The 56,167-nt window shown below is 68.4% G+C and carries 57 protein-coding genes and 1 tRNA gene (2 of these 58 only partly in view); 25 read left to right on the top strand and 33 right to left on the bottom strand.

Annotated elements, in window-relative coordinates; all coding sequences use genetic code 11:
• The 6 genes from AHOG_RS28955 to AHOG_RS27100 all read right to left on the bottom strand — a co-directional run.
• On the bottom strand, positions 1-315 hold the beginning of the coding sequence (locus AHOG_RS28955) for a hypothetical protein (RefSeq protein WP_157737070.1). 795 nt of this gene lie to the left of the window's left edge; 315 of the gene's 1,110 nt are visible here — the first part of the coding sequence; its start codon is at positions 313-315; its stop codon lies beyond the left edge, outside the window.
• 342 nt (positions 316-657) lie between these two features.
• On the bottom strand, positions 658-1,236 hold the full coding sequence (locus tag AHOG_RS30660) for a DUF3558 domain-containing protein (protein ID WP_376700090.1): 579 nt from the start codon (positions 1,234-1,236) through the stop codon (positions 658-660).
• Between the two features lie 42 nt (positions 1,237-1,278).
• A complete protein-coding gene (locus tag AHOG_RS28950; protein WP_157737069.1) occupies positions 1,279-1,692 on the bottom strand; it encodes a hypothetical protein in 414 nt (137 codons plus the stop codon).
• Positions 1,693-1,848: 156 nt separating this feature from the next.
• A complete protein-coding gene (locus AHOG_RS30655) occupies positions 1,849-2,607 on the bottom strand; it encodes a DUF3558 domain-containing protein (RefSeq protein ID WP_157737068.1) in 759 nt (252 codons plus the stop codon).
• Between the two features lie 25 nt (positions 2,608-2,632).
• A complete protein-coding gene (locus AHOG_RS30300) occupies positions 2,633-2,764 on the bottom strand; it encodes a hypothetical protein (RefSeq protein WP_260404338.1) in 132 nt (43 codons plus the stop codon).
• Between the two features lie 484 nt (positions 2,765-3,248).
• The gene (locus tag AHOG_RS27100; protein WP_075743068.1) at positions 3,249-3,434 is read right to left on the bottom strand and encodes a DUF3073 domain-containing protein; all 186 of its coding nucleotides are present in this window, start codon (positions 3,432-3,434) and stop codon (positions 3,249-3,251) included.
• Positions 3,435-3,615: 181 nt separating this feature from the next.
• Between AHOG_RS27100 and AHOG_RS27095 the strand changes: the two genes are divergently transcribed.
• Complete coding sequence (locus AHOG_RS27095) at positions 3,616-4,623, top strand: DUF8083 family protein (RefSeq protein WP_093944863.1); 1,008 nt, start codon at positions 3,616-3,618, stop codon at positions 4,621-4,623.
• Here AHOG_RS27095 and AHOG_RS27090 read toward each other — a convergent pair.
• The 3 genes from AHOG_RS27090 to ygfZ all read right to left on the bottom strand — a co-directional run bounded on the left by AHOG_RS27090 (position 4,616) and on the right by ygfZ (position 7,593).
• Positions 4,616-5,587 carry an asparaginase gene (locus tag AHOG_RS27090; protein ID WP_093943829.1) on the bottom strand — a complete coding sequence of 324 codons (972 nt, stop codon included), beginning with the start codon at positions 5,585-5,587 and terminating at the stop codon, positions 4,616-4,618. The two genes, AHOG_RS27095 and AHOG_RS27090, sit on opposite strands and share 8 nt — an antisense overlap.
• Before the next feature lie 41 nt (positions 5,588-5,628).
• On the bottom strand, positions 5,629-6,228 hold the full coding sequence (locus AHOG_RS27085) for an RsiG family protein (protein WP_093943828.1): 600 nt from the start codon (positions 6,226-6,228) through the stop codon (positions 5,629-5,631).
• 228 nt (positions 6,229-6,456) lie between these two features.
• The gene (ygfZ, locus tag AHOG_RS27080) at positions 6,457-7,593 is read right to left on the bottom strand and encodes a CAF17-like 4Fe-4S cluster assembly/insertion protein YgfZ (protein ID WP_245856474.1); all 1,137 of its coding nucleotides are present in this window, start codon (positions 7,591-7,593) and stop codon (positions 6,457-6,459) included.
• A 225-nt stretch (positions 7,594-7,818) separates the two neighbouring features.
• Here ygfZ and AHOG_RS27075 point away from each other — a divergent pair, with 225 nt between their 5' ends.
• Positions 7,819-8,667, top strand: coding sequence for an aminodeoxychorismate lyase (locus tag AHOG_RS27075; RefSeq protein WP_093943826.1), 849 nt, complete (start codon positions 7,819-7,821; stop codon positions 8,665-8,667).
• Between the two features lie 568 nt (positions 8,668-9,235).
• On the opposite strand, the gene AHOG_RS27070 is transcribed toward AHOG_RS27075, so the two are convergent.
• The 8 genes from AHOG_RS27070 to AHOG_RS27040 form a co-directional block, all read right to left on the bottom strand.
• Positions 9,236-9,874 carry a heme-binding beta-barrel domain-containing protein gene (locus AHOG_RS27070; RefSeq protein ID WP_093943825.1) on the bottom strand — a complete coding sequence of 213 codons (639 nt, stop codon included), beginning with the start codon at positions 9,872-9,874 and terminating at the stop codon, positions 9,236-9,238.
• Positions 9,875-10,180: 306 nt separating this feature from the next.
• Complete coding sequence (locus AHOG_RS27065) at positions 10,181-10,486, bottom strand: DUF1416 domain-containing protein (RefSeq protein WP_093943824.1); 306 nt, start codon at positions 10,484-10,486, stop codon at positions 10,181-10,183.
• A 97-nt stretch (positions 10,487-10,583) separates the two neighbouring features.
• Positions 10,584-11,432 carry a sulfurtransferase gene (locus AHOG_RS27060; protein WP_093943823.1) on the bottom strand — a complete coding sequence of 283 codons (849 nt, stop codon included), beginning with the start codon at positions 11,430-11,432 and terminating at the stop codon, positions 10,584-10,586.
• 169 nt (positions 11,433-11,601) lie between these two features.
• A complete protein-coding gene (locus AHOG_RS27055) occupies positions 11,602-12,042 on the bottom strand; it encodes a DUF4395 domain-containing protein (RefSeq protein WP_093943822.1) in 441 nt (146 codons plus the stop codon).
• Positions 12,043-12,144: 102 nt separating this feature from the next.
• Positions 12,145-12,219 (bottom strand): putative leader peptide, encoded by a 75-nt coding sequence (locus AHOG_RS30650; RefSeq protein ID WP_376700089.1) that lies wholly within the window; start codon positions 12,217-12,219, stop codon positions 12,145-12,147.
• A gap of 42 nt (positions 12,220-12,261) precedes the next feature.
• A complete protein-coding gene (locus AHOG_RS27050) occupies positions 12,262-12,789 on the bottom strand; it encodes a TlpA family protein disulfide reductase (RefSeq protein WP_093943821.1) in 528 nt (175 codons plus the stop codon).
• A gap of 114 nt (positions 12,790-12,903) precedes the next feature.
• Entirely contained in the window at positions 12,904-13,701 is a 798-nt protein-coding gene (locus AHOG_RS27045; RefSeq protein WP_093943820.1) for an LmeA family phospholipid-binding protein, read from the bottom strand.
• Positions 13,698-14,543: an alpha/beta hydrolase gene (locus AHOG_RS27040; protein ID WP_245856473.1), complete on the bottom strand. Its 846-nt coding sequence runs from the start codon at positions 14,541-14,543 to the stop codon at positions 13,698-13,700. Before AHOG_RS27040 ends, AHOG_RS27045 begins: the two co-directional genes overlap by 4 nt.
• A gap of 91 nt (positions 14,544-14,634) precedes the next feature.
• Here AHOG_RS27040 and AHOG_RS27035 point away from each other — a divergent pair, with 91 nt between their 5' ends.
• The 6 genes from AHOG_RS27035 to pstB all read left to right on the top strand — a co-directional run bounded on the left by AHOG_RS27035 (position 14,635) and on the right by pstB (position 20,811).
• Positions 14,635-15,435: a winged helix-turn-helix transcriptional regulator gene (locus AHOG_RS27035; RefSeq protein ID WP_169725912.1), complete on the top strand. Its 801-nt coding sequence runs from the start codon at positions 14,635-14,637 to the stop codon at positions 15,433-15,435.
• A 251-nt stretch (positions 15,436-15,686) separates the two neighbouring features.
• On the top strand, positions 15,687-16,685 hold the full coding sequence (gene mshD, locus AHOG_RS27030) for a mycothiol synthase (protein WP_093943819.1): 999 nt from the start codon (positions 15,687-15,689) through the stop codon (positions 16,683-16,685).
• Between the two features lie 216 nt (positions 16,686-16,901).
• Positions 16,902-18,017: a phosphate ABC transporter substrate-binding protein PstS gene (pstS, locus tag AHOG_RS27025; RefSeq protein ID WP_093943818.1), complete on the top strand. Its 1,116-nt coding sequence runs from the start codon at positions 16,902-16,904 to the stop codon at positions 18,015-18,017.
• A gap of 48 nt (positions 18,018-18,065) precedes the next feature.
• The gene (pstC, locus tag AHOG_RS27020; RefSeq protein WP_093943817.1) at positions 18,066-19,106 is read left to right on the top strand and encodes a phosphate ABC transporter permease subunit PstC; all 1,041 of its coding nucleotides are present in this window, start codon (positions 18,066-18,068) and stop codon (positions 19,104-19,106) included.
• On the top strand, positions 19,103-20,017 hold the full coding sequence (gene pstA, locus AHOG_RS27015) for a phosphate ABC transporter permease PstA (RefSeq protein WP_093943816.1): 915 nt from the start codon (positions 19,103-19,105) through the stop codon (positions 20,015-20,017). Before pstC ends, pstA begins: the two co-directional genes overlap by 4 nt.
• A 17-nt stretch (positions 20,018-20,034) precedes the next feature.
• Positions 20,035-20,811, top strand: coding sequence for a phosphate ABC transporter ATP-binding protein PstB (gene pstB / locus AHOG_RS27010; protein ID WP_093943815.1), 777 nt, complete (start codon positions 20,035-20,037; stop codon positions 20,809-20,811).
• A 155-nt stretch (positions 20,812-20,966) separates the two neighbouring features.
• Here the strand turns inward: pstB and AHOG_RS27005 are convergent, their stop codons facing one another.
• The 6 genes from AHOG_RS27005 to AHOG_RS26970 form a co-directional block, all read right to left on the bottom strand.
• Positions 20,967-21,815, bottom strand: coding sequence for a helix-turn-helix domain-containing protein (locus AHOG_RS27005; protein WP_245856472.1), 849 nt, complete (start codon positions 21,813-21,815; stop codon positions 20,967-20,969).
• 129 nt (positions 21,816-21,944) lie between these two features.
• Positions 21,945-22,607 (bottom strand): phosphate signaling complex protein PhoU, encoded by a 663-nt coding sequence (gene phoU, locus AHOG_RS27000; RefSeq protein WP_093943814.1) that lies wholly within the window; start codon positions 22,605-22,607, stop codon positions 21,945-21,947.
• Between the two features lie 79 nt (positions 22,608-22,686).
• On the bottom strand, positions 22,687-24,633 hold the full coding sequence (locus tag AHOG_RS29195) for an LCP family protein (protein WP_093943813.1): 1,947 nt from the start codon (positions 24,631-24,633) through the stop codon (positions 22,687-22,689).
• Between the two features lie 1,287 nt (positions 24,634-25,920).
• Positions 25,921-26,742, bottom strand: coding sequence for a GGDEF domain-containing protein (locus AHOG_RS26980; RefSeq protein ID WP_245856471.1), 822 nt, complete (start codon positions 26,740-26,742; stop codon positions 25,921-25,923).
• Positions 26,743-27,606: 864 nt separating this feature from the next.
• Entirely contained in the window at positions 27,607-28,758 is a 1,152-nt protein-coding gene (dusB, locus tag AHOG_RS26975) for a tRNA dihydrouridine synthase DusB (RefSeq protein WP_093943809.1), read from the bottom strand.
• A 162-nt stretch (positions 28,759-28,920) separates the two neighbouring features.
• Positions 28,921-29,523 (bottom strand): superoxide dismutase family protein, encoded by a 603-nt coding sequence (locus AHOG_RS26970; protein ID WP_093944859.1) that lies wholly within the window; start codon positions 29,521-29,523, stop codon positions 28,921-28,923.
• Between the two features lie 161 nt (positions 29,524-29,684).
• Here AHOG_RS26970 and AHOG_RS26965 point away from each other — a divergent pair, with 161 nt between their 5' ends.
• The 6 genes from AHOG_RS26965 (at position 29,685) to AHOG_RS26945 (ending at position 35,218) form a co-directional block, all read left to right on the top strand.
• A complete protein-coding gene (locus tag AHOG_RS26965) occupies positions 29,685-30,614 on the top strand; it encodes a DMT family transporter (RefSeq protein WP_245856470.1) in 930 nt (309 codons plus the stop codon).
• Positions 30,615-31,008: 394 nt separating this feature from the next.
• Positions 31,009-31,260, top strand: coding sequence for a hypothetical protein (locus AHOG_RS30400; protein WP_311770185.1), 252 nt, complete (start codon positions 31,009-31,011; stop codon positions 31,258-31,260).
• Positions 31,261-31,371: 111 nt separating this feature from the next.
• Positions 31,372-32,235, top strand: a complete 864-nt coding sequence (locus AHOG_RS26960; RefSeq protein WP_311770184.1) for an MFS transporter — start codon at positions 31,372-31,374, stop codon at positions 32,233-32,235.
• Between the two features lie 303 nt (positions 32,236-32,538).
• Complete coding sequence (locus AHOG_RS26955; RefSeq protein ID WP_311770183.1) at positions 32,539-33,447, top strand: alpha/beta hydrolase; 909 nt, start codon at positions 32,539-32,541, stop codon at positions 33,445-33,447.
• Positions 33,448-33,726: 279 nt separating this feature from the next.
• Positions 33,727-33,802, top strand: a tRNA-Lys gene (locus tag AHOG_RS26950).
• A gap of 114 nt (positions 33,803-33,916) precedes the next feature.
• Complete coding sequence (locus AHOG_RS26945; protein WP_093943807.1) at positions 33,917-35,218, top strand: tyrosine-type recombinase/integrase; 1,302 nt, start codon at positions 33,917-33,919, stop codon at positions 35,216-35,218.
• A gap of 461 nt (positions 35,219-35,679) precedes the next feature.
• Here the strand turns inward: AHOG_RS26945 and AHOG_RS26940 are convergent, their stop codons facing one another.
• Positions 35,680-36,879, bottom strand: coding sequence for an NsdA family TPR-like regulatory protein (locus AHOG_RS26940; protein WP_157737065.1), 1,200 nt, complete (start codon positions 36,877-36,879; stop codon positions 35,680-35,682).
• 477 nt (positions 36,880-37,356) lie between these two features.
• Here AHOG_RS26940 and AHOG_RS26930 point away from each other — a divergent pair, with 477 nt between their 5' ends.
• Positions 37,357-37,587, top strand: a complete 231-nt coding sequence (locus tag AHOG_RS26930; RefSeq protein WP_245856468.1) for a hypothetical protein — start codon at positions 37,357-37,359, stop codon at positions 37,585-37,587.
• A 474-nt stretch (positions 37,588-38,061) separates the two neighbouring features.
• Here the strand turns inward: AHOG_RS26930 and AHOG_RS26920 are convergent, their stop codons facing one another.
• Genes AHOG_RS26920 through AHOG_RS26900 form a run of 5 tightly spaced genes read right to left on the bottom strand, consistent with a single transcriptional unit; the run spans position 38,062 to position 42,151 of the window.
• Positions 38,062-40,287 carry an FtsK/SpoIIIE domain-containing protein gene (locus AHOG_RS26920; protein WP_093943803.1) on the bottom strand — a complete coding sequence of 742 codons (2,226 nt, stop codon included), beginning with the start codon at positions 40,285-40,287 and terminating at the stop codon, positions 38,062-38,064.
• Positions 40,284-41,159, bottom strand: coding sequence for a hypothetical protein (locus tag AHOG_RS26915; RefSeq protein WP_093943802.1), 876 nt, complete (start codon positions 41,157-41,159; stop codon positions 40,284-40,286). Before AHOG_RS26915 ends, AHOG_RS26920 begins: the two co-directional genes overlap by 4 nt.
• Positions 41,156-41,485, bottom strand: coding sequence for a hypothetical protein (locus tag AHOG_RS26910; RefSeq protein ID WP_093943801.1), 330 nt, complete (start codon positions 41,483-41,485; stop codon positions 41,156-41,158). Before AHOG_RS26910 ends, AHOG_RS26915 begins: the two co-directional genes overlap by 4 nt.
• Entirely contained in the window at positions 41,475-41,840 is a 366-nt protein-coding gene (locus tag AHOG_RS26905) for a WhiB family transcriptional regulator (RefSeq protein WP_245856467.1), read from the bottom strand. Before AHOG_RS26905 ends, AHOG_RS26910 begins: the two co-directional genes overlap by 11 nt.
• Entirely contained in the window at positions 41,837-42,151 is a 315-nt protein-coding gene (locus AHOG_RS26900) for a helix-turn-helix domain-containing protein (RefSeq protein WP_245856466.1), read from the bottom strand. The genes AHOG_RS26905 and AHOG_RS26900 overlap by 4 nt, the downstream gene beginning before the upstream one ends.
• Before the next feature lie 135 nt (positions 42,152-42,286).
• Between AHOG_RS26900 and AHOG_RS26895 the strand changes: the two genes are divergently transcribed.
• Both AHOG_RS26895 and AHOG_RS26890 read left to right on the top strand, forming a co-directional pair.
• The gene (locus tag AHOG_RS26895; RefSeq protein ID WP_093943799.1) at positions 42,287-42,682 is read left to right on the top strand and encodes a helix-turn-helix domain-containing protein; all 396 of its coding nucleotides are present in this window, start codon (positions 42,287-42,289) and stop codon (positions 42,680-42,682) included.
• A 238-nt stretch (positions 42,683-42,920) separates the two neighbouring features.
• The gene (locus AHOG_RS26890) at positions 42,921-44,003 is read left to right on the top strand and encodes a tetratricopeptide repeat protein (protein ID WP_245856465.1); all 1,083 of its coding nucleotides are present in this window, start codon (positions 42,921-42,923) and stop codon (positions 44,001-44,003) included.
• Here AHOG_RS26890 and AHOG_RS26885 read toward each other — a convergent pair.
• Positions 43,971-44,543, bottom strand: a complete 573-nt coding sequence (locus tag AHOG_RS26885; protein ID WP_093943798.1) for an NUDIX hydrolase — start codon at positions 44,541-44,543, stop codon at positions 43,971-43,973. The genes AHOG_RS26890 and AHOG_RS26885 overlap by 33 nt on opposite strands.
• 135 nt (positions 44,544-44,678) lie before the next feature.
• Here AHOG_RS26885 and AHOG_RS26880 point away from each other — a divergent pair, with 135 nt between their 5' ends.
• The gene (locus AHOG_RS26880) at positions 44,679-46,448 is read left to right on the top strand and encodes an ATP-dependent nuclease (RefSeq protein WP_157737064.1); all 1,770 of its coding nucleotides are present in this window, start codon (positions 44,679-44,681) and stop codon (positions 46,446-46,448) included.
• A gap of 439 nt (positions 46,449-46,887) precedes the next feature.
• Here the strand turns inward: AHOG_RS26880 and AHOG_RS26875 are convergent, their stop codons facing one another.
• Positions 46,888-47,490 carry a DUF998 domain-containing protein gene (locus AHOG_RS26875; protein WP_093943797.1) on the bottom strand — a complete coding sequence of 201 codons (603 nt, stop codon included), beginning with the start codon at positions 47,488-47,490 and terminating at the stop codon, positions 46,888-46,890.
• A 239-nt stretch (positions 47,491-47,729) separates the two neighbouring features.
• On the opposite strand from AHOG_RS26875, the gene AHOG_RS26870 reads away from it, so the two are divergent.
• The 3 genes from AHOG_RS26870 (at position 47,730) to AHOG_RS26860 (ending at position 49,896) form a co-directional block, all read left to right on the top strand.
• The gene (locus tag AHOG_RS26870; protein WP_093944853.1) at positions 47,730-48,287 is read left to right on the top strand and encodes a 2'-5' RNA ligase family protein; all 558 of its coding nucleotides are present in this window, start codon (positions 47,730-47,732) and stop codon (positions 48,285-48,287) included.
• 144 nt (positions 48,288-48,431) lie between these two features.
• Positions 48,432-48,959 (top strand): hypothetical protein, encoded by a 528-nt coding sequence (locus tag AHOG_RS26865; protein WP_093943796.1) that lies wholly within the window; start codon positions 48,432-48,434, stop codon positions 48,957-48,959.
• Positions 48,952-49,896, top strand: coding sequence for an alpha/beta fold hydrolase (locus AHOG_RS26860; protein ID WP_157737063.1), 945 nt, complete (start codon positions 48,952-48,954; stop codon positions 49,894-49,896). The genes AHOG_RS26865 and AHOG_RS26860 overlap by 8 nt, the downstream gene beginning before the upstream one ends.
• A gap of 65 nt (positions 49,897-49,961) precedes the next feature.
• Here the strand turns inward: AHOG_RS26860 and AHOG_RS26855 are convergent, their stop codons facing one another.
• Positions 49,962-50,417 carry a MarR family winged helix-turn-helix transcriptional regulator gene (locus tag AHOG_RS26855; protein ID WP_093943794.1) on the bottom strand — a complete coding sequence of 152 codons (456 nt, stop codon included), beginning with the start codon at positions 50,415-50,417 and terminating at the stop codon, positions 49,962-49,964.
• A gap of 93 nt (positions 50,418-50,510) precedes the next feature.
• On the opposite strand from AHOG_RS26855, the gene AHOG_RS26850 reads away from it, so the two are divergent.
• The 4 genes from AHOG_RS26850 (at position 50,511) to AHOG_RS26835 (ending at position 54,719) form a co-directional block, all read left to right on the top strand.
• Positions 50,511-51,410, top strand: coding sequence for an NAD-dependent epimerase/dehydratase family protein (locus tag AHOG_RS26850; protein WP_211290500.1), 900 nt, complete (start codon positions 50,511-50,513; stop codon positions 51,408-51,410).
• A 138-nt stretch (positions 51,411-51,548) separates the two neighbouring features.
• On the top strand, positions 51,549-52,739 hold the full coding sequence (locus AHOG_RS26845) for a hypothetical protein (protein WP_245856464.1): 1,191 nt from the start codon (positions 51,549-51,551) through the stop codon (positions 52,737-52,739).
• A gap of 125 nt (positions 52,740-52,864) precedes the next feature.
• Complete coding sequence (locus AHOG_RS26840; protein ID WP_093943792.1) at positions 52,865-53,251, top strand: VOC family protein; 387 nt, start codon at positions 52,865-52,867, stop codon at positions 53,249-53,251.
• 319 nt (positions 53,252-53,570) lie between these two features.
• Complete coding sequence (locus AHOG_RS26835; RefSeq protein ID WP_157737062.1) at positions 53,571-54,719, top strand: hypothetical protein; 1,149 nt, start codon at positions 53,571-53,573, stop codon at positions 54,717-54,719.
• Between the two features lie 216 nt (positions 54,720-54,935).
• On the opposite strand, the gene AHOG_RS26830 is transcribed toward AHOG_RS26835, so the two are convergent.
• Positions 54,936-56,167: the 3' portion of a kynureninase gene (locus AHOG_RS26830; protein WP_093943790.1), read on the bottom strand. It continues 49 nt past the right edge of the window; only the last 1,232 of its 1,281 coding nucleotides appear in the window; the start codon falls outside the window, past its right edge; it ends in the stop codon at positions 54,936-54,938.

Raw genomic sequence — 56,167 nt, 5'->3', positions numbered from 1 at the left:
CAGCCCGCCCCAGCCGCCCGAGCCCGGGCCGCCGCCCGTCGGCGGTGTGGTGATCACACTTCCACCGTCCGGACTGACGTCGGTCGGCGTGGAACCCTTCGCCGAATACATGACCTCCGGCGGCTCCTCGAACAGCGGGACAGAACTCAGCCGCGCATTCGTCTCGTTCTGATAGGCGTACATCGCATCCCGAGCCGCCTGATTCTCCGCCTCATAGGCGTCCATCCGGTCGCCATGCCCGGTCCACTGCGAAGGCAGCACCCACTCGAAGCCCTCCTTGGGCGGCGGAGACTCCTGCCCGTCGGGTGTGTCCAACCTCGCGGTAGTGTATTCGAGATTCTGCAGACTCATCACGTCTCGAATAGCCTCCGCTTGCGCCTGACCTTGGCGTGCATATTCGGCCAGTGGGGCGACCGCTCCCTGCGAGGCGTCGGAGGCTGCGCCGCTGTGTGCGCCTGCCGCTTTACTGAGCGCGGAGTCGATATAGTCCCCGATGTCGCCGAAGGTGATCGCTACGTTGGACCATTGCGCGTAGGAATCATGGAAACTTCCACCATGTCCGGCGCCGCTTACCGCGGACTTCAAATCTCTTGCTGTCCTTCCCTCGAAGGACGCTGACGTGGTGCTCAGGATGAGATCTGCCACGATTTCTCTCTCCTATGCTGCTGGGAAGGCGGGGACTGCGACTTCGGCGACACGGACCGCCTGAGCACACGGATCGTCGTCCTGTTTCATCCCTAGGCTGGAGCTAAATGTAACAAATTGGTCTTCCGCTACTCCGACGTGAATGTAACAGTACATTTCAGTTGCTCCGCCGAGGCTGGCCTGCACTGCCGGGTATCCGGCGACTTCGAACTCGCGGAAGTCGGGATAGTTCTCTTGTAGGACATACATCTCGTGCAAGCCCCTGCGGTCTACGTCGGTCCAGAGGGCTACGCGCCCGTCAGGGTGGTCTTCCGGTTGCCAAGCGCACCGTTGGCTGCCATCGGGTTCCTCCTCGAGAATTCCATCAGGAAGGAATCCTGCAGCTCCTGCGGTCGTCGGTGACAGTAGTTCGCATGGTCCTAGCTCGGCGATATTTCTCGGATTATCTACCGGAGGCGCTAGTCGGTAGTCCTCGTCTCCGGTGGCATCCGAGCCTGTGATTGAGGTGCGATCTGCTGGGGATACTTGGCCGCCCACTTCCTGTGTGCAGGAGGAAATGGTCAGCAGGATGGGCAATCCGGCCAATATCATGGTGGCGTGTATGGTTCTCTTCACGTGTCAGAGCCTCCTTGGCTATACTGCGAGATTCCCGTTTCCTGGAAGGCGTCCCAGGTTTTCTTGAAGTCTTTCTTCATAGGTTGGGCTCGTGGAATGCGATGTTGGGGTGACCTCAAACTCTGGAATCTGATTGACGTCCTCCAGGTTCAAGTAAGCTGCGAGCATTTGTTCGAATTTATCAATGGTTGACGCGATTGCATCTTGATATGCGTTGATGGTGTGTATCAGCGACCCTTTGGACGGGTCTCCGGCTATTCGTGACAGCTGTGTTCCCGAGTTTAGGCTGACTTCGTCGTCGCCTTGTCCGGGTGGATTCTGCGCGAGGTCGCTCGCTCGCTCTCGGAGTTTGTGCAATTCGATAAATGCATACTTCAGATCTGCGATCGCCTGTGGCAGGAGTTCTGGATCGACCTCATACGAATCCCTCATTTGTGTCCTCCTTTTCGCTCTGCTCGCAAGTGGTTCGGTTGCTCTAGATCAAGAACGTTGAGAGGACTGCATCGAGTCCCTTGCGCTGTGTAGCAGCATTCACTGTTCCTATATGTGCCGATTGCAACTCTTGGTTTCGTGAGCCCTTCGGTGGCATTATGTGTAGTTTTGATGTTCGGGCTCGACATCTCGGTCCTCGCTAAGCGTAAGCAGTTGTTGAAACACGGTTGTCGGGGATCGTGCTAGGTTCTGCTGGATGGTTTGGGATCCGAGGATTATTCGAGGTTGGGTAGGCTGGCTTGGTATCAGTGCCTCGGCGAACGTGACTGCTTGGTCGCAGGGGTCGTCTTCCTGGCCGTGCCCGAGGGTGGAGCCGAAAGTGATGAATTGTCTGTCCGAGATGCCCACGTGAATGAAACACGTTCTGTCAGTCGGTCCGCCCAGCGAAGCTTGGACGGCCGGATACCTGCTTACCTCGAATTCGCGAAAGTCGGGATAAGACTCGCGAGGTAGCGAGTACATCTCGCTGAGTCCACTTCGTTCGACATCCGCCCAGATCGTGACGCCGCCTGCTCGTTGCCCTTCCGGCCGCCAGCCGCATCGAGGGGTGTCAGTGCCGGAGAGCGGAGCTTCGGGGACGCCGGTCGGGTCGTATCCCAGGCGGACGGCATCCTCGGAATCGAAAAGGGTGCAGATATCTAGTCCGGACACATCCCTCGGCTCCTGAACAGCTGGTGCGAGGAGGGGAGGAGTCTCGGTGGTTGTTCCATTGGGGCTATGCTGTGTGGTGAAAGGCCCGGTAGACATGGGCTCACCGGGGGGATTTTGGTCGGGTTCGTTCGAGCTGCAGGAAGTAGCGAGAACGGCTGCAAGAAGCGTGCAGACCGCTGTAGTGGTATTGTTCGATGCTCGCATGGCGACGTACCGTGTCCGTTGATTCTTAGGCTGCCACCCTCTTGTTTCCGTGCTGATCCGCGTCGAACCGCAGTTGGTCCAACTGGAAGAGTGCCTCTTCCAGGTCCGCGATCGCCTGCGGCAGGAGTTCTGGATCGACCTCATACGAATCCCCCATCGCATCCTCCTCGTCACTGCGGTCGGCAGCCGGCCGCTCACCGTGGGTCAAGGATATCGGGGGGATATGCCGGTTGTCTGTCGCTTCGATGATCGGCGGAGGGGGATGGATCACGCCTGCGCCGAGCGGCGTGGCGGCGCAGGCGCCGACCTACGACGCAGCGCGGTGATGCGCGCGTCGGGAGCCGACGGGGCCGCCCGGGCATCGCCTCGTCCAGCGGCGTGAACAGAGCGAGGCCCCACATCCGTGATGGATGTGGGGCCTCGCTCGCTCAGATGGTGCGCCGTGTCTGGTTCTCACGCCGCACCATGTCGTCGTGGACAGGACGACTCATGCCGGGTCACGCCACGAAGGCGTAACCCGGCATCAGTCGTTCGAAGGCCCGAACTCAGGTACAGGGACCTTGACGATCACCAGGTTGAGGGCGCAGCCGTCAGGCGAGAGAGCTCCGAAGAGGGTCGACTCGCCTGAACACTCGGCTGAGTCAACCTCGGTATTCGTCGTACCGGTCGTCGTACGAGTCTCCGGGTCGGTCATCATCGGACCGCTTGCCAGAGGACTCGCCGCCTGACAGCTCGCGCTGCAGAGCGTCGAAGTCCGTGGCATGGGTGCTGTACTTGAGCTCCCGGGCCACCTTCGTCTGCTTGGCCTTAGCTCGGCCGCGCCCCATGGCTCGACCCCCTCGCACAGGGACGGGGCGGCCGGGGGAACGGCGGCCCCGTATCGTCTCGACAACTCTTCCTGCCCCCACCGTACCGTGACAGGCAGGGTCGATGCGACGTGGCACCGCTTGTTCGGACGTGATGCCGACCGCTGTGCCGTCGCGGCCCCGACCGTGGCAGGATTTCAGGGTGCCACGATCGTTCGTCGCCTACCTCAGGGTGTACGAGCCGCTGTCCTCCTTCGACGCTACGTCACGGGACAGACTGGAGCGTGCCCTGCGTGCCGGACCCCTCGATCCGTCGCTGGTGGCGGACCGGGAGCGAGAAGTGTGGCTTCGGACACAACTCGCCTCGCCCGTCCGGTTGTTCCCCGGCGACGGGGCGCCCGCGGGCAGACGGCTGGAGGGCCTCACCGACGTGCTGGTGCTCCACCCGGAGGACGTCAGCACCCTCGACGGCCCCGGCACGGGCTCCCGCCCCACCACCGGAAGCGGGGCCGCCACCACCGGCCCGACCGGGAACGATCTGCCGGGGGGCGGGCCGGTCCGCGTCCCCTCGGGGGAGGACGCGGACGCCGACTTCGAGCAGGAGCTGCTGGTCTGTCCGCTCGACATCCGCGCGCGGGCCGCGGCCGGCATGGTCGGATTCCTGTCCACGGCCTCCCCGCCGCTGCTCGCCGAGGCGCTGCCCCTGGCCCCGGATGCCGTGCGGTCCAGGGCCGCCGCGGTGGTCGCCGAGATGGCGGGCGGCGCGGTGCACGTGGTGAGCTCCACCTGGAGCGTGCCGCTGCCGTGGTTCTCGCTCGTCGACCCGGCCGCCCGTCGCCTCGTGCTCGCTCCGCTCGACGACCCCGAGCGAAGGGTCAGCTGGCGGGTGCCGCTCGCGGATGCCCGCAGGCGGGCTGAACACGCCCACGGCGTGGTGCGGGAGTCCATCGGCCCGGAAGGCCCCGCGGCGCTGTTGCGGGACACCGGACGATGGCTGGACCACTTCCACCCCGACTCCGCCCTCGAACTCGACTACGGCGGCCTCGTGCAGCTCATGGACGACGAGGAGCTCTCCGAGGACACCTCGGCGCAGGACGTCCATCGCATGGTCGAGGCCTTCGAGGAGGGCGAGGCCGAGGTGATCGCCGAGCTGTATGAGAAGCTGCGCGACTTCTGGGCCGAGGTCGCCTCGCGGGAGCGCTTCAGCTGAGCGCGACCGCCCGGTCGAAGACGTCCGGCAGCATCCGTACGTCGCCGACCCGACGGCCCGCACCGAACACCGGCTCGGTCGCGAGCGCGTCGAGCGCCTCGGACGGGGCGACACCGAGTTCGCGCAGGGCGCCGACCAGGACGGGCAGCCGGGCCCGCGCATGGCCGTCCTCGATCTTGATCGCGGCGGCCCGCCCGTCGGGGAGCGCGACGGCGGCGACGCCCTCCGCACCGGCCTTGCTCAGCAGGCCGGGTACGGCGGTCATCATCGACTCGTCCTCGCGTCCGGTGCCCGACACCAGGAACGGATGCCTGCGCATGACGTCCGCCACTCGCCGTCGCGGCGTGCCGACCGGCGCCTGCACGAGACCCGCGAAGGCACGGGCGAGACCAGCCAGCGAGAACGCCGCCAACGGGGCGCCGCAGCCGTCGACGGCGGTCGCGGCGGCGGGTTCCCCCGTCGACTCCTCGATGGTCCGGCGAATCTCGACCTGCAGCGGGTGCGACGGCTCGCGGTAGTCCTCGGTCGACCAACCGGCTCGAACACAGGTCGCCAGCATCGCGGCGTGCTTGCCGGAACAGTTCATCGCGAGTCTGCGCGGGCCGTGACCCGCGCGCAGCATCGCGTGGCGGCTCGCCTCGTCACCCGGGAGCGCGGCCGGACACTGCAGGTCGTCCTCCGTGAGGCCGTGTGCATGGAGCACGGACTCGACGCGCCGAAGGTGCTCGGGCTCCCCGCTGTGCGAGGCGCAGGCCACCGCCAGGTCGGCGTCCGACAGTTCCAGGCCGCACCGCAGCATGCCCAGCGCCTGGAACGGCTTGTTCGACGAACGAGGGAACATCGGGACGTCGACCTCGCCGACGCTGCGCGCGGACAACGCGCCCGCCGCCCACAACGCCACCGAACCGCGGTGGACGCACTCGCGGAATCCCGAACGCACGACTTCGACCAGGGGGACGCTCATGTCGACGACGGTACGGGCCCGCCCCGGCCGGGAGAGCGGGGCTACCGCGCCTCGTCGTCCGCAGGCTTCCGAGGCGCGGGGCGGTCGCTCTCGCATGCCTCGGCGAGCAGCTCGTCCACCGACGCGCGGCCCTCACGGTACCGACGGGCGATCTCCGCGTTGAGGAGGTCGACCACGTCCTGAACCTCACGCCGCCGCAGGGAGACCGACGCCTCCTCCTCGCCGTATCCCTCGGCGGCCTCGATGAGCTCCGCATCGGAACGGGAGGTGACGTCGGAGAGGTCCACGTCGGAGACCAGCGCCTCGACATGTCGCCGTCGCGCCTCGGCCCGAGACGGCTCCATCGTCTGGTAGCGGCCGGAGCCGGTGGCGGGCCCGACGGCGTTGCGGGCCAGGATGTCGGTGAGCTGTTCGACCACCGAGATCGGTCCGTTCTCCTCACGCCGGATCTGCTCGGCACGCACGATGTCGATCCGTGCGTGCAGAAGCCTGCGCAGGTAGGAGAGGTCGGTCTCCTCCTGGGCCGCCTCGTCCCGCAGCGCGCGCACCTCGCTCAGCGGCCTGGTCTGGACGCCCTCCAGATAGTCCGGGGCGAGTACCCGGTCTATCCGCCTTCGGCCGCCAGGTCGGACCTCGATCACGGCATTGTCCTCAACGACATCGGTCCGTCCCACTTCATCCGAGTCTCCGGGTGCGCGTCATGCCGGCCTGTCGACGGTCCATCGGCTCACCACGAGCCGCTCGACCACCGATCCTTGCGTGAACACACGTCGACGGGCAACCGCCTGCCGGATTCTTCCGCATCGCCGCCCGGCTTCGAGCGGTGCGATGTCCCTGTTCCGCACGCGATCCTGACACAGGAGCGAGCGTCAACCACGCAAACGCTGCGCAGCCACCCGACCGGGTGGTTCTCCGGTGTCGGCGGGCACCGAATCGGGGTCGATGGATCCGGCGACCCGTCGGTCCTCGCCGCCCACCGTCAGTTCCGCGTCGATCGGCACGTTCCGCTTGATCAGAGCCAGGGCGATCGGGCCCAGCTCGTGATGCCGGATGACACTGCCCACCCGGCCGACGGCACGATCGCCGTCGGTCACCGGGTCACCGGTCTCGGGAAGGACCTCGGAGGACCCGTCCAGGTGCAGCAGCAGCAGGCGCCTCGGCGGCTTGCCGACGTTGTGAACCTTGGACACCGTCTCCTGCCCTCGGTAACACCCCTTGCTGACGTGGGCGGCCGAGGGGACCCAGCCCAGTTCGTGCGGGATCGATCGATTGTCGGTGTCCAGGCCCTGTCGGGGGCGGAACGACTCGACCCGCAGCGCCTCGAAGGCCCAGCTGCCCGCGCGACGTGCGCCCGCCTCGGTCAGCCGCTCCCACCAGGAGACCAGTTCGGGCCTCGGAACGAGCAGGTCGACCGTGTTCCGGCCGGGCCAGGGCATCCGACGCGCCAAGCCGCCGCCGGGCAACGCCGTCACGGCGTACCGCGCCGCGGGCGGTTCGACGCCCACGGCGGCGAGGACCGTGTCCGCCTCCGGGCCCGCGACCGACAGCAGCGCCCAGTCGGCGGTCACGTCGCGCGGTTCGACCTTGGACCAGAACCGCATCCCCTCCAGGTAGCCCGACAGCGACTCTGTCCTGCCGCCGATCGCCCCCGTCACCGTGGTCGACGCCTCGGAGTCCAGCCAGACCGTTCCATCGAGGTGGGCGAGCACCATGTGCGCCTCCACCCGGCCCTGGCCGTCGAGGATCAGCGCCTCGGTTCCGGTCGCGTCCGGCAGCGCCGTCACGTGCTGGGAGAGCATCAGGTGCAGCCAGCTGAGCCGTTCCTCGCCCGGCACCGCGATCACCGTGCGATGGGACCGGTCCACGACCACCGCGCCGCGAGCGGCCGTGCGCTGTTCGGCGAAGGGATCGCCGTAGTGCCAGGGCACGCCGGCGTCGGGAGAGTCGTCCGGCGGCGGCACCGCGCCCGGCGAGGCGAGCAGCGGTGAGGAGGTCGAGGTGGTCACTGGCAGTCCCTTCGTCGCGCGGCCGCACGCTCCGGCGTGCGCGCGACGATCTCGCTCTGCGCCACGTCTCGGGGGAAGCCGTCCACCGCGAGCACACGCCCTCGGGCCACGATTCCCCATGGTAGACGTCGTCTGGGAACGGTGACGGCGGCCGATCCGGCGATCGCCGCCTCGCTGGAGTGACACCGACCACGGCCGGAACACCGGGCGGCATACTGTCGGGCTATGACGGTGCTTGCGTTGTTGGACGGAACGATCGTCGACCACACCGCTCCGCTGCTTCGCGTGGACGACCTCGCGGTGCAGCGCGGCGACGGGGTGTTCGAGACGATCATGGTGATCGACGGTCGACCGAGGGAACTGGGCCCTCATCTGGATCGGCTCGCGCGATCCGCGGCACTGCTGGACATGCCGCCGCCGGACCTGGCCGCCTGGGAACGCTGCGGCCGGATCGTCATCGACGCATGGCAGGGCGGGCGGGAGATGGCGCTCAAGCTCGTCTACTCCCGGGGCGTCGAGGGCGCGGGACCGACGGCGTTCGCCATGGGAATGCCCGTGGGCCCCGAGACGATCCGCAAGCGCACCGAGGGGATCGCGGTGATCACGCTCGACCGCGGCTACGCGGCGGACCTCCAGGAGCGGGCTCCGTGGCTGCTGCTGGGCGCCAAGACCCTGTCCTACGCGGTCAACATGGCCGCGTTGCGGCACGCCGAGCGCAACGACGCGCAGGAGGTCATCTTCACCGCGACCGACGGCACCGTGCTGGAGGGCCCGACCTCCACGGTGGTGATCGCGCAGGGCCGTACGTTGCGCACGCCGCCCGCGAACAGCGGAATCCTGCCCGGCACCACCCAGCATGCCTTGTTCCGCGCCGCCGAGGCGGCGGGCTGGACCACCAGGGTCGAGCCGATCCGTGTCGAGGAACTCTGGGACGCGGACGGCCTCTGGCTGGTCTCCAGCGTCCGGCTGATCACCAGGGTGCTGACCCTCGACGGCAAGGCCTTCCCCGAGGAGGAGCAGCGGGCGGCACTCCATCGGGAGATCACCGAACTGTTCGAGTCTCAGTACGCCTGACCCGGCCCGCCGACGCGGGTTCCCCCGGTGTCGCGCATCGGGGGCGCTCGCATGGGCGACGAGGACATCGGTGACGAGGGCGCCTGCACGGGCGACGGCGAGTCTGGAGGCCGGAAGCAGCCCACGACGCCAGTCAGGCGGCCCGTCCGTCTCGGATCGCCGTCACCACGGCTGACCGCACCACCGGCGCGGCCGACCTGCGACGGGCGGTCGTCGCCGTCGAGCATCGTGAGCCGTGCGGGTCCCGCGGGGCTTGACGAACGGCGACACCCGGCCGGACAGACCGATGCCGCATCGGCATGACGACCGGTCGGGTCCCCTCAGGGATCTCACGGACGGCGAGCCGATGCCCGCGCGGCGCGGAGGCCGGTATCGGGCCGCTCGTCATCCTGGGAATCGTGTCGAGCCCCGGCGGGTGGTCCGCCGCGTCGAGAGACGGCTCCGGCCGGCCGGGCGACGAACCGGGCCGGGCGGACCCGCGGCCGCACGCGCCGATTATCAGGACGAGGCGCGGCGTCCCGCGTACGGGGCGTCCGCCCGCGCTGATCGCGGTGCGCGTCCGGCGGGCTCAGCCGACGACGCGGCTCAATTTCGCGGAGATGTGCGGCGCCAAGGGCTTTCCGCCCAGCGAGCGTTCCTCCACGTAGGCGAGATCCCCGTCGGGGACGACGCCGTACAGACGCTGTGCCGCGCTGATCTCCTCGGCGGAGCTCGTCCTGGCCACCGCGTCGGTGCCCAACTCCCATGAGGTCTGGTTGCGCGGCTTGCCATAGAAGATCTCGACGACGCCGCCGGAGTGGGCCAGAACCAGTTCGATCGTGTCGTCGGGTTGCGGCCGCCACCAGCCGACCTCACGGGACCCGGACCCGAGGACCTCGCCGTCGGCGTCGAGAAGCCAGGACCGCGCCTCGTAGTACAGGAACGGCCTGCCGTCGTGCGCGAAGGTGATCTGCTGGCCATAGCGATAGGGCTCGTCCAGCGAAGGATGCTCCGCGACCCCTTCACCACGCCAGACACCCACCAGGGGCAGCAGCGCGAGACACGCCGAATGCAGCTCGGGTCCCATCCGCAGGTTCGCGGTGTCCGCCGGAATCGGCAGGTCCTCGAACTGCGGCAGGTTCAGTCCGCGTGTCGCCTCGGCTCGTTCGGCTGCCGCCTGCACTGCGGCGTCACCGCTGATGGTGTTCGGCTGCTCGTCGGATGTCATGTCTCGGACTCACTCAGCGCTGGTCGCTGTACAGCCGATAGACGACGTAGACGGCGAACCACAACACGAGGACCGTGGCCAAGGCCAGTAGGCCGGTAAAGAACAGTTCCACGCTCGGAGCATACCTTTCGGCAGACGGGGACGGTGGAAGGCAAGGCGTGGGCTCGCCCACCACCGATCACGTCGACGCTCGCCGCGGACCGGCGCGTGCGGACACGGTCTGCCGCAGTCGGCGAGGTCATGCGGCGAGGTCCGGCTCGCGACGACAGGATCAGCCCGCTCGCCGGATCGCGCCCGCACGACCTCCTAGGTCAACGCGATGTCCGCGCGATGCAGCCCCGCGTCCGCCGCGACGATCTCGGCCTGCCCTCGGCCCGACTTGTGCAGAGCTCGAACCGTCCAGGTGCCCGGGGCGGCGTAGAAGCGGAAGTCTCCCGTCGGTGCGGAGACGACCTCCGCGGTGAACTCGCCGTTCGCATCCAGCAGACGTACGAACGCGCCGGAGACTCCCTCGCCCCCCGTGTGCACCCGGCCTGCCACGACGACCTGGTCGGTCCCTGCCACGTCTTCGGCACGGGTCGCCGTCTGCTCCGGTGCTCCGCAGCTGCTCATGATCAAGGCTCCATTTCGTGTTCGCGGCCCGGTCGTCGTCCGATCGGGACAGGCTCGGTGACACGGCCGGGTCGGACTCTCGGCCCGGCCCGGCGGATCAGCCGGACTGGGCCGCCGACGGGTTCGACACCGGAACACCGATGAGGCTGCCGTACTCGGTCCACGATCCGTCGTAGTTCTTGACGTCGGACTGGCCGAGCAGCTCGTGCAGCACGAACCAGCTGTGCGAGGAACGCTCGCCGATCCGGCAGTAGGCGATGGTGGCCTTGCTCCCGTCGAGACCTGCCTCGGTGTAGATCTCTCGAAGCTCGTCCTCGGACTTGAAGGTGCCGTCCTCGTTGGCCGCCTTGCTCCAGGGCACGTTGACGGCGCCCGGGATGTGGCCGCCGCGCTGGGCCGCCTCCTGCGGGAGGTGGGCGGGTGCCAGCAGCCTGCCGGCGAACTCGTCCGGGGAGCGGACGTCGACCAGGTTCTTGGTGTCGATCGCGGCCACGACCTCGTCCCGGAACGCCCGGATGGAGAGGTCCTGCTCGCTCGCGGTGTAGCTGGTCTCCGGACGCTCGACCGCGTCGGACGAGAGCGGCCTGCCGTCGAGCTCCCACTTCTTGCGGCCGCCGTCGATGAGCTTGACGTCCTGGTGGCCGTAGAGCTTGAAGTACCAGTATGCGTAGGCGGCGAACCAGTTGTTGTTGCCCCCGTAGAGGATCACGGTGTCATCGTTGCCGATGCCCTTGCTCGACAGCAGCTTCTCGAAGCCGGACCGGTCGACGAAGTCACGGCGGACGTGGTCCTGGAGGTCGTTCCTCCAGTCGAGCTTCACGGCTCCGGGGATGTGGCCTCCGTCGTATGCCGTGGTGTCCTCGTCGACCTCGGCGAACACCAGTCCAGGTGTGTCGAGGTTGGCCTCGGCCCATTCGGCGGTCACCAGGAAGTCTTCGCGGCTCATCTCGCTGCTCCTCGTGTTCTCGTCGCGGTCTCGTCGCGATCGTGGTCGTGGTCGAATGTCGATGCCGGGGTGGTCGATGCCGGGGTCTCCCGGATCGGTCGATGTCGCGGGTACTCGACGTGGGCCCGACCCACCGCGGCGCCGTGCGGACCGCAGGTGGCGCGTGGGGTCAGGCGAGATTGGACGGACGGGATGCCCGGAGCCGCTGAACCAGCAGGTAGAGCTCGCAGCCGAGGCAGAGGCCGAACACCGCGTTGAGCAGCGCCGCCACCAGCGCCAGGGCGGTCGCGACGACGCCGAGCGTGGTGAGCCCACTCGCATAGCCGATGACCCCGACCACGCTGAACACGAAGCCCACGCCCTGGGAGAACTGCACGGGTGCGGTCGGCTCCTGCTCCCCACGCCCGCGAAGCCGTGGCCTGATCAACCGGCGATAGACGAGACCCCACGGGTTCAGCCGCAGGCCGACGAACGCGCATAATCCGAATAACAGCGCCTGGGCCCCTAACAGCCGCCAGCTCTCGGTGAGCAGGACGACGACGAGGATCAGACTGGTCATCGCGGCGGAGAACCGAGGCCCCCGCGCATCGATCAGCTGTGCATCGGACATACGACCTCCATGACGGTTTCGCGGTGAGAGAAGTCCGTCCGAGGCGGGCGAGCGCGGTGGCGAGAGGTGATGCGACGTCAGCCGTACAGCGCTACAGCCCGGTCAGGAAGTGCGACAGAGACTGCTCGCGAGGCGGCAGAGGTCTACCGCGCGGCGTCTGGTCAGCAGGAAGTGCACGCCTGCGACGGTACCGGAACGCCCGCTGGTCGGGAAGCTCTCTCAGTCCTCGGAATCCGGGAGCTGATCCGCGGAAGGCGGGGCGGGATCTTCGGAACGCGGGGCGGGCAGATGCGGGCGCAGCGCCGTCAGCAGCGCCTCGCGACGCGGGACGCCGCCGATCCGGAACAGCTCGCGCCCCGCCGGGTCGAAGGCGATCGTCGTGGGAGCGCGGTGCACACGTAGCGCCCCGACCAGGTCGGGACGGTGGGTGACGTCGAGATCCACATGGCGCACCGAGGCCGACTTCGCCGCGACGTCGGCCAGCAGGGCGCGAGTGTGCCTGCAGGGCGCACAGAAGGTGGTGGACAGCTGAAGCAGCGTCACCGTCGAAGGCGGCCGTGTCGTCGGATCGGCGACGGTGGCGGTGGCCGTCAGGGCCTCCCACACCGCCGCGGGCAGCCCGGAGGGCTCCGGGGCGGGCTCCGACGGCTCAGCGGTGACCCGGACCCGGCCCTGCGCGCGACGATGCAGGACGCCGACCAACAAGGCGGTGGTGACCGCCGCCAACACGGCCGCCAGACCCGCCATCGCGCCTCCCGAACACTCGTCTCGCTCATCCGGAGGGAGAACGTCGGCTCCCCACTCGACCTCGTTGGCCACGCCGCGGCCTCAGGCGGCGCGCTGCCACGGGCCCCTCCGCCCCTAGTTGCGGATCACCACGTCCCGCGCGGTGCCGCCCGCGATCAGCGCACCGTGCTCGGCACGCACGGAGGTGGGCGTGACGTCCAGCGGCAGTCCACCCGGATCGATCCGGGTGGTGAAGGTGCTCAGCACCGCATCCTGGATCTCCGCGGGAAGTTCGAGCGCGCCGGTTCCGGGATCGATCTCCAGCCGCCTCGGCTGGATCTCGATGATCCCGTCGGTCAAGGAGAGCGTGCCGACGACGGTGATCTCGGTCTTGTCGCCGCCGATGTCCTGGCTCCCGGTCAGTTGAACGGTGGCCGTCGTGCCGTCGTCGACCTGTTCGGGCCCGGCCCCCTCGGCCGCCTGCTCGCCGCCTTCCTCGGCACCCTCCTCCGGCTCCACGAGCTCGCCGGTGAAGGGTTCTATCCGGAGATCGGGGATGTTGATCAACCTGCCGATGTCGCTGGCCGTCAGCCGCACGAGGCCGGCCACCTCGTCGACGCGCACCTCACGGAGCGTGCCGCCGACGATGTCGGAGAACGGCACCCGGACGTGCCGCAGGGTCGCCTCGATGTGCACGTCCTGAAGCTCGCCGACCCGCACCCCCTGAGCCTGCACCTCGACCTCGCGGTAGTCGCCTGCCATGGCTTGGACGACGAAGGGAAAGCCGTTCACCCTGACGGCGGGGTCGTCACTGAGCCCCAGTTCCGCACGCAGCCGTGTGGAGACCTGGTACTCGGCCGCCGCCGCGGCACCGTAGTCGGCGGCGGTCAACAGCCCCGCGACGATCACCAGGACGATCAGTAGTCTCTTCAACGCTCGGTACCCGCCTTGATCAGCTGTCGTTGCCGGGTCACCTTGAGGGCGTTCCCGTCAAGCCACTGTGCCATCCGATCCACCAGCGCCGGCGTCATGCCCGTCTCGGCATGCCGGATATCCGGCTCGATCCACAGCTCGCCGCGGGAGCCTGCGGCCGAGTGGAGCTGCCGTGCGTGATCGGGGGAGAAATAGTCGTCCTGTTCGCCGTGCACGAGTAACAGCGGCGTGGGATGGATGCGTTCGGCGGCCTCCAACGGCGACACCGGGACCTGCTCCCAGGCTCGATCGAGCCGGACGCCCACCAGCGGCGCGACCAGCCTGCCGTGCGGCTGCTCCAACAACCAGTGGACCCGCCGCATCGCCGCCGTCTCTCTGATCCACCACCGGGAGGGGCCGCTCACCGCGGCGACGGCCTCAGGCCGGTCGCCGGGTTCGGCCAACGCGGCGTGCCGGATCATGATCGAGGCGCCCATCGAGAAGCCCAGGGTCGCGACCCGGTGGAAGCCGCAGCGTCGTGCGTAGCTCACGGCCGCGGCCACGTCGAGGATCTCGCGGTCACCGACGGTGGAACGCCCGCCGGAGCGGCCGTGGCCACGGAAGTCGAAGGCGAACACCGCCGCCCGCCGGGCGAGTCGGACGAGGCTTCGCATGACCGCGGGCTTGCGGACATGGTTGGTGAAGCCGTGGCCGACGACGATCGCGAGATCGTCCGCCGTCGCGGAGCGTCGCCGCCGGGCGGGGGAGCCCGGCTGCCTGGGCATCAGGACGCCGCGGAGGGGCACGTCGTCGGCGGTGCGGGCTGTGATCTCCGCGATGAGTGCTCGGTCAACGGTGGTCACAGGGGGTATCCTTCCTGATGTCCGGAGGGCAACGGGGCCCGGTATGCGGGCAGGTGGGTCACCTCGCTGCCCGGCGGGAAGGAGCCCCGACATGTCCAGCCTGGAACTCCTGCTTCTGACCTCCGCGCCGAACGCGGGGGCGGTACTGCCCGCGCTCCCCCTGCTGCCGCACTCGGTCCAGCTCGGCACGCCGGAGATCGTGGGCCTTCTCGAACGTCGCCCCCATGATGCCGTCCTGGTCGACGGCACCCAGGACCTCGTCGCCGCCCGCAGGCTCTGCGGCCAGCTCGCGGCGGCCGAGATCGCCGCCCCCGTCGTCGCGGTCATCGGCGAAGGCAGCCTCGTTGCCGTCAACGCGGACTGGGGCGTGGCCGAGATCCTGCTTCCGACGGCAGGCCCGGCGGAGGTCGACGCCCGACTGCGTCTCCTGCACGGGAGGGCCGAGCGGGAGGCGCGGTCCGAAGGCGAGATCCTGAGCTTCGGGGAGCTGATGATCGAGGAGGCCACGTACACGGCGCGGCTCCGAGGCAGGCCGATGGAGCTGACCTACAAGGAGTTCGAGCTCCTGAAGTATCTCGCCCAGCACGCGGGTCGCGTCTTCACCCGTTCGCAGCTCCTGCAGGAGGTGTGGGGGTACGACTTCTTCGGCGGTGCCAGGACGGTGGACGTCCATGTGCGGCGGCTGCGGGCGAAGCTCGGGCCGGAGCACGAGCAGTTGATCGGCACGGTCCGCAACGTCGGCTACAAGTTCGTCCGGCCCGGCGGCCAGGCATCGGTGCCCGCCGAGCATCGGTCCGGGCACCGGCTCGCCCGGTACGGCGCCGACTCGTCCGACCTGCTCGCCGGCGCCACCGGCGAGTCGATCGTTCGTCCGGCGGCGGCCCGCCGCTGACTCGGCGGCCTGCTCCGGCACCGCTCACGCAGCCCGCCGGGCCGCCAGGATCGTCTGCGGGAAGCCCGTAGTGTGCTGGCCCTCGCGTTCCACATTTCATCGAACCCATGTTCGAATGATGCCCGTGTCGTGTCCTCTGCGGCCACGAATCGCCGGGTGATCCACTCCAAGGTGTGAGCCTGCGCCCTGCGACAAGGTCGCAGTCGGCGGTCTGCCGGTCCCCGGCCCGGCGGCGGGTTACCGTGGAGCGCGTGACGATCACGAGCTGGCACAACGGTCTTGTCGACGAGGTCGCCGACGAGGTGATCTCACTGCTCACCGAGGCGACGAAGGCGGACGGGCGAGCCCCCGTCTCGGAACGGGGACTGGCCGCGCTGCGGCGGCGTGGCCCGGCCGCGGTGCAGGTGGAACAGGTCCGGGCCGACGTGGGCGGGACGGAGCACTTCCTGGTTCGCGAATCCGGCGGCGGCCTGGTGGGTTACGCGCAGCTCGACACCGAGACCGACAGCGAGGGCAGGCCGGTCGCCGAACTCGCGGTCCGACCCGCCGCCCGGCGCGGCGGCGTGGGCACCGCGCTCGTTCGTGCCCTGCTTGAACGCATTGGACTGCCGGAGCAGCCTGCGGAGCCCGCAGCCGACGAGCCGCCCGTCACGCCCGCCTCGCTCCTCGTCTGGTCGCACAGCGGCCACCCCGCGGCGAGCAGGCTGGCCCGGCGTTTCGGCTTCCATACCGTTCGCGAGCTGCGGCGCATGTGGGTCGACCTGACCGAACACCCGCCCGGTGACGTCTCGGCTCCCTCGGACGTGTCGATCAGACCGTTCCAGGTCGGCGGTGACGAGGCCGCCGTCGTCGAGGTCAATCGACGGGCCTTCTCCTGGCATCCGGAGCAGGGCGGGATGTCGGAGGCCGACCTCGTCGAGAAGGAGTCGGAGACCTGGTTCGATCCGGCGGGCTTCCTGCTGGCCGTCGACTCCGACGGCGGCCTGCTCGGCTTCCACTGGACCAAGGTGCATCCACCGGGTGCCGCGGCTGGGGACGCCGTCGGCGAGGTGTACGTGGTCGGCGTCGACCCGGATGCTCAGGGGCGAGGGCTCGGCGGCCTTCTCACCAGGGCAGGACTACGGCATCTGGCTGATCGAGGACTGCGTCACACGATGCTGTACGTCGAGGCGGACAACCCGGCGGCGATCCGTGTCTACGAGCGGCTGGGCTTCACCCACCGTGACAGCGACATCCAGTTCGGCCGATAGCCGCGGTGCTGCCCGGTCACATTACGGAGAGCAAACGCACAGGTCACGACCAGGCTACGCGATACGGCCACTAGTGGTGGGTCCAGTCACTTCCCGTGTCTTGTTCACCTTGCGTTCACCTCTTCAGCGGCCGTCGTCCACCCCGGCTGCCTACCTTCGCATCGGGCGGCGACCTGCCGCTCGATGAACGTGCAGGCTTCGCACTGGAGGAACACTGTGAAGATCAAGCGGCACTCTGCTGCTCTCGGGCTGGTGGCGGCGAGTGCGCTGCTGCTCTCGGCCTGTGGCTCCGACAACGCGGCCCAGGACGCGAACGGCGACAGCGGGTCGACCGGCGGGGAGCCGACGTCCGCCGAGTGCGGCGGCGTCGACCAGATCGTCGCCGAGGGCGCGTCCTCGCAGGCGAACGCCATCGACGAGTTCGCCGCGGTGTTCAGCGGTGAGTGCGCCGGACAGAGCCTGGCCTACAACCCGAACGGCTCCGGCTCGGGCCGTCGTCAGTTCATCGCCGGCCAGGTCATGTTCGCGGGTTCCGACTCCGCGATGGACGAGGAGGAGCGGGCGCAGGCCGAGGAGCGGTGTGGCAGCCCCGCCTGGCACCTGCCCCTGGTCTTCAGCCCGGTCGCGGTCACCTACAACCTGCCCGGTGTCGACGAGCTCGTGCTGCCCAGCGAGGTCGTGGCCCACATCTTCAACGGCACCATCACCACCTGGGACGACGAGGCCATCGCCGCCGCCAACGAGGGTGTGGAGCTGCCGGACACCCCGATCACCGTCTTCTACCGCAGCGACGAGTCCGGCACCACCGGCAACTTCCAGGACTACCTGACCGTCGGCACCAACGGCGCGTGGACCCAGGGCGAGGGCGAGACCTTCGCGGGCGGCGTCGGCGAGGGCCGCGGCCAGTCCCAGGGTGTCGCGGAGGCGGTGTCCAGCACCGAGGGCGGCATCACCTACGTCGAGGTCTCCTTCGCGAACAACGCCGACCTGGGCATCGCCCAGATCGACACGGGCAGCGGCCCGGTGCCCCTGACCGACGAGACCGTGGGCGCGGCGATCACCGGTGCCGAGATCACCGGTGAGGGCAACGACCTGACCATCGACCTCGAGTCGGTGTTCGGCACCACCGAGGCCGGCGCGTACCCCATCACGATGGCGACCTACGAGATCGTCTGCTCCGAGTACGAGGACCCCGAGGTGGCCGCAGGCGTCAAGTCGTTCCTCAGCGTGGCCGCCACCACCGGCCAGGAGAACCTCTCCGAGATCGGCTACACGCCGCTCCCCGCCGAGTTCCAGGAGCGCCTGCTGACCGCGATCGACGAGATCGCCTGACCCGTCAGGCATTAGCCCGATCGGGTAAGAGAAACTGAGCGAGACGCAATGAGCGACTCGACGCGCCGGGGCCGCTCTCTGGTAACAGGGAGCGGCTCCGCCCCGTCACCGGATGCTCCGGAGGAACCCATCAGCACGGCAGTCGACACTTCGAGCAAACCCGTCCGCCGTCCGGGCGACCGGATCTTCCGAGGCTTCGCGCTCGGCTCTGGCACGTTCGTCGTCGTCCTGATCGGCGCGATCGGCCTGTTCCTGCTGTTGCAGGCCATCCCGTCGCTCGCAGCGAACCAGAGCAGCTTCCTGTTCTCCGGAGACTGGAACGCCTCCAACCCGAACGATCTCCGGTTCGGCATCCTCTATCTGCTCTACACGACCGTGTCGGTGTCGCTGCTGGCGCTGGTGCTGGCCATGCCGGTCTCCCTCGGCATCGCGCTGTTTCTCACGCAGTACGCGCCGAGAAGCCTGGCCCGGCCGTTCGCCTACATCGTCGACCTGCTGGCAGCGGTGCCGTCGGTGATCTTCGGTCTGTGGGGCATCCAGGTGATCGGCCCCGCGATGGTGCCGGTGGCCGAATGGCTGAACACCAATCTGTCGTTCATTCCGATCTTCGAGCAGGGCAACGTCAGCATCGCGGGGGCGGGGAACATCTTCACCGCGGGCGTCGTGGTCGCGGTGATGCTGCTGCCGATCATCACCGCCATCAGCCGTGAGGTGTTCGAGCGCACGCCCCGAGAGCACATCGAGGGCGCGTTGGCGCTGGGCGCGACCAAGTGGGAGGTCGTGCGCACCACGGTCTGGCCCTTCGGCAAGTCCGGTTACGTCAGCGCCGCCATGCTCGGCCTGGGCAGGGCGCTCGGCGAGACGGTGGCGTTGTTCCTGATCCTGTCCTCCACCACGTCGGCCCCGTCGTTCAGCGTCTTCGACGGCGGCGCCACCATCGCCTCCCGGATCGCGGCGGCCTCCGCCGAGTTCAGCAATCCGCTGTCCATCGGCGCCTACATCGCCGCCGGTCTGGTCCTGTTCGTGCTCACGTTCCTGGTCAACGCGGTGGCCAGGTCGATCGTCGGTGGGAAGAAGGAACGGTCATGAGTCTCAGCACCTCTGAGCTGGACCGACCCGCTCAGCCTCCGGCCTTCCAGGGAGTCAGCACGGCGCGCCGCACCAAGGACGTCGTCGCCAGGGTCGTGGTGTGGCTCTGCTTCCTGATCGCGGTCATCCCACTGATCTGGGTGCTCTACTCGGTCGTCTCCCGAGGCATCGAGCCCTTCCTCCGCGCGGACTGGTGGCAGTACTCGCTCGCGGGTGTCCGGGCCAACGAGGACATCGGCGGAGCCAACCACGCGATCGTCGGCACCGTGCTCCAGGGCCTGGTCACCGGCGTGCTGTCGATCCCGATCGGCGTCCTCGTCGGGATCTACCTCGTCGAGTACGGCGCGGGTTCCCGGCTTGCGAAGGTCACCACCTTCATGGTCGACATCCTCAGCGGCGTGCCCTCGATCGTCGCGGCGATGTTCATCTACGCGGTCTGGATCACCATGTTCGGCTTCGATCGCAGCGCCTTCGCGATGTGTCTCGCCCTGATGCTGCTGATGATCCCGATGGTGATCCGTACCACCGAGGAGATGCTGCGCATCGTCCCGAACGAGCTGCGGGAGGCCTCCTACGCGCTCGGCATCCCCAAGTGGAAGACCATCATGAAGGTGGTCCTGCCGACCGCGATGTCGGGCATCGTCACCGGAGCCATGCTCGGCATGGCCCGGGTGATGGGGGAGACGGCGCCCGCGCTGGTGCTCGTGGCGTACTCGCCCTCGATCAGCCACGACCTCTTCTCGGGTCCGATGGCGAACCTGCCGCTGCTGATCACCACCCAGTTCGCCAATCCCGAGGCCGCCGGCTTCAACCGCACCTGGGGCGCGGCGATGACCCTCATCTTCATCATCATGTTGTTCAACCTCGCGGCCACGATCATCTCGCGGCTGTCGTCGGTCAAGACCAAGTAGGCGGGGCACGGATTCAGATGGCCAAGCGCATCGACGTCAAGGACCTCAACATCTACTACGGCAAATTCCATGCCGTGCAGGATGTGACCGTGGCCGTGCCGCCGCGCGGGGTGACGGCCTTCATCGGGCCGTCCGGCTGCGGCAAGTCCACCGTGCTGCGGTCGTTGAACCGGATGCACGAGGTGATCCCGGGCGCCCGGGTCGAGGGCCAGGTGCTGCTCGACGGCGAGGACGTGTACGCGAACTCGGTCGACCCGGTGGCGGTGCGTCGGACCATCGGCATGGTCTTCCAGCGGCCGAACCCCTTCCCGACGATGTCCATCCGGGACAACGTGGTCGCGGGCCTGCGACTCGCGGGCACCAAGAACAAGAACGAGCTCGACGAGGTCTGCGAGCGCTCCTTGCGCGGCGCGAACCTGTGGGAGGAGGTCAAGGACCGGCTCAACCGCCCCGGCGGCAGCCTGTCCGGCGGCCAGCAGCAGCGGCTGTGCATCGCGCGCGCCATCGCGATTCAGCCCGACGTCCTGCTGATGGACGAGCCGTGCTCGGCGCTCGACCCGATCTCGACGCTGGCGATCGAGGACCTGATCACGGAGCTGAAGCAGGACTTCACCATCGTCATCGTCACGCACAACATGCAGCAGGCGGCACGGGTGAGCGATCAGACCGCGTTCTTCAACCTGCCTGGTGTCGGGCAGCCCGGCAGGCTGGTGGAGATCGACGAGACGAGCCGGATCTTCTCCAACCCCACCGAGAAGGCTACCGAGGACTACATCTCGGGCCGGTTCGGCTGAGTCGGGTACCGCATCCGGCCGCCCACGCGAGAGCCTGGAGGGTCGCGATCCGGCGTGCACGGCGGATCGTCCTGAGATCACGATCGCAGCGGCGCCGTGCCGACGAGGCCTGAGCAGACCTACGGCGGCCCGGCCCGCGGGTCACGCCAACCGGATCAACTCGGCAGGGCGTCGGCGACCTCGGCGATCAGCCTGCCGGACTCACGCGCGTCCAGGGCCGACTCGTCGAGCCTGCTGAACGCGGTGACGTATCGGCGCGTCTGAGCAGGCTTGTCCAGGTACGTGCAGCTCGCGGAGTTCTGCAGACACACGACGTTCGGCGCGGCCGGATCGGGCACCTCGACCAGCGACACGTTGTCGCCGACCAGCGGGTGCGCACCCGCGCCGAAGGGCACCACCCGGACGCTCACATTCCGGCGGTAGGACATCAACACCAGGTGTTCCAACTGCGCTCGCTGCACCACGGCGCTCCCGACGACCCGATGCAGTGTCGCCTCGTCCAGCAGGACGGAGTAGTCCAGCGGCGTGCCGCCGGTCAGCCGTTCCTGCCGCTTGTCGAGCGCATCCAGCAGGAGCGCGATCGTCGCCGACGACGCGGTCCCCGCACCGAGCACGGCGCGGGCGTAGTCATGGGTCTGCAACAGCGCGGGAACGAGATCCGAATGGAAGGCGAGCACTCGGCGGGCGGCCGACTCGAGACCGATGTAGGTGTCGAAGCCGGGTTGCATGACCTTGGTGTACGGCTGCCACCACCCGGTCTTCTTCGATTCGACCGCGAGCCCGCGCAGCCGGTCGACCAGCTCGTCCGGCGCGCCGTAGAACTCCAGCATGAGCCGCACATCCGACGTGCGCACCGGAACCTTGCCCAGCTCGATCTGACTGATCTTGCCCTGCGAACAGTCGAGATGGTCGGCGACCTCGCGGTGTGTCCGACCCGCCGCCTCGCGGAGGGCGCGCAGCTCGCCGCCTAGAAGCCGACGATCCAGGGCCGAGTTGTGTCCCACGGCTGCCTCCCGACCTGCGACCTACTTCGGCCGATGCCGGCCGGGCCGATGACGACCAGGCCGACGACCGGGCACAGCATCGCAGAGCGACTCCGCGCGGTCGGGGAGAAACGCCGGCGGTGCTGCCGGTCAGGCGCCGCTGTCGGCCTGCTGCGGGTGTTCCCCGGTGACCACGAAGACGACGCGGCGTGCGACCGAGACGGCGTGGTCGGCGAACCGCTCGTAGAAGCGGCCGAGCAGGGTGATGTCGACGGCGGCCGGCAGCCCGTGCTTCCAGTCCTTCTGCATGAGGACGGTGAACAGGTGCCGGTGGAGGTCGTCCATCTCGTCGTCGGCGTCCTCGAGCTGTCGGGCAAGGCTCACGCTTCTGGTCCGGATGACCTGCTCGGCCTGCTTGCCCAGCTCGCCTGCGACGCGGCCCATCTCGACGAAGTACGGCGCGACCTCGTCCGGCAGCACGGCCTGCGGATGGCGACGGCGCGCGGTCTTGGCGACGTGCAGCGCCAGATCGCCCATCCGCTCCAGGCTCTCGGCCGCGTGCAGGGCGGCCACGACATTGCGCAGGTCGCCCGCGACCGGAGCCTGGAGGGCGAGCAGTGCGAAGGCATGCTCCTCGCCCTGACTCCGCGCCTCGTCGATCTTCGCGTCGTCGGCGATGACCTGCTCCGCCAGCGTCAGATCGGCGGTCAGCAAGGCCTGGGTGGCCAACTCGATCGCGGTCGTCGCCATGCCGCACATCTCGGCAAGGGCGTCGGCGAGCTGTCCAAGCTGGTCACGGTAGGCCTCACGCATACCGACACCCTACGTGATCGTAGGCCGTCACATCCGCCACCTGGGTGAACAACCGGTGAAGGCATGTCGTCGGACGTCCTCAGCCCCCCTGCCAGAACGAGCAGTCGGAGTTCTCCGCGTTGATGGTGGCGAGGTTGTCCGGCACGCCGGAGGGCTCGCCGTCTGCTCCGCCTTCTCCGCCTTCTCCGCCTTCGGGGCTGCCCGCCGCCGACAGCGAGGACGGGCTGATGTTCACGCCGCCTGCGGAGGTGCCGCGGCTCGGCGCCGACACGTCGCCGTCGTAGTCGGGGCCGATCAGTAAGACGACCGCGCCACCCAAGGAGGGGTCCTCCTCCAACACGGCGTTGTTCAGCGTCGCCGCGAGCGTGGCCGCCTCCGCCGCCCGCTGCGGGGCGTAGCGAACGGTGGTCTGGTCGACCGGTGCGGGCGCGTTGCCGTAGAACACCACGTCGAAGCCGAGCTCTCCCAGCGCGGTCGCGACGGTACGCGACGCTCCGCTCAACTCGCTGCCGTTGAGCACCTGGATCCGGATGCCGTCCGGCGACACGAGCTCCGCCGAGTCCGCCGATCCCGCGCCGTCCTCACCGGCAGCCGCGCCTGCGTTGTCCGAGTCGGACGGCTCGCTCTCCTGGCCGGGCAGCGGCGCCTCGTCCGGCAGCGGCTGATCGTCGATGATCGCCTGGAACAGGGCGTCCACGTCGTCCGGCCGCATGACCTCGCTGTTGCGCTCATTGGGAGTGCCGACGGTCGGCAGGGTCACGAAGGTGATCCGGCCGGTCTGCAACGACTGCAACGACTGCGCCAACGTCATCAGGCCGTCCACCGAGAGGTTCTCCCCGAAGGTGTTCCGGGCGAAGGCGTGCACGAAACCGGTCAGCTGGCCGGGGTCGAGCAGTACCTCCGAGGACATCACCTTGCGCAGCAGGGAGGAGAGGAACAGCTGCTGCCGGTGCATCCTGCCGTAGTCCGAGGTCGGGTCGCCCTCGATCTTCCTGGCTCGGACGTAGTTCAACGCGGCGGCACCGTCGATGACCTGGGGGCCCGGGTTCGGGATGACGACGCCGAGCTCCCGGTCGATCAGCGGGGTCGGGGTGCAGATCTCGACGCCGTCGACGGCGTCGACCATGTCGCGGAAGCCGTTGAAGTCGATGCCGACGAAGTGGCTGAAGCTCAGGCCGGAGATGCTCTGCACGACCTTGCGCAGACACTGCGGGCCGCCGATGCCGTACACCTCGTTGAGCTGGGCGAACTCCGCGGGTGGGATCGTCTCGCCGAGGTAGTCGCCGGTGTGGGAGTCCCAACGTTCGCATTCCGGCCGGGCCACCTCGAGGTCGCGACCGAAGCTGACCACGACGACGCGCTCACGACTGGCCGGGATGTGCGCGACCATCACGGCGTCCGCCAGTGCGCCGTCGTGGTCCTCGACGCTGCCGACGTTGTCGCCCTCCTGCGCCCCCGCGCGACTGTCGGAGCCGACGATCAGGAAGTTCTCGTCCCCGTACTGCTTCTCCGGCTGGTTGACCAGGTCGGAGTCGTCGTCCAGCGCCGAGATCTGCCGGAACTGGTTGTCGACCCAGCCGCGGGCGCCCCAGCCGAAGCCGGTCACGAGCAAGATCATCGAGGCGAGGACGACGGCGACCGCACGTCGCGCCGTGCTGGCGGGCGCTCGCTTCGGCGGCGGCACGACCGCCTTGGCCTCGATCGGCGGCGGCGGATCGTCGTCGCCGCCGGGAGCGGCGACCTTCGCCTCGAGTTCGTCGTCCTCGATCTCGGCGCCCGCCGGTGTGCCTCGGCGGCCGAAGCGTCGCCTGGGCGCCTCTTCCACCCGGATGGTCGTCGTCGGCGGATCGCCGTCGTCGAAGGGCTCCTCGTCATCGATGAACTTGTTGATGATCTTGCCGAGTTTGCCGCGGCGACGTTCTTTCTCCGCCAGCTCGGCCTGCATCTCATCGTGGACGGCCGAGAATCGGGCGAGGGTCTCGTCGATGTTGCGGGTGTGCTTGGTGAGCGGAGTCTCCTCCGTCATCGGCCCCGGATCGTGCCGAGGATCGGCGACGGGTGGCGCGGCCTGCTCCGGGGGCTGTGGCGGGGGCTGCGGCGGGAGGACGGGCGACTGCGGTGGCCCGGCCTGCGGCGCGCCCGCTCCGGGGGGCACGGGGCGTCCTGGCGGACCCGGCCTGCGTGCGACGGTCTCGGCATGGCCCTGTGGTCCATCATGGACGGGCGAACTCGTCGGTTCCCGGCCGGGGGCGGGCCGGCGGGGGCGACGCCTGCGGACATCACCGGGCGGCGGCGCGGACCGAGTGTCCAGGCCGGCCTCCGGCGGACGAGGCCTGCGCGGCCGGGGTCGTTCGTCCGCCTGCGACGCCGCCTCGTGGTGATCGACGGGCGGCCGGTCGACGGGCGGCCGGTCGACATGCGGCCGGTCGGTCAGCGGGACGACGCCGAAGTCGCGCCCCTCCGGGAAGTCGGGTGGCGGCGGCGCCTGCCGCTGCCCGCGCGGCGGCAGTGGTGGGCGCCGCCTCGGCCGTTGCCCCTGCTGCGGTGGCGGCGCCTGCGCGGCGGGCTGCCGGTGCGGCGAGGAGTGCGGCGGCGGGGCCTGGTCGAACTCGGACTCGGACTCGGCGGGCGGCGCAGGTGCGCGCCGGCGACCGCCGGACTCGCCGCGGCGACCTGGCCTCGGAGATGACCGAGCGATGGGATGCTGCGCGGTCGGTTCTTCGGGCGGCGGCTCCGGCTGCCGCTCCCGCGCAGCACGCCGCGGTGTCCGCGGCGGTGCGGGCCGCTCGGTGACGGAGGGGTGCGCCTGCGGCGGTGCGAAGTCCGCGTCGGAGGTGTGCTCCGACCGCTCCAGTTCATCGTCGGGGTCCGGAGCGGCGCGGCGCCCCTTCCGCGAGCCGCCGTGTCGGGCGAGGAGATCGGACACCGTCATGCCGCCGGGATCGTCGGTGGATCGCCTGCGGCGTCCGGTCGGCGGCTCGCTGTATCGGCGGCGGCGTCCCTCTCCGGCCTCGGCGTCGTCGCCGTGCGATGCGGTCGATCGGCGCGGGCGGGAACCGTCGGCACGATAATCGTCCGGCACCCGATCTCCTTCCTCGTGAACGCGCTCGCTGCGGCGCACGCGCGCAGCAAGCATCTGGGCCGATACGTGGGGTGACTGTCAAGCTGCCCGATCGGGTGATTAAGCGCGCCATGATATTACGGCTTGGTCACCATGCCGTCGATACTATTCGTGTTTCCTGCCACGTTCGGACAGGAGAATCACGGACGGTTTACACGGTTTCTCAAGCCTTGTCGAGCGAACGCCGATCTCTCAGTAGTAGCCGACCACACGGGGGGCGACGACGGTTCGCCTGCCCGCCGCGGCACCTGCGAGATGGGCGACGCCGTCTTCCTGATAGGCGACGGCGTTACGGCCGGACTGCTTCGCGGTGTAGAGCAGGCTGTCGGCACGGAGCAACTGCTCCTCGTGGCTTGTCGGCAGCCGCCCGGCGGCCTGTGCGACGCGCTCCTCGTGGGCGAGGCCGATGCTCACGGTCACTCGTAGACCCACCACGAGTTGTTGCCAGGCATGGCGTTCGATGCGGGCGCGTGTCGTCTCGCACACCGCGACGGCGGTGGCGGCGTCGACGTCGGGCAGCACGAGGACGAATTCCTCGCCGCCGTATCGGGCACAGAACGCCCCGGCGGGCAGCCCCTCCTGCAACAGCTCCACGACGCGCTGCAACACGCGATCGCCGAGCAGGTGCCCGTAGGTGTCGTTGACCTGCTTGAACCAGTCGAGGTCGACGAGCGCGACGGCGAGGCCCGCGCTGCGCTCGTCCATCTCACCGGGGAGCGCGAGGAGCCGCTGGTCGAGGTAGCGCCGGTTGTAGCTCGAGGTGAGGCTGTCTCGAAGACTCTGCTCCTGCACCTCGGCGTGCTCCTTACGCAGCCGGTCGACCTCGCGGCGGAGCTGTTCGGGGACGTGGATGGGCTCGGAGCCCTTGGCCGAGGCGAGGTCCAGCGCGGAGCGCAGGTGGTGGTACGCCTGCCGCCACTGCCCACGCGACGCGAGCAGCGCCGCGATCGACTCGTGCAGCCGCACCAGCCCCGAACTGTCCGTCAGCTCGTCGGGGTGTCGCCGCGTGGTCACGGCTTCGGCAGACTCTCTCGGAGGCACTGGGGCAGTCGGCGACTCTCCTGTCGCCTCGCGTCGGACCGGATCGGACTCGCCGATGTCGGGTTGTAGTACGGTCACCGCACTCACCTCCCTACCTGTCTTAGTAGTCGTCTGCTTCGCCGTCGGGCTTGAGGCAGTCGGCCGCGAGACGGCGGGTTTCGCTCGTCTGGCTGACCGGGTAGTAGCCCATTCAACCCATTAGGGCTAGTCCGTTCGTTGGAGCATCATTTACCCGAGTTAGACGCTACGACCAAGCCGTTCGCGAGCAGGTGACCCGGTTGGAGCAGCGATGGAGCCGATGATGCCCCCGGTCGAGTGAAACCAGTGACCTTCATCACCAAGGGAGAGATGCGGCGGCGGACCGGCCGTCGCGCACCCGGTACACGCCCGCGAACCGGTGCGCGCCGACGACGGCCTTCGGCGTGGGGACGCCGGGAGCAGGCGCCCGCCGACGTGGTTGCGCACAGTGCACCCACTGCCGCCAGACGGCTGACTCGAGAGCGACCGCGGCGGCCGTCCGGCGGGCCGGTCCGCGTCGAGGCCTGCCCCGCCGCCCCCCAATGTCATGGCGACGACGGGGCCCTCTCAGCGGGCGTGGCGGCGAGTCGCCGATCGATCCACGGAGACGACGACGCAGGCGGCCCGCCCCGCCCCCCACGGTCGGCGGTGCCCCACACAGGCGGCCGATCCCTACTCAGAGTCGGATCTGCCCCGGCACTCGATCAGGCCTGCCCCGGCACGGCGCTGTACGTGATCCCTCGGATGCCGGCCTCGCGACGAGCGTTCCGCCGTCCGAACCTCGGCACACCGGTCCGACGAGCGATGTCGCGCGGGCCGTCAGCCTCCGGAGCTGTCGACCTCGGCCGCATGCGGCACCGCCAAGTCCTCGGGATCGTCCAGCCATCCCTCGGGCAGCGACACCCGGCCTGCCGAGCCCTGCCTGCCTCGGGGTCCCTCGGCGTCCGCGGGGAAGGGCGCCGTGGGGTCGAGCCGGGCCAGGAGGTCTTCCAACTCGCCGAGCCCGGACACCATCCCGAAGGAGCGCCGCAGGTCGGAGCCGATCGGGAAGCCACGCAGGTACCAGGCCATGTGCTTGCGGAGGTCCCGCAGGCCCTTGTCGTGGCCCAGATGAGCGGCGAGCAGGACGGCGTGCCGATGCATGACCTCGGCGACCTCGCCCAGGTCCGGTCCCGCCGGAACCGGCCTGCCCGCGAACGCCTCCTGCAGATCGCGAAACAGCCACGGACGCCCGAGGCATCCGCGTCCGACGACGACCCCGTCGCAGCCGGTCGTCTGGACCATCCGCATCGCGTCGGCTGCACTGAAGACGTCGCCGTTGCCGAGCACCGGGATGCCGCGGACGGCCTCCTTCAACGCGGCGATCGCGTTCCAGTCCGCCGTTCCGGAATATCGTTGTGCGGCCGTCCTGGCGTGCAGCGCCACCGCGGCGGCGCCTTCCTGTTCGGCGATCCGACCCGCATCGAGAAACGTGAGGTGATCGTCGTCGATGCCGATTCGGAACTTGACCGTCACGGGAATCCCGGCGGGAGCGGCCTCGGTCACCGCGGCGCGGACGATCGCGGCGAACAGTCGCCGCTTGTAAGGCAATGCCGCGCCGCCGCCTTTTCGCGTGACCTTCGGCACCGGGCAGCCGAAGTTCATGTCGATGTGATCGGCGAGATCCTCCTCGACGATCATCCGGACCGCCTTCGTCATCGTCTCGGGATCGACGCCGTAAAGCTGTAGTGACCGGGGATGCTCCTCCGGATCGAAACTGATCATGTGCATGGTCTGCGGGTGCCGTTCGACCAGCGCCCGAGTGGTGATCATCTCGCAGACGTAGAGACCCGCCCCGTAGGTGCGACACAGCCTGCGGAAGGCGACGTTCGTGATGCCCGCCATCGGAGCGAGCACCACGGGCGGGTCGACCGTGTAGGGGCCGACTTCGAGCGCAGGTGCGGAGAGGGTCTGAGATGACACGTCGGCCATTATCGCTGGTGGCGTCCGTCTCATACAGCGGGCGGGCACGGGCCTGCCTGGCGAGGCCGTCCGGTGAGCGCCGAGGTGCCCGCCGCGTCGAGGGCGCGGCGGGCCGGGTGGCAGCCGTCGAGCAGGACCGCCGGACCTTCCCGAAGCGGAGAAGACCCGCCGTCAGACTCGGACGGTGACACAGGCGAGTCGCTCGCCCGCGGTTCCCGCCTCGCCCACACCGGTCGCGGTGTGCTCGGCATGGATGACGACCGAGCGCGGCTCGTCGCCCGCGACTCGCCAGCCGACCGAGGTCATCACCACGGCCTCGCCCTCGGAATCCGGGACGAAGTCGAGCCACACCTCGTTCCGCGGGTTGGCGTAGGCGGGGTCGACGGACGGCTGCACCGGGTCGATCACGTGCTGATAGTGCGACCCGGCATCGGCAGGCTCGTCACCGCAGGGCGACTCGTGCAGATGCGCGCCGTAGGCGTGGCCGGGAATGAGTCCGGTGATCCCGAACGTGATGTTGGTCCGGCCGTCCCAGAGCCCCCACGCGGTGACCGCGACCTTGGCTCCGGGAGGGACCATGACCGGGTCGTAGGTGACCGCGCTGGTGCTCGCGGGTGGCGGGACGAACGTCGAGGTGTTGATCCGGAAGAAAGAGGAGAACGGGGCGGGCGAAGGTGCGGGGCTCGCGGCGACGGCTGGCGTGCAGCCCAGCCCGCACACCGCCAGCACGGTGGTCAGCGCGGTCGTCGTCTTCTTCAACACGGGTCCCACCATCACCTGCCGCACCCTGCGTCGCCGGCTCGTCACGCTGGAGCGCTCCGTGCCTGCCCGCACCGTCGGGCATGTCGAACATCACAGTGGAAACAGCAGGTAGCCGTCGCTTTCGTACGATCACGGCCGTCGATGCGAAGAATCATCGTGATTAGCTTGTTCGAGTGAATCGAACCGCAGTGAACAGTTCGTCGGGCACCGTCGCCGACCGAACGTGGCTGGTCGCCTGCGCGGCGGCGTTGTGGGGGACCGACGGGTTGCTTCGGCAGCCGCTCGCCGAGGCGCTGCCCGCCGCGTCGGTGGTCTTCTGGGAACACCTGATCATCGTCGTGTTGGTGCTTCCGTTCCTGCCCAGGGCACTCCGCGCGTTCGCCGCCTCTTCCTGGCGGGAGCGCATCGCGCTGATCATCATCGGCGTGGGCGCCTCGGCCGTGGCCACGGCGTTGTTCACCGCGTCGTTCGCCGTCGGTGATGCGATCACCCCGCTGGTACTCCAGAAGCTTCAGCCGTTGTTCGCCGTCCTCGCCGCCTACTGGCTGCTCGCCGAGCGGATCAGGGCGACGTACTGGTTCTTCGCCGTGCCCGCGCTGCTCGGTGCCTGGATGTTGAGCTTCCCTGACCCCCTCGCGGTGCAGGTCACAGCGGCGCAGTCCGCGTTGTTCGCCTTGGGCGCCGCCGTGTTGTGGGCGGCGGGCACCGTGCTGGGGCGCATGGTGAGCGCGTCGATGCCACCGAGGGACGTCACCGTGCTCCGCTTCGGATTCGGGCTGCCCGCGGCGGCCGCCGTCCTGCTCTGGCAGGGTGAGCCGATCCTCGTCGGCTGGGACAACGCACTCGGCCTGATCCTGCTGGCGGTGGTGCCCGGCCTGCTCGGGCTGAGCCTGTACTACGTGGGGCTGCGCGCCACGCCCGCATCGCGCGCCACTCTCGCGGAACTGGCCTTCCCGGCGACGGCGGCGCTGATCGGCGTCGGGCTCCTCGGGGTGGATCTGTCGCTGACGCAGTGGATCGGCTTCCTGATCGTGGTGGCCGCGATCACCGGACTGGGCTGGCACGAGAAGGTGCGCGCCACGCCGGTCGTGGCCTCGGGCTGACCGGCGCGGCCGCGGGAGCCCGCCGTCCCTGCCCCGCTTCGCTCTGTCCAGCCCTGGACGATCGAGGTTCCGTCCGGCATCCGCCGATCGGGCGTGCGTCGGGACGGGAGGGGACGTGTCGTCGCGGACTGACACGGTCGGGGCGTCCCGCGGCCGGCCGGTGCCTGGTCGGGACGCGCGGCCGCCCCGTGCCCGCCGCGATGGTGATTCCCGCCGCGACCCCGTCGCCGTGATCGCGGCATGCGGGCGGCCGCGGTGAGCCCCCACCTCGCCTCGGCGTGAGGTCGTGGCGGCGAGTCATCCGTGGCGGTCCGCGTCGACTAACGTATTAGCGCTGTCATAGTTGGTTGGTGAATACGGCACAGTCGTCGCGGTCGTCTTCCAGAGTGCCGAGGTGAGTCTGGCCGACCGTCTGATCGACGTCCGACCCCTGCGATCGAGCCGTGCCTTTCGGGAACTGTGGATCGGATCGCTGCTGTCGGGATCAGGCTGGCTGATCGTCTCGGTGGCGGTGTTGCTACAGGTCTGGCAGCTCACGCGGAATCCGGTCCGAACCGGTGCGATCGGATTGGCGACCGCCGTTCCGCTGCTCCTCTTCACCTTCGGCGGCGGGCGCTGGCGGATGCGCTGGACCGACGCGGCCTGATTCTGTGGACCACCGTCGGTCAGACGGTGGCAGCGCTCGGCCTGGCGATGCAGACGTTCTTCGACGCGGCTTCGCTCCCGCTCGTGTTCGCCCCAGTCGGGGCGCGGGGCGATGGGCGCTCCAGCCCGCCGGACGATGCCGACCCGGTTGTCGGTGAGCGGTCAGATCGCCGCAGGTGTGGCGCTGCAGAACAGCTCCTTCCAAGCGTCGATGCTGCTCGGCCCCGCGGTCGCGGGCGTGCTCCTCGCCGAACGGGGACTCGCCACCGCTTATCTGGTGCAGGCCCTGGCCGGCGGGGCGCCCCTGATCGGCGTCATCCGACTGCCCGCGCTGCCGCCGCGGGAACCTCCGGATCGTCCGGGCGTGCGCGCGACGATCGACGGCTGGCGCCTGGTCGTACGCAGGCCCCCGCTGTGGGGATGCTTCGCCACCGACCTCGCCGCCACCATGTCGGCGATGCCGATCGCCCTGTTCCCGCTGGTCAACGAGATGCGGTTCGGCGGCGATCCGCGAACCCTCGGTCTGTTCCTCACCGCGGTCGCCGTCGGAGGGATCACCGCGGGCCTGCTGTCGGGGACGGTGATCCGGCTGCACCGCAGCGGGGTGGTGCGACTACTCGCCGCCGGGACCTGGGGCGCTGGCACTCTTCGGCTCGGCGGTCCCTGCCGGCTCGCCTTCCTGCTTCTCACGATCGCGGGCGCCGCGGACACCGTCTTCGTCGTCACCAGGGGAGCGATGGTGCAGCTGACCGCCCCGGGCTCCCACCGCGGCCGGGTGTCCGCCGTCGAGCACGTCATCGGCGCCGCAGGCCCGGAGGCCGGCAACTTCCGCGCCGGGCTGGGAGCGGGCGCGACCTCCGCGCCGTTCGCACTCGTCACCGGCGGACTCGCCTGTCTGGTCGTCGTCATCGGAATCGGAATGACGAACCGGCCGTACCGGAGATTCTGCCTTCCCCGCCCCGAGTATCCAGGATGATCAGGCGGAAATTTTGACCTCGTGTGCGCCATGTCGATGACCGATCGACCGTCTGCGAACCGGTGGCACGGTGACGAAAGCGGGCAGAAAGGGTTCGTTTCGCTGTGGTCAATCGAGTGCGTGGATGATGGTAACCCTCGATGTCGTGCCCACGCAAATCGATTCGTTGGCTCTATCAATCGACGAATTCGCTGGCCGTATCGAATTCGCCTAGGCTGAAGTCTGTGATCGCCGAATGCTCGAATCGACTTCCGCTTGTTCGGCGGCGGTCGCGCCCACGATTCGACGTCGGCCGCGACACCCATGCCAGGAGGCGAGATGCGACAAATGCCGTTGTCAGCTGATCGGAAACTCGAATACGAGATCACGGGACCGGACGCCGGACCTGCCGTTCTGGTCCATCATGGAATGCCCGGCTCCGCTCTCCCGATGGCCACGATCACAGACCCGTTGACGAAGCGCGGGTACCGCGTGATCACCTATTCGCGGGCAGGCTACGGGGAGTCGACTCCATCGCCCGGTCGGACGGTCGCGGACTCGGGCGACGACTGCGTGCGTCTCCTCGAGCAGCTGTCGATTCCTCGATACCATGTGTTCGGCTGGTCCGGAGGCGGGCCGCACGCGCTGGCGAACGCGGCGATGGACCCGAAGCGGGTGGCGGGCGTACTCATCAGTGCGTCGTTCGCCCCCTTCGACGCCCCAGGTCTCGACTTCACCGACGGAATGGGCGCGCAGAACCAGATCCAGTTCGACACAGTGGCGACGGGCGGTGAGCAGGCTGCCCGTGAGATCGTCGCCATCATGTCGGCGGCAGCGAGAGTCGTCGAGTCGACCGAACTGGTCGACGGCGAGTTGGGCTCGCTCTTTCCCGACGTGGACGTCGCCGCGATGTCGACGGGTTTCGGGACGGAGAACGCGGCGAGCATCGAGCACGCGCTCCGGAACGGGAACGAAGGTTGGATCGCCGACGTCACCGCCCTCGTTCGTCCGTGGGGTTTCGACCCCGGCGACATCAAGGCTCCGGTCGATCTGTGGCACGGCGGCCTGGACAAGACGGTTCCCGCAGCACACGGACGATGGCTGGCGGAGAACGTCGACGGCGTCGAGGCTTACTTCGACGCCACGCACGGGCACATCTCGTTGACGGTGGAGAAGCTCGGTCAGATGATGGACGCCTCGGCTGCGAGAGCCTCCAGGGTGACGTCGATGTGACGGGTCGCCGGCGGCCCTGGTCTCGGTCCGGGCACCCCCGGCCTGGTCTCGGTCCCCGTCATCGGCGGCAGCGCGTCCGCCCCGTCGGCGTGATACCGGCACGACGTCAGGGGACCGCGCTCGTACCCCACGACGGCAGCCTCCCCGCGGCCGAGGGAAGCAGATCGCCGCCGTCGTCGTCGGACTGACGGCCCATCGGTGAGCGAGGAGATCGACGCGGCGAGCAGGCGCCTACCATGCCTTCGTCCGCCCCATGTCGCCCCGCTAGACTGCGTTCGAGGGCCGTTAGCTCAATCGGTAGAGCTGCTGACTTTTAATCAGTAGGTTCCGGGTTCGAGCCCCGGGCGGCCCACCACGGTCAACATGGCGTTCACCAGCTCGGATGCAGCGGTTCATGATCGTCTTGCTGGTCGCCGCACTGGTCGCTGTCCAACTTCGTGTCCAATAGATCGGCGCTAACGTGCTGGTCATGGCCAGGACGAAGAAGACCAAGGACCTCACCGGCATCCGTCCACGAGGGACGCGCTATCAGGTGCGGGTGTTCACCGGGTACGACCAGGACACCGGCAACCCGGTCATGGTCACCAGATCGGCCGGGACCGAGGACGAGGCGATCGAGATTCGTGATCGCCTGCGGGCCGAGGTGCGGGACCACAAGACATCGAAGACCAACGCGACGCTTGACCAGCTCTTAGACGAGTGGCTGCGCAGCCACGAGGTGGCGAAGGCCACGGCGAGTTCGTACACCCTGCTGGCACGGAACTTCATCCGTCCCGTGCTCGGCGAGAAGAGCCTGACGCGCTTGATGCAGCTCGGGCCGAAGGTCTACGAGGACCTTGCCGCCGAGCTGAAGCGCTGTCGTCGCCGATGCCGGAAGACGAAGACACGGGTCGATCATCGGGTGACGAAGCCTCATGAGTGCGATGCACGGTGCAGGCCGCACGTGTGCAAGCCGCTGGCGGTCTCCTCGGTCCGACAGGTGCACGCCGTGCTGTCCGGCGCACTGAACGCCGCTGTCCGGTGGGGGTGGATCTCCTTCAATCCGGTGGAGGCCGCCCGCAAGCCCCGCGCGCCGCGCCCCCAACCTCAACCGCCGACCTCTGAAGAGGCTGCCCGCATCATCAATAAGGCATGGGAGCAGGACGAGGGCTGGGGGATGCTGGTCTGGCTGGTGATGGTGACGGGAATGCGACGCGGAGAACTGGTCGCACTCCGGCCGTCCCGTGTCCTGTTCAATCATTCGGAGGCGGGCGAACACGACTGTGTGAAGCACAGCTGTCGAGCGATCATCGAAGTGCGAACCAACCTGGTGAAGGTAGACGGCGTCCTTTCCGAGAAGGACACCAAGAGTCACCAGATGCGCCGGATCTCGGTGGATTCCACGACGACGGGACTGTTGGTCGATCACATCGCCGGCATCGAGAAGCGTAGAAGGGAACTCGACTCGCCCGCCGCCGATGACGTCTTCCTCTTCTCCTACTCTCCGGCACATGATCGACCGTGCGACGCGGACGGCCTCACGCACCGGTATTCGAGGATGACCGCCGGCCTCAAGATCGCCACGCACCTGCATGCGCTCCGGCACTACAGCGCTACCGAGCTCATCACGGCGGGCGTGGATCTACGCACGGTGGCGGGGCGGCTCGGCCATGGCGGCGGCGGAACCACCACGCTGCGGGTGTACGCGGCATGGGTGCCCGAGGCAGACGCGCAGGCAGCGGAGCTGATGGCAGCTCGGATGCCGAGTAGGCCTGTTGTCGACGGCGAGTAAGAGCTAAGATCGGTGAGCCGACCCGATCGGCTCACCGGGGGGCACCTGTTGAGGAGAGCACTCTTGTGGTCCACGCTGCATCCGGACTTCATTGAGGCTTGTCCGTTGCGACCATAAAGGAGTCGACTTCACTCTTGCGGCGTTCGTGCTGGGAAATCTCCCGATCTTGACGGCAGCTTTTCTTCCGGTTGTCTTCCTCACCGTTCTGGTGATCTCTTGTGCGGTGCACTGTTCGGCATTGGTCGCGGCTCGGCTGAGTCGCGGTAGTCGGCATGGTTCGGCGTACCTGCGTCCACGCCGACTCAACGCGATGTCGAGCCATTCGATCGGGAATGTCGTGCAGGCAGAAAAGATATCTGGAGACATAGTGTTCGGATGCCGAGTTCGATCTCCGAGTCAAGTTGTCGTCCGATGCGATAGTTGCTATTCGGGAAATTCAGAGAGGGCAGGGTCGCAAGAATCTAGGTGATTCGAACCTCTGCCTCGGCTGTGCGGTTGTTCCTGCTGTAGCCGAGACGGCTCTGTTGCCGTACTGAACCAATCTGCTGTGCCAGCAGCCGCGCACGTTCTCTGTGCGCGGCTGCTACGTCCCACTCGCCGTACAAAGCGTGTACGTGTGTGAGGTCGACTCTCAGCGCTGTTTCGGCGCGGATGAAGCTGGGATCAAGTCTGTCGAGCGCGGCGGAGAGCACCCCGTACGCCTCGTGATGTCCGAGTCGGGCAAGCGCGCTTCCGCGCCACCGCGCGAGGTGGGTCGCGTCGAAGACGAGGTACGGCGTCTCCGCCGGGTCTTCCTCGGCGCGCAATGCGTCGGACGCGGTGTCGAACAGCTCAAGGCTCTTCGCGTCGTCGCCACCGGCTGCCAGCGCCTCCCCGTGTCCCGCAGCGAGCCATGCGGCAAGAAGCCGTGTCGCCTTGCCGGTGGCGATCCGCCGTGCGTGGTCGGTGAGTTCGACGGCGTCGGCGGTCTCGCCGATGTCGAGCAGTACGACGGCCTGACTTGCGGAGGCGTAGGCCTCCAACGACCGGCTTTCGGCTTCGCGTGCCGCCGCACGTGCTCGGTTGTAGTGGGTCCATGCCTGCCCGGTCTCGCCTTGATCAAGCGACTGCCACGCGGCCAGCGTCGAGGCGTCTACGAGAAGTGCGGCGAGTTCGGATCGGGTGGGTTCGCGGAGTACGTCGGACAACAGGCGTTCCAACTGCTCGATCTGGCCGCGTAGTTCGCCCAGCAGAGTCGTTCCACCCAGCCTGCGATCCAGTACCCGCGTGATGTCGAGTCGTCGGCGGAGCAATGCCACGGTGTCGGTGTCCACCGTGCGCCCGGCAGCGATCCGGGCGCGCAGCTCGTACACCACGTCCGCCGTCGCGGTGTTCCTACCGGGCTCAACCGGTGCCGGTTGCAACAGCCGGTCGACCGGTACGCCGAACATCTCTTCGAGCAGGCGTCGAGTGACGGGCCGGAGTCGTCCGAGGGGCCTGCCGTCGGCGCGGTGTCCCGATGCCAGTCGTTGGACGTGCCGGACGCTCAACGTCGCGTCTATGCCGTGTTCGCGGGCGAAGCGTTCGGCTGCCTCGCTGAACTGCTCGGCTGTCTGGCCGCGTTGGCGGATGAGTTCGCCTAAGAGGGTGCGCGGTGGGTGGTCGCGAGGTGCTTCACTCATCGGCTGCGCTCCGTATCACTGATGTCAGCGCCGATGAGTCTAGGTCGCGATGGGGCGACATAGGTCGCTTACAGGTCGTTCCTTGTGAACCTCACCCGATCGAAGCTGACTTCTGCTGTTGAACGTCAGTGGGAGGTGTCGGGGTGTCAGACGAGGAAGTGTCGAGTCAGAGAACCGGTCGGTTGTGGACGACGTGGCTGACCTCAACCGAGCACGGCGCGGATCACGCGGTGACCGATGAGAGCGCGCAGGCAGGCCGCGCTTCCGGTGAGTACGTCGCGGTCTGTGGGGCGACGGTGCTTTCCGCGCCGTTGACCTGTGAGCCGTTGCCGCCGTGTCGGCAGTGTGCGGCGACGGTGCGAGCGGGTCACCCGTCGCGACAGACCGCCGAACGAGCCCCGCGCGGCCCGGTCCGGCGCGGTTCGTGGCTGCTGTCCCGCTTGCTGCGGCGCGTCGGTGTGCAGGGTGGTGTGGAACGTGGCTGATCTCGTGAGTGTGATCGTGCGGTTCCTGCCGGGTGTGGTCGGTGAAACGCGACGAACGAGCCACCTTGTGCCGGTCGATATCGATGCGGGCATCCCCGAGACGGTGTTGACGTACTGCGGCGTGGAGATCGTGCGGGGGACGGCCGAGGTGCTCGAGGCCTACGCCGGAATGCCCTGTGAGCTGTGCCTACTGCGGCAGCCGCGATCCGGAGCGGGTATGTGATGGGAACCGGTGTACCCGTGCCGCGAGACAGCCGGGAAAGGCCGATGGGGCGACACCGGTACGACATCGGACAGCCGGGACGTCACCACGGCAATCAGGCCGACGCCGTTCCGGTGCGCGATCTGCTCGCACGGGCGATCCGATCCGGCGACGCACTCGGGCTCGCGTGGAGTGAAGCCGACCTTGACGCAGAGACCGGCATGGTTCGGCCCTACGTGCAGTCCCAGTTCCCGACGGCCGTGTTGCCCGCCGTCACGGCGTGGCCCGAGGGCGATGACGAGACAGGTGCGGGGATCGGCACAGGTTGAGTCCACAACGAGCGGCCTCGTGGAAGAGGAATCGTGACGGGTGACGGGTCTACCCGTCACCCGTCACACCCGTCACGGCGGGCTGTTCGCACAGCTCAGGCTAGGTTCTCGTCCCGTCACACCTCCTGTGACGGCGTGACGGGTCACCGCGCCGCGCTGTGACGGGTCACGACTCCTCATCCTCGATCACCTCGGCATCCCACACCGCCGAGTCGCGAGCGGCCTCGACTGCCGCCGTGATGTCCGCGAGCAGATACCCGCGTACCTGCCGGACGCCCTCGGCGGTCGGTACCCGTTCGCGGGTCGGTCGGCAGCCCAGCTCCCGCATCCGCGCGCCGAAAGCGGTGGGCTCGATGCCCAGTGCGGCCGTGAGTTCGGCGGTCGGTACGAACTCACGTTGCCGCGCGTCGAGATCTTCCGCGAGGTAGGCCACCACCGACGCCAGCGGTTCGGGCGTCTCCGTCTGCTCCACCCGCTCGGCCTCGGCCCGCGCCGTTCGGCCGCCGACCGCACGAGCGGCGGCGGCCCGGTCGACCCTGGGCACGGTGTCGCACCCCGCCGCGTGGCCGGTCAGTGTCCCGGCCGCCTCGCGGAGCGTCCGCCCGTGCCTGCACACGGCCTGCCAGTCCTCGTTCGGCATGTAGTACGTCCGCACGGTGACGGCGAGAGCGTCCACACCGGCCTGTGTCTCGCCGTCCGGCCGCAGGATGCCGACGCCCTTGTGGGAGGACAGCAATCGGCTGCTGTCGTACCCGCGCGTGTTCATCTGCTCGCCTAAGACGATGTTGCTGTCCCGCCAGTCCATCACCCGCAGCGCGAACCGTGATCCCAACACCGCCCGCAGGCCGGAGGGGATCGTCTTGGTGTCCGGCCGTTGGGTGGCGAGGATGAGGACGACGCCCGCCGCAGGCCCCTTCTTGGCCAGCCAGGTGAGCAGTTCGCCCACATACTCGCCCGCCGCGACGGTCTTCCCGGCGACGTCGACCGGCTCGCGAAGCTCCAGCGGCACCTGCACCTCATCGATGATCACGGCCGTGATCGGCATGTTCAGGGCGGGATCGCGGGACATCTCCGGTGTCACCTTCGACTCGGGACAGGTCACGTCGTCAAGGTCACGCATCCGCCGGTAGCGGCCTTGAACCTCGGCGACCAGCTCGGCAAGCCAGTCGATCAGCGACAGGACGTCGTCGACCTCGTCCCCGGACCGGAAGCGGTGTGCGATCTTCGTCGCTGCCTCCCAGTCCTTGCCCGCCTTGAAGTCCGCGACATACAGCCGGGTGTGTGGATCGAGGATGAGGCCGGCGGCCGCGAGTCGTGCGGCGAAGGTCTTGCCCTGCCGGGGGATCGCGCCCATGAGTACCGACGTCCACACCAACGGCAGGTCGATCCGCCGCCCGCGCGCGTCCCGGCCGAAGGGCACCGGCCGCCACGCATCCCAGTGCGACACGGTCAGCAGCGGCGTCCGTACCGGCGGTGCGGCGTAGGGGTCGTCATCGGCGACCCACATCGCCACCCGACCGGCGTGACCGCCGCTGCCGCGCACCCGTTCGACGACGAGTTGAATCTCGTCGACGGCCAGCGCGGAGGCCAACGCCTCTCGGTTCTTGATCACGTCGGCGGCCTTGCGGGTCGCGGGCAGGTCCACGGTGACCGCCCATCCGTCGCCCTGTCGGACGGCTCGTTCGACGAGTCGCAAGGTCTCGTCCTTACCGATCAGCTTCGCGTCGCGGAAGGCGTCCACCAGGACTTGCGGGTCCATCGTCCACGTCAGCCCGCGCGGACCGGCCAACGTCGGTCTTCGTCCTGGGCTGCCGTCCTTGCGTCTGCCCAGCACCGCGAATGCCACCGACACGAGGCCGCCCGCGATCCAGAAGGCACCCGGCCCCCAGACCAGGCCGAGCACCAGACCGGCCGCCGCCACCAGGACGGCGGCAACGCCGGTGACCTTCCATCGGAACAGGGTCAGCTCGCGGATCTCTCGGAACTTGTCGGCCAGCTTCTCGGCCTGCTCGGCGGCCTCCCGGTAGTCCCGCACCCGAACCCAGGAACGCCACCACCGCACAGCGGCGACCAGGCCGCGCACGACGGCACGGAGGTAGACCAGCGGCGAACGCAGCAGCCGCACCACCGCGTCCTTGACCGCCTGGCCGAACTGGGCTCGATCCTTCAGCACCGCGGGGATTCGTGGGGAGCGCGTCCACCAGGCCCACGCACGCCGTGCCCAGCGGAACCGACTCGGCGAAGCGTCGGCCGTCGGTTCGTCGTCCACCGGGGCGTTCACCAGATCGGCTGGTGAACGGTGTGCGAGCGAGGCACCGGCCTCGGCTGTCTCGCCGTTCACGGGCTCCTCCCCGGATTCCGGGAGCGGTCTCACGTCCTGCTCGGCGCTCATGACGGGTCACCTCCCGGTGTGTCGGTGGCGTTGTGCTCGGCGAGTTCGGCCGTCAGGGCGGCGGCCAGCCGAGAGGAGAGGCCCCGCGAGCAGCCGGTGACCCCACGGACCCAGGCCGGACTGATCTGGACGTCGGGCGACCAGGCGTGCCGAGCACGGGCGAGGTAGTCCGCGAACGACGTCCGGCCGCCGTCGCGCCGCCGTCTCGCTGCCGTTCGCTGGGCAGGTTTGTGAACGGCCGTCGGCTCGGCTGTGCGCGGGTTCACGGCGGCCGGTTCCGGTGCGTGGCGGGCCGCGTCGCCGACCGCCACGTTCACCGCTTCGGTGAGCTTGTCCCGCAGATCGGTGACCGCCTCGGCGGCCACGAACACCACGAGCGGCGGCACGGAGTGCAGCACCACGCCGGACACCGATCCCGCCGCGAACGACTCCCAGGTGTTCATGACGTAGGTGGCCGCGAGGGTGAACCACTTCGCCCGCCGCACCCACGGGCCGGTGCGAACTCGGTATCGGGCGGTCACCTGCTCGGCGCGCAGGATCGCGATCAACACCAGCGAGACCATCGGATCGAGCAGCCACGCCGCGAGCCACGGCAGCGACCAGGGCGCCGATCCCGCCGCCGCGAAGTGCTGAACGTTGGCCATCGTGAACGCCAACCCGAGCACGATGCCTGTCCAGCACAGCCGGTCCACCTGGGCTCTGACCCGCTCGACGCGCAAGGCCACGACATCCGGATGGGTCTGGTAGGCCCGGACCTCCCGCGCCTGCTCCGCATCGCGGGCAAGCCGCTCGACTCGGCCGCCGTCGATCCCGCCGCCGGGGGCGGGTGGCCGCCCGACGGCGGCCACCCCTTCCGATCCTCGCCCGGTCATCGCCGATCACCTCGGCGACGCGGGACGTCCGACGTGGTGACGGTCAGCGCGCGGGTCACCGTGTACGCGGCGAACAACGCGGGCAGACCGAGCACCACCAGCAGGACCGGGGTACTCGCCCGGTAGGTGATGACGATCCACTGAACACCGACGATGACTCCCGACATCGCGGAGACCCGCCCCAGGAGCGACAGGAGCCGACCTCCGCCGCGTGCCTTGTCCGCCGCCGCCCGCGCCCGCCGGGCACCCGCCCGCCAGACCAGGCCGAGCGTGAGAGCCACGCCGAGACCGGCGAGAAGATGCGTCGCGGTCAGATCAAGTTCCATCGTTCTCGCCTCCACCCTGCCGTTCGCGGCGGGAGAGCCAGACGGGGAGGAGCGCGCGCCGGTCCGCATCGTTGATCGCGCCCCATACGCCGACCGTGGCCGCGCCCGCCGTGCGCAACTCCGCTTCCAAGCACGCCCGTCGCACCGGGCAGCCCGCGCAGATCGACGCGGCAAGCTCCCGGTCGTCGGACGCCGTCCCGATCCACTCCGGTCCGTCGCCCTCGGCCGCCGTCGCCATGCACGCGCCGTCGCGAGTGACCACCCGCCACAGCACGTCGTCGGGAACGTCCGCGTACCGGTCCAGCTCCGCCGCCATGGCCTCGAACCGCTCTTCGTCGCCCTCGAACTCGGTCACCACGCACCACCGCCGGCACGCTCGAAGTCCCGCGCCATCCGCCGCTGTGCGGCGAACTCCGCGATGTCCACCACGGAGCCCGACTCGGCCGCCCGCTCGGCCAACTCGGTCACCGCGCGGGCCGGAATCACGTAGCGGGTCCGCACTCGCACCGCCGGAAAGGCGTCCTGCCGGATGGCGCGGTAGATGGTCGCCGAATCGACGCGCAGAAGCCGAGCGGCCTCCGGCACGGTGTAGAAGGTCGGACACTCGATTTCCTTGCGCTGAGTACCCGTGTCCGCACTCATCGCGATATTGACAGGTCTGGTCATTGCTCGTTCACCTCGCCCAATAACGCTGACATCAGCGTTGATTCATCGCCGATTACCGCTGATTCGCACTTTCTCCGCGTGATCTGCTCCACCTGGCCGCTAACGTCAGCGCTGAGGCGGAGCACGGAGGCGAACGTGAACGAGGACTGGGCGGCAGTCGCCGAGGCGGTCAACGCTCGGGCGCGTGAGCTGTCCATGCGACAGAAAGAGATCGCGGATGCTTCCGGCGTCTCGCTGGCGATCGTGCGAGAGATTCAGCAGGGCCGAATCCAGCGGCGCCGCAACCCGCGCACCCTCGAAGCGCTCTCGCTCGCGCTCGACTGGCACCCGCAGCATTTGACCGCCGTATTGCAGGGCCAGACCCCGCCGAATCCGGATCGCACCGCGGCCCCGATCGAAGATCCGATGGTTCCGTTGCTGAACACGATCATTCGGGAGCTTCGCGGGCTTCGTGCGCAGGTAGGGACGCTGACCAACCGTCTCAACGAGGTCGAGAGGTCGGGAGGTGAGAAGCCGCCGAGAAAGGGCTAGCGAATCCTCTCGCTGTTCGGTCTTCGGTGCGTTTCGCATGACACCAGAAGACCGCGCGGACAGGGTGGTTCGAAATTGTCGGCGGTTAACCGGTGGGAGTTAAGTCGAGTTAACTTCGCAGCTCAGCGGGGTGGGAAGCGCCGAGGAATCGATGGCAGGACAGCGCGGGAAGCCACCAGCGACACGGCTCGCTGCCGTGCGTCGCGAGCAGGGTCGCACACAGGACAACGTCATCCGCATGATGATCGGCCGCGCCCTTCGCCTGAACATCTCCGTCGCCTCGGAGAACGCATTGAAGGTGATGCTCTCCCGGTGGGAGAACGGGCGCGACGAGGTCGCCAGTCCCGACTACCAACGCCTGTTCCGGGAGGTCTACGGCCGGACTAACGAAGAACTCGGATTCCCGCCGATGCCGATCAACGAGGGAACCGAGGAACTACGGGACCGTCTGCTGATCGCCCGGAACCTCGACACGGGCACCCTCGATCTGTTCCAACGTCAGATCAACGACCTCCGCAGCGCGGATCTCAGGTTCGGTGCCGTCGCGGTACTGGATCAACTCAACGGCCACATCAGCCAGATCGAGAACCTGCGGGACTTCACGGTGAGCACCGCGCATCGCCGACGGCTGTCCGCTCTCATCACCGACGCCCGCACCCTTGCGGGCTGGACAGCCCTGGACAGGGGTTCGGCGTTGCAGGCATGGCGATACCACGAGGACGCGAAGGTCTCTGCCCGCGAAGCCGAGGCACCGCACCTGCTGGCACACGCCGCAGCTCAACAGGCCGTGATCCTCATCGACCTCGGCGAGACAGCCGCCGCCGTCGAGCTGCTGGAGTTCGCCCGCGACGTCGCAGGAAACCGAGTTCCGCCGCTGCTGGCCGCGTGGCTGGCCGCCGCCCACGGCGAGGGACTGGCCGCCGTCGGACGCCACGACGACGCCCTTCGCGCCTTCGACCAGGCCGCCGCGACACTCCCGGACGACCCCGCCGACCCTTCGTTGCCGTTCCTGCTGCTGGACGCCGGGAACCTAGCCCGCTGGCGCGGGAGCGCCCTCCTACGACTCGGCGACCGCGAGGCGATCGAACACTTGGAAGACGCCGTGCGGGAGCTGACCGCGTCACCCAGAGCGGCCGTGCGCGGCCAGACCGGCATGTACGTCGATCTCGCCTACGCCCACGCCGCCGCAGGCGACCGCGACGCGGCCCTGAACTACGCCCGCCAAGCGAAGCGCCTCGCCGCACAGATCGGCTCCGACCGCCAACGCCAACGACTCACCGCCCTAGAGCTACCGGGAACCGGCAGCACCGGAGCCGCGTGACGCCAGGTAGTACATGAGCGGCACGATCGCCCCGGCCCCCAACACCTCGCCCCGGCCGACCAGCTCCACCATCCGCGCGATCGGAATCCACTCCAACCGGGCGGCCTCCTCGGCGTCGGTCGGCTCGCCAACCTTCTCGACGTCCCGGATCACGAAGACGTCCACCGGGGAGTCCACCATCCCCGGCAACGGCTGGAACGAGATCAAGTGCTCCGGCTCCCCCACCGGCCGGTACCCCGTCTCCTCCTCCACCTCACGAGCCGCCGTGCCGGCCAACTCCTCGCCCTCCTCGACGAGGCCGCCGATCAGCTCATAGCCCCATTGATCGATCGCGAACCGGTACCGCCACAGCGTCAGCACCTCCTCACGCTCGTTGACCACGAGCGCGATCACCACGTGGTCAAGCTTCACCACGTGGTGCTCAAACCGGCTGCCGTCCGGCGGCTCCACGTCCACCAGCTTGAGCTTCACCCACCGGTTGTCGTAGACGGTGCGTTCGCCGTGAATTCTCCATCGCAAACGATCACTGCGTTCGGCCACCTCTTGAGCTTACTCAGGCACCTACAGGCTCAGTCTGTAACGTTCCGACATGTGCATCCTCGCCCGCCGAAGAAAGTGCATAATATCAACCGGGACATTAGTTCGAAAAATGCCGACAAGAAGAGGTGTGGTCGAGTGGACATCCAACTAAGAAGCGTCAATCTGGTATCAGGAGATCGCGTTGACCTGGTGAGCGGAGTCAACGTAATAGTAGGCCCCAACAATTCAGGAAAAAGTATGCTGCTGAGTGAACTTTGGGAGCTCATCAACCGAGAACCATTTGGATACCGACCAAAGACTACTGTAGTTGAATCGTACGAGATGGCATATGGACCTACGGTCGATTCATTCGTTAAGCACATTAGTGAAGTGCATCTTGCTCGCCCTGCTGGTCATTATAATGGTAACACTTATTCTGAAACGAACTATCTCATAGCGGGAGGAGGAGTTATCACGCACAGTGACCTTAGTAGAATATGGAACTCGCAAGATGGGATAGGTCAGGTAGCAACGTCTGCCTACTGCCTGTTTCTTGGCGCAGGTGGTCGCCTCGCCATGTCGAATGACAGCCAAATGTTCAACCTCAGAACCGATCACCCAACGCTCCCTGCTCAGCGCATGTACAGTGATCGTACCATCGAGCGCACTGTTAGCGAAGCGACGGAACGAGCATTCGGATTTCCCCTGTCAGTAAATAGATACTCCGGGTCTGAGATTACTCTGCATGTGGGTAATGTCAGCTCGCCGGAAACGATGCCTCCTTCAGAGGAGTACCTGCGCGAGCTATTTGAGCTGCCTCTTCTTCGCGACCAGGGGGACGGAGTAAGGGCATTCATAGGTATGTTGCTTCCAATTGTAACAAGCCAGTACCCGCTCGTCATCATCGACGAGCCGGAAGCATTCCTGCACCCGCCGCAAGCATACCTTTTTGGCAAACTTTTGTCAGAACAGCGAAACAATGGTACGCAAATTATCATTGCCACTCACAGTGAGGATATAATAAAAGGAGTGGCCTCGGTGGGGTCATCGGAGAATATATCGATATCCCGGATAACACGAGCGAATCGCGGAAACTCCGTTTCGCAGATCGACACAAGTGCCCTGAGGCAGCTTTTCACCGATCCTTTGCTGAAATTTTATCCCGTACTAGGCGGCCTATTCTCGCAAGGAACGATTTTATGTGAATCGGACTCTGATTGTACATACTATCGTGCCATACTCGATAGTCAGCCTGATGTGGAAGGTGTGAAAAGTGCTGCAAGGAAGAACGTGCATTTTTCCTACGGAAACGGACTATCAAGAATGGCGCGCATGGCCGACGTGCTTATCGCGGCGGGGGTCCCGGCGGCAGTGATCGTCGATATCGATTTCCTTCGGGATGACGCCGACTTTTCCCGGCTTGTTACAGTCATGGGCGGAACGCCTGAACACTTCAAAACCCATAGGAACGTGATTTCCAGTGTTGTATCCGGATGGGGAAGTAAAGTTAATCGGATCGCCGCAAGGGCTAGAACGGCAGCGGCATTTGATTCAAGCGCGGACAAGTTTCTCTCAAACTCTGAGATAAAAGAAATACAAGAGTCTGTTAGTCCGGTATCCGGCTGGCGGAGGCTTAAGGCTGACGGAGTTCAGATTCTTAGTGGAAACTCTATAAGTTCATTTCGAGTAATCGACCAGGGGCTCCGCGAATTGGGAATATTCGTCGTACCCTGTGGTGAATTGGAACGATTTCACAAAGATGTTCCTTCCAGGAATAAGGCCGAGTGGCTTCGTGTCGTGATTGAAACTGAAAGGTTCAAATCGTCCACTGAGGCTAGGCTGCTAATAGATTCAGTTATCGATTATATTGCTGAACCACGGAGCCGCTCGTCCGCTGGGACGCGTGGCCGTAAGCGGGAAGATTGACGACGACCGTTCCAGGACAGCTTGTCCAACAAGCTGTCCAATAACCACAGTCCAACCCCGCCCCCAGAGTCTCTCCCGACGACCTCCAGCCGCCCGTAGCCCCAGGTAGCCGTACTCCGACCGGGTGAACTTTGGACTTTTAATCAGTAGGTTCCGGGTTCGAGCCCCGGGCGGCCCACCGAGACACGCAGGGAGCCTGCCTTCTCCCCGGTTTCACCCATGTGTCTCCGCTTGGCCGGGTGGACGGCTACTGGACGGGAAGCGCCTCGGCGACGTGGCTTGAGCCCGCTGCTGCCCGGCCCGTCGGACTGGCTGCGGCCGTCGAATCGTTGCTCTCGGCGCTCTCGGTCCCCACTGCTCGAACCGACCACGATGCCTTCTGCTTCGGATCCGCCCGCGGCGGCGAGCGGGCGGTGAGCAGGCGGGATGCCCGGCGGGATCAGACCAGGAGACTGCCGCAGAAGACCGCGAACCAGACCCAGCCGATGATGATCATGACGCGCTGGATGAGGCCGGTGCGCGGCGCGTCGTTCTCCCAGGCCTGGCCGAAGGAGAAGAAGAGTACGACCAGCGCCGCGGTGGTGGCTCCGGAGTAGACGGTCGACAGCAGGTCCGTCGACTGCAGAGTCGCGATGAACGTGGTGACGGGCAGTGCGGCGAAGACTCCCATGCCCGCCCAGTCGTGCAGGCCGTGGGTTCGGCTCGTGTCTTCCGGCGTTCCTTCCGGGGTCCCCGGCGGATAGCCGCGCATGGGGTCCATCGGGAAGACGCCGGATGCGACCAGCGACAGGCCGAACACCGCGGCGGCCAAGGCGAGCCATGGGTGCTCCGTCGCCAGCAGGATGCCGAGTGCGCCTGCCGTCATCAGGAGGCCGCACACGATGAAGTTCGTGGTCTGCACCCATCCCCGAGAGCCGAGTGCGAGCGCGCTGACCGGATGGCGAACTGGGCGGTAGCCGGGCCTGGTCGCGCCGTCGATCAGGAAGGTGATGACGAACAGCAGACTGCCGATGACGCCACAGAGGAGAAACACAGCAGTCATGTGCACACAATAGGGTGTCATCTGTCCGGGTGACGCCGTGGTTGTCCGATTCGTCGGCGTACCGGGGCATCGGTCCGGCGACGGTCCGACCCGGCGGTCGGCCCATGGCCGCCATCGCCGAGATAGGCCGGGGCGGGTGGCGCAGGGCGTGGTGTCGGTCCTGATCCGCGTCGGCGCCGGGCTGTCCGACGTGCGGTGGTGGCGTGCCCGTGCTGCGTGGGCTTGAGATCATCGTCGGCATGACTGCCATCCCCGACGCGCCGTCGCCCGTGCTCACCAGGAGCGCGCTGATCGTTCCGGTGCCCTCGGCCGAACCGGTGGTCGGCCGCCATCGACGGATCATGGACCGGTCGGCCGTCGGCGGCGTACCGGCGCATGTCACGGTGCTGTATCCGTTCATTCCGCCGTCGGAGATCGACGAGACGGTCATCGAGGCCGTGGCCGAGGTGCTGCGGGACGTCCCCGCCTTCGACTGCACCTTCGCCGAGGTGGACTGGTTCGGGGATCACCTCGTCTGGCTGCGTCCCGACCCCGACCTCCGATTCCGTGAGCTCACGAACGCGGTCTGGGAGCGGTTCCCAGTGCATCGTCCCTACGCGGGCGTCCATGACCCGGTGCCGCACCTGACCGTGGGTGACGCCCAGCTCGCCGATCTCTCGACGCTGCGTCGGGTCGCCGAGGAGATCGCGACCGAGCTGCCGATCACGGCGCGCATCGACGAGGTACGGCTGATGGCGGGCGCGTACGAGCCGGACTCCTGGCGGTCGTTGGCGACGTTCCCACTGGTGGGGGAGTAGCCCGTCGGGCAACGCCTGTCGCTGGTCGGATGGTCCGCGGCGCGGCGGCGCACTCTCGAGCCCTCCGCAGGCGCCCGAATCTCGCCACCTGCTTGACGATGGATGTCAAGTACTTTACGTTCAATGTGAAGTAAGGAGGCGTGGATGACCGCGTATTCGACCGCAGACCACGTCGCGTTGGTCGAGGATCTTCGGCGACTGGTGGCCTCTCGACTGATCGACTCGGTGGAGATCCTGCTCCCCGTCGAACCCGCTCTCGCCGCGCTGCGCGAGCGACTGCGAATCGACGCCGAGGTGTGGGCGGCTCAGCTGCTCGGGCCGGACGATCGACTGGCCTCGGGCGTGCTGGCTCGGCTGATCGCCGCGCTCTATCCGGGTGACTCCGGATTCGACCCGCCCGCGGACTGGTGGCGGACGCCGCTGGGGAGGGTAACCGCTCGGCGGCTGGGTCACCCCACCGTGGAGAACGTGCCGTTCGCCCAGGCGGGGGCCATGCTCGGGATCACCCGTCAAGGCGTCCACGACCTGGTGCGGCGTGGGAAGCTGACCGGACATCCGGCGGGCGGGGTCTCCGCCGACTCGGTGCGTGATCGGCTCGCCGTCCTGCACGCCTCCTCCAACGGATCCGATGACGGATCCGGCCGTTCCGGACGAGGAGACTCCCGTGTCTGACGCGCCACGAGACCTGACCATCGACGCCGCCGGGGTTCCGATCGCGGTGCGAGACCACGGCGGGCGTGGCTGCCCGATCCTGCTGGTCCACGGTCTGGGCGGCAATCTCCTGGCCTGGGACCTCGTCGTCCCGCCGCTGCTCGCCCACCACCGGGTCGTCGCCGTCGACCTGCGCGGCCACGGCGCTTCGGGCGACGCCCCGTGGGACTGGGACGCGGCGCTCGACGATCTCGACACGGTGATCGCGACGCTCGGGCTGGACCGGCCTGCCGTGGTCGGCCACTCGCTCGGCGGCATGCTCGCCGGGCGGTGGGCTCGTCGGCATCCCGATCGCGTGGCGATCAGCCTGGACGGACATCGGTCTCAGACGACCGACACCGAGCACTACGCCGACATCGCACCGGACGAACTGCACGCCGCGCTCACGGCGCTCACCGCGCTCTTCGATGCCCAGCTCGCGGGCATGGGCAGTCATCTCACGGCGGAGCAGGCGGACGCCCTCGCCCGCCGGCAGGCCGAGCACGCGGCGGCGGCGGGGCTGCCGCCGGAGATGATGGTCGCGCAGTTTCGGCGGTCGCTCGCCCCCGACGGCGACGGATTCGTCACCCGTCCCAGCGCCGAGCTGGCCGGCGGTCTTCGGACCTCACCCGAGATGCTGGACTCGCTCCCGGTCTTCGCCGAGACCGTCAGCCCGCTCCTGCTCGTGCTCGCGACGAGGAACCTGCCGGGGCAGCCGCCGGAGTTCGACGCCCTGGCCGCGGCGCATCGGGCCGGACTGCGTCGGGACGTCGTCCCGCTTATCGCCGCGAACCCGTTGCTGCGAGTGGTCGACGCCGATGCCAGTCATGGTCTGGTGGTGGAGCGTCCGGATCTGGTCGCCGAGTTGATCGTCGACTTCGTGGCCGAGCAGGGTGTCCGACCGGACGCGGCGCGGTGAGTCCGGGCCGCGGCGTCGCCGCCGGACGCGGATCGCGGCCGGGACGCGGAGTTCGCTGAGGTCGGCTACCGGTCGGGCGCCCAGACGGTCTCGCGTAGTGCGGCGACCAGTCCCGTGAGCTCCGGTCGCTCCGCGGCCTCGGTCAACGCCGCCGCCAGTGTGTGATCGTGCACCGTCCTGGCCTTGGCCAGCAGCGATCGGCCCGCCTCGGTGACCTCGGTGTAGATGCCACGTCGATCGGTCGCGCAGATGTATCGAGACAGCAGACCCTGACCCTCGAGCCTGCTCACCAGGCGGGTCGTCGCGCTCTGGCTCAGCACCACGGCGTCGGCGAGGCTGCTCATCCGCAGGTGGTGATCGTGCTGGCGGTTGAGGACGTCGAGCGCGGTGTACTCGGTGACGCTGAGCCGGAACTCCGCCTGGAGCGCGCGTTCCAGGCGATCCTCCAGCCTGGCATGCAGCGCGGTCAGGGCACGCCAGCCCTGCGCGCGCACCTCGACGTCGTCCTCGTGACTGGACACGAACTCTCCTCCGTCCCTTGCCGGTCACGATACTCAGGCGTAAAACTATGAGGCGTCTGCAAATACCGTCGTATGCAACTAATGGAGGTCTGCGTGTCCGAGGTGTTCGTGACCGGCGTGACCGGCTACATCGGTGGTTCGATCGCGGCAGGCCTGCTCGCCGCGGGGCATCGAGTCACCGGTCTCACCCGGGACCCGGCGAAGGACGAGGCGCTGCGTGACTTCGGGATCACGCCCCTGCGCGGCGAACTCGACGATCTCGAGCTGTTGCGGGATCAGGCGGCGCGATCCGACGCTGTGGTCAACGCGGCGAGCAGTGATCATCGGGCGGCGGTCGACGCGCTCATCGAGGGCCTGGCCGGCACCGGGCGACCGCTGCTGCATACCAGCGGTACGAGCGTGGTCAGCGACCAGGCGGGCGGCGAGGCATCCGACCGGGTGTTCACCGAGACCACGGAGTACCGCCCTGTCCCGGACAAGATCGCACGGGTCGAGTTGGACCGTGCGGTGGTGGCGGCGGCGGAACGTGGAGTCCGCTCCGTGGTGTTGTGCAACTCCCTCATCTACGGCACCGGGCGCGGCCTGCGTCGAGACAGCCTCCAGGTGCCGGAGCTGATCCGACAGGCCCGCGAGAGCGGCGTCGCCCGGCATGTCGGTGCGGGGGCCAACGTGTGGTCGACGGTGCACATCGACGACCTCGTCGACCTCTACCTCGTCGCTCTGGACTCGGCGGCGGCGGGCTCCTTCTTCTACGTGGAGAACGGCGAGGTCTCCTTCGCCGCGCTGACCGCCGCCATCGCGGAGTCGCTCGGACTCGGCGAGCCGCGGGGCTGGGACGAGGAGAGCGCGGCGGCCGAATGGGGTGAGGAGGTGGCGCGACACGCACTCGCCTCGAACAGCCGAGTCCGTTCGGATCTCGCGCGTTCGGTGCTGGGATGGCGACCTCGCCATTCGTCGGTGCTCGACTGGATTCGTGCGGAGACGTCCCGGTGAATGCGGGTCCGGGGACCGTCGGAAGATAACCAACAATCGCCGCACTACGTCGAACGGCTCTATCCGCGATCGGCAGGGTGCGCTTGACTTCCGATGTCATCGTCGTCGACCAGCTGTGCTGGAGGACGTGTCATGGGGATGCGTAAGAGAATCACGTCGCTGATCGGGTCGGTGTCCGCGGCGGTCGTCCTGCTCGGTGGGACGGCGCCTGCACCGGTGCCGGAAGTCCAGGCGCAGGCACCGACCCGATTGACCGAGATCAGCGCCGCGCCCTATTCGCTGGCCGAGAACGGCGGCTTCGAGACCTATGCGGCACGTATCGCCTCGTTGAACGATCGGCTGGCGACGGCGGACGTGGCCGACGTGCTCGCCGACGCGAACCGAGCGGGTCGACCGCTGTGCCACGGCACCGGGGTGTCCGGCGCGACGGGCTTCTGCTGGGCGACCGGTGACGACAACACGCCGGACTGGTACCCGCAGGGGCTGACCGCGTCCTGGGACGCTTCGGAGAGCGGCACCTACGCCGGGAAGCGCGTCATGCTGGCGAGCTGGTACGACGCGAGCGGCGATCGCGGAGTGCGGATCTCCTTCGTGGACTACGACGATCCGGCCGACGTCCGCTACCGGCACGTCCTGCTGGTCGAGCCGACGAGCAACACGAACTTCCGCGCGGTGAACATCCACGCGGGCGGCGTGGCCTGGGTGGGCGACCATCTCTACGTGATGGACACCGGCAGGGGCATCCGGGTCTTCGATCTGCGCACGCTCTGGCGCACGGCGGGCGATCCGACGAAGGCGAGGATCGGGCTCGTCGACGGGGAGTACTACGCGCACGACTACCGCTACGTGCTGCCTCAGGTCGGCGGCTACACGCAGACCGGCACGTGCAGCAGGCCGGTCTCCTCGGTGACCGCGCCGCTGTGCTTCTCCTACGGCGCCGTCGACCGCAGCACCTCGCCGGTGACGATCGTGACCGGCGAGTACTACGACGGCATCGCCGGTGCCCGGCTCGTCCGATGGCCCGTCGCGGGCAACGGCCTGGCCGTCGACTCGTCCGGCGTCGTCGCGGCGGCCGCCGCCTACCAGAGCCCGCACACCAATCTGCAGGGCGTCGCGTCCTATGCGGGCGACTTCCTGGTGGATCGGAGCAGAGGCAGCTCCACTCGGGGCATCCTCTATCGGTCCCGGGTCGGCGGCACCGCCACCTCGTCGAGCCTGCCGATCGGACCGGAGGACCTCACCTACCAGGCGGAGGCCGGGCGAGTCTGGACTCAGTCGGAGTATCCGCGCAGTCGCATGGTCTTCAGCGTGCCGGTCTCGCTCGGCTAGCGGGCTCGACGAGATCGGGCAGGCTCCTGCTCGGTCGTCGGGGTCGGTGGGCCCGCGCCGGCCTGTTCGGTCTCGGTGCCGCCTGGAGCTCTCGAGATGTCGGGGACCCGGCCTAGCCTCGCCGGATGGCCGGGTCCGAAGTCACCGCGTTCATCTCCTACGCCCACGTTCGCGACGTCAGGCGTTCGATCGGCTTCTATCAGACCGTGGGTCTCCCGCTGGTGGAGTCGGTCGAACACGGGGGTCGCCCCGTCTGGGCGCTGCTCGGCTCCGGTGCCGCGCGGGTCATGCTCGCGGCGGCCGACGAGCCGATCGAGCGCGATCGGCAAGGCGTGCTCTTCTATCTGTACGTCACCGGGCTGGCCGAACTGCATCGCGGCCTCGCCGAGCTGGGGCTCGATCCCGGACCGATCACGCGGCCCGAGCACATGCCCGCCGGGGAGTTCCGGCTGACGGACCCGGACGGCTACGTCCTGCTGATCGGCGACCCCACCGGGCAGGCTCGGGACTGAGCCGCACGCGGTGCGGCGCCGACGCCGACCGTCGTCACGGCGTGGCCGTCCACGTGCTGAAACACCCACGACGGGGTCGCCGTGTGTTCCTGCTCACTGCCCTGCGATCGAGCGTCCTCTGTGGTCTCGGCCGCGGGCGGTGGAGACCGATCACCGAGTCGAGGTCCACGGCGGTGTCCGACGCTGGTCGAGCCGCGCGGTCGGTGGTCGACGGCCGACCGCGCCTGCCGTTCGGCCGCCCGAGGGCGATCACGTTCGGTATTCGCCTGTTTGCACTAGGTCGCCACTCGGCGAATGCGCGCGGTGTTAGTATTACCCAATGGCGCGTGATGAAGATAACGAGCTGATCCCGCTCCGCTTGTCTTTCGACGTCGTCTACCGTGGGTACAGCCGAGGTCAGGTCACCGAATATCTCCGCGGGATGGAGAATGACCTGCTCACGGTGGCCGCGGACCGCGATGCCGCGTTATCGCAATGCGCCGAGATTCAGAATGTGCTGGAAGCGACCCGCAGCGAGCTGGAACGGACCCGCGCGCGGCTGGAGCGCCTCTCCCACGCGCCGGTGACCACCACCGGCCTCAGTGAGCGGCTCCAGCACATGCTGGCGCTGGCCGAGGACGAGGCCGAGTCGCTCAAGAGCCAGGCCGCGGAGTATGCCAGGAATGTCCGAGCCTCGGTGGATGCCGAGGTGGCCGAGCAGAAGTCCCGCTACGAAGGCCTGATCGCCGAGCAGGGGGAGCTGCGGCGCAGCCTGATCGCCGAGTACGAGGCACGCAACGCCGCGCTGACCGCCGAGTACGAGAAGCGTTACGCCGATCGCGAGGCGGAGACCGCGCGGCGGCTCGCCGACGCGAAGAAGGAGGCCGACCGACTGATTCGCGAGGCCACGGAACGTGTGACGCGAATCGATGCGGCAGGCAAGGCGCGACGCAAACAGGTGGAGAAGGATTTCGAATTGGCGATGTCGGCTCGGCGCGCCGAGGCGTCGCGCAGTCTCGCCGAACGCGAGGAAGGTGTGAATCGCGAATGTGAGCAACGCGTCCGCGACACCGATGAATACGCGGCGGCTCGAATTCGAGATCTGGAGTCCCGGAGCGCCGAATTGCACGACCGGCAGCAATGGGCGCTCACCCGAATCAGCGACGCGCAGTCCGCTTTGCATGAGGCGATGCGCAGTATCGAGGCGGCCGCGGAACCACCGCCGGCTCGGGAGGAACGGTCGGAAGAGTCGACGGGGAACGATTCCCCCCGATCGCCGCGGGATCCCGCCGTCGTGGCGGATTCGGCCGCGCCCGACGACGAGTCGCCCGGTGACGAGAGCACGAAGGAACCGGAGCGGGCCACGTCGGCCTCGGCCGGCCAGAGCGGACGCGTCGGTGACCGACCCACGGGATCACGGGCCCAGCGCAAGCGCAGCGCGCGCCGTCAGCAGAACCGAAACCAGTCGACGCCGCGTCGAGCGGGCTGACCGCGGCCGCTGTACCGGGCGCGCGGCGGTTTGGGTGCCGCGGATCGATCACCTCGGCGGCCCGCCCGCGTACCTCGCCCTTTCTCGGCGTCCAGGCCTCCGCCGCCCGGTCGTCGTCGAGGCCCAGGGCCGAGGCCCCCGGAACGCCAGGTCGCGCAGCCCGGTAGGCGCTCCGCGCAGCCACGCCTGCTCTGACCGGAGCGACCCCCGTCGTCGTCAGCCCGCCGCAGGCGCCCGTCCTCCGGCCGTCTCGGCCAGGATCCGTGCCGCCCGCAACGTGTCGGCGAAGCCGACGTACAGCGGTGCGAAGCCGAACCGGAGCACGTCCGGCGGGCGGTGGTCGCCGATGACCTGTGCCCGGGCCAGCCGAGGGAGCAGCTCGGCGGCGTCGGGCGCGCTCAGGGAGACCTGGCTGCCTCGGTCGTCGTCCCGCGGGGTCAGCACTCGGAAGCGGCCCGGCGCCGTCAACGCCGCGACGCAGTCCATGAAGAAGCCCGTCAACGCCAGGCTCTTGACTCGCACCTGATCGATCTCGACGCCCTGCCAGACACCCAGCGCCGCTTCCAGGGCCAGCAGCGACAGGATCTCGGGGGTACCGCCGCGCGCACGAGCCATACCGTCGGCGGGCCGGTAGTCGGGCTCCATCGCGAAGGGCTCCGCGTGGGAGGACCAGCCGGGCAGCGGCTGATCGAGCCGCTCGTGCAGCTCGGATCGCACGTACAGATAGGACGGGGCCCCGGGTCCGCCGTTGAGGAACTTGTAACCGCACCCGACGGCGAGGTCGACGCCGTGCCGGTCCAGGTCGACGGGCAGGGCGCCCGCGCTGTGCGACAGGTCCCACACGATGCGAGCGCCGGCCTGCTGAGCCCGCGCCGTGACGGCGGGCAGATCCCAGCGGCGCCCGGTGCGGTAGTCGACATGGTTCATCAAGGCGACCGCGGTGCGCTCGTCGAAGGCGTGGACGTCCGTCGGGTGCGCTCGCCGAACCCGCGCGCCGAGGAGTCTGCCCGCCGACGCGGCGAGGTAGCCGTCGGTCGGGAAGGTGGTGTCGTCCACCACGATCTCGGTACGTCCGGGATCGTCCTGCCGGGCCAGCCGCCAGCCGGCGACCACGGCGCGGAACACGTTCACACTGGTCGAGTCGCCCACGACGACCTGGCCGGGCGCGGCACCCAGCAGAGGCGCGATCAGCTCGCCCACCCGTTGCGGCGCGTCCCACCAGCCGGCGTCCCACCACGAGGCGATGAGGCCCTGACCCCACTCGCGGCTGATCGCCTCCGCGACGCGGCCCGGCACCGCGCTGGGCAGGGCCCCGAGCGAGTTGCCGTCCAGATAGACGACTCCGGGCGGCAGCGAGAAGCGCTCTCGCACCGTCGCCAGCGGGTCGGATTCGTCCAGGGCACGGGCCCGCTCGGCCAGCTCGGCCGTCTCGGCCGCGGAGTCGGCCG

Source organism: Actinoalloteichus hoggarensis (assembly GCF_002234535.1).
GTDB classification, from domain to species: domain Bacteria; phylum Actinomycetota; class Actinomycetes; order Mycobacteriales; family Pseudonocardiaceae; genus Actinoalloteichus_A; species Actinoalloteichus_A hoggarensis.
The sequence above is the reverse complement of the archived record's forward strand: the minus strand, read 5'-3'. Positions and strand labels throughout refer to the sequence as shown.

Excerpts from the sequence above, each read along its gene's own strand:
- AHOG_RS30660 (WP_376700090.1), bottom strand. The coding sequence starts at position 1,236 with ATGATATTGGCCGGATTGCCCATCCTGCTGACCATTTCCTCCTGCACA.
- AHOG_RS28950 (WP_157737069.1), bottom strand. The coding sequence starts at position 1,692 with ATGAGGGATTCGTATGAGGTCGATCCAGAACTCCTGCCACAGGCGATC.
- AHOG_RS30655 (WP_157737068.1), bottom strand. The coding sequence starts at position 2,607 with ATGCGAGCATCGAACAATACCACTACAGCGGTCTGCACGCTTCTTGCA.
- AHOG_RS30300 (WP_260404338.1), bottom strand. The coding sequence starts at position 2,764 with ATGGGGGATTCGTATGAGGTCGATCCAGAACTCCTGCCGCAGGCGATC.
- AHOG_RS27100 (WP_075743068.1), bottom strand. The coding sequence starts at position 3,434 with ATGGGGCGCGGCCGAGCTAAGGCCAAGCAGACGAAGGTGGCCCGGGAG.
- AHOG_RS27090 (WP_093943829.1), bottom strand. The coding sequence starts at position 5,587 with ATGAGCGTCCCCCTGGTCGAAGTCGTGCGTTCGGGATTCCGCGAGTGC.
- AHOG_RS27075 (WP_093943826.1), top strand. The coding sequence starts at position 7,819 with ATGACGGTGCTTGCGTTGTTGGACGGAACGATCGTCGACCACACCGCT.
- AHOG_RS27070 (WP_093943825.1), bottom strand. The coding sequence starts at position 9,874 with ATGACATCCGACGAGCAGCCGAACACCATCAGCGGTGACGCCGCAGTG.
- AHOG_RS27065 (WP_093943824.1), bottom strand. The coding sequence starts at position 10,486 with ATGAGCAGCTGCGGAGCACCGGAGCAGACGGCGACCCGTGCCGAAGAC.
- AHOG_RS27060 (WP_093943823.1), bottom strand. The coding sequence starts at position 11,432 with ATGAGCCGCGAAGACTTCCTGGTGACCGCCGAATGGGCCGAGGCCAAC.
- AHOG_RS27055 (WP_093943822.1), bottom strand. The coding sequence starts at position 12,042 with ATGTCCGATGCACAGCTGATCGATGCGCGGGGGCCTCGGTTCTCCGCC.
- AHOG_RS27050 (WP_093943821.1), bottom strand. The coding sequence starts at position 12,789 with ATGGCGGGTCTGGCGGCCGTGTTGGCGGCGGTCACCACCGCCTTGTTG.
- AHOG_RS27035 (WP_169725912.1), top strand. The coding sequence starts at position 14,635 with ATGTCCAGCCTGGAACTCCTGCTTCTGACCTCCGCGCCGAACGCGGGG.
- pstC (WP_093943817.1), top strand. The coding sequence starts at position 18,066 with ATGAGCGACTCGACGCGCCGGGGCCGCTCTCTGGTAACAGGGAGCGGC.
- pstA (WP_093943816.1), top strand. The coding sequence starts at position 19,103 with ATGAGTCTCAGCACCTCTGAGCTGGACCGACCCGCTCAGCCTCCGGCC.
- pstB (WP_093943815.1), top strand. The coding sequence starts at position 20,035 with ATGGCCAAGCGCATCGACGTCAAGGACCTCAACATCTACTACGGCAAA.
- phoU (WP_093943814.1), bottom strand. The coding sequence starts at position 22,607 with ATGCGTGAGGCCTACCGTGACCAGCTTGGACAGCTCGCCGACGCCCTT.
- AHOG_RS29195 (WP_093943813.1), bottom strand. The coding sequence starts at position 24,633 with ATGACGGAGGAGACTCCGCTCACCAAGCACACCCGCAACATCGACGAG.
- dusB (WP_093943809.1), bottom strand. The coding sequence starts at position 28,758 with ATGGCCGACGTGTCATCTCAGACCCTCTCCGCACCTGCGCTCGAAGTC.
- AHOG_RS26970 (WP_093944859.1), bottom strand. The coding sequence starts at position 29,523 with ATGGTGGGACCCGTGTTGAAGAAGACGACGACCGCGCTGACCACCGTG.
- AHOG_RS26960 (WP_311770184.1), top strand. The coding sequence starts at position 31,372 with ATGGGCGCTCCAGCCCGCCGGACGATGCCGACCCGGTTGTCGGTGAGC.
- AHOG_RS26955 (WP_311770183.1), top strand. The coding sequence starts at position 32,539 with ATGCCAGGAGGCGAGATGCGACAAATGCCGTTGTCAGCTGATCGGAAA.
- AHOG_RS26945 (WP_093943807.1), top strand. The coding sequence starts at position 33,917 with ATGGCCAGGACGAAGAAGACCAAGGACCTCACCGGCATCCGTCCACGA.
- AHOG_RS26940 (WP_157737065.1), bottom strand. The coding sequence starts at position 36,879 with ATGAGTGAAGCACCTCGCGACCACCCACCGCGCACCCTCTTAGGCGAA.
- AHOG_RS26920 (WP_093943803.1), bottom strand. The coding sequence starts at position 40,287 with ATGAGCGCCGAGCAGGACGTGAGACCGCTCCCGGAATCCGGGGAGGAG.
- AHOG_RS26915 (WP_093943802.1), bottom strand. The coding sequence starts at position 41,159 with ATGACCGGGCGAGGATCGGAAGGGGTGGCCGCCGTCGGGCGGCCACCC.
- AHOG_RS26910 (WP_093943801.1), bottom strand. The coding sequence starts at position 41,485 with ATGGAACTTGATCTGACCGCGACGCATCTTCTCGCCGGTCTCGGCGTG.
- AHOG_RS26900 (WP_245856466.1), bottom strand. The coding sequence starts at position 42,151 with ATGACCAGACCTGTCAATATCGCGATGAGTGCGGACACGGGTACTCAG.
- AHOG_RS26890 (WP_245856465.1), top strand. The coding sequence starts at position 42,921 with ATGATGATCGGCCGCGCCCTTCGCCTGAACATCTCCGTCGCCTCGGAG.
- AHOG_RS26875 (WP_093943797.1), bottom strand. The coding sequence starts at position 47,490 with ATGACTGCTGTGTTTCTCCTCTGTGGCGTCATCGGCAGTCTGCTGTTC.
- AHOG_RS26870 (WP_093944853.1), top strand. The coding sequence starts at position 47,730 with ATGACTGCCATCCCCGACGCGCCGTCGCCCGTGCTCACCAGGAGCGCG.
- AHOG_RS26865 (WP_093943796.1), top strand. The coding sequence starts at position 48,432 with ATGACCGCGTATTCGACCGCAGACCACGTCGCGTTGGTCGAGGATCTT.
- AHOG_RS26845 (WP_245856464.1), top strand. The coding sequence starts at position 51,549 with ATGCGTAAGAGAATCACGTCGCTGATCGGGTCGGTGTCCGCGGCGGTC.
- AHOG_RS26840 (WP_093943792.1), top strand. The coding sequence starts at position 52,865 with ATGGCCGGGTCCGAAGTCACCGCGTTCATCTCCTACGCCCACGTTCGC.
- AHOG_RS26835 (WP_157737062.1), top strand. The coding sequence starts at position 53,571 with ATGGCGCGTGATGAAGATAACGAGCTGATCCCGCTCCGCTTGTCTTTC.